Raw genomic sequence first — 51175 nt, 5'->3', positions numbered from 1 at the left:
AGCAGCACGCAGGCGACGGTCGTCCTGAAGACCACCACACCGCGGCTGCGTACCCGCAGCTCTTGACCTTCACCCATGAACCCCCCCCCCCCCCCCCCCCCCCACCCCCCCCCCCCTTCCTCCCCACCCCCCCCCCCCCCCCGCCCCCCCCCCCCCCCCCCCCCCCCCCCTGGGGGGACAACGTCCACAACGCCATCGAGTGGTTCACTCAGGATCACTCCCGCACCCGCCAGAGCATCGAGCACCCCGGCGGTGCGATCGCCCCAGGGCGCCTCCTCGAGTCGGCCCTCTTCGACGCCCAGGTCAACGGGCTCCTGGACGGCCACGTCTCCGAGCAGGCCCAGGCCCTCGTCCACGCCCAGGCAGAGTGGCTTATCCGGCAGATGCCGAGCCACCACCAGCCGCTCTCCCTGGACAGTGCACAACAGGCCGGCCGAGCCTGGGGGATCCTGATCACCGCCGATACCGACGTCCTACCCGACCAGGACGTGCTCGCCGAAGTGCGGGCGCGCACAAAAATATCCCAGCGCGCGGCCGAGGAGATCCGCCACCAGGCCCGGAGCACCAGCGCCGCCTACAACCGGGCCGACCTGCTCATCCCGTACGACAACGCTCCGGACGAGGTCCTCATCGCCGACTGGAACCGGCTCGCCGCCTGCGGCCCCGAGCTCCCGGAGGCAGCCGAACGTACGCAGGACGTCCTGGAACTGCTCACCGCGCGAGTCACAGACACCGACGACCACGACTGGATGGATGCCACAGCGCAGCACGCCGCACAGGTCTACGCCAGCGTCATTCGTGCACAGCCACTCCTCGCCGTCGTCGCTGCGGTGATTCCCCGCCGCAGTCATCCCGACGCCGAAGCCGACCAGGTGCGCCTGGTCGAGCTCGCCCAGCAAGGCCACCTAGCCACCGCCGCCACCGCGGCCGCCCGGGCCCGGGCGGTGCAGGAATGGGCCGGACCGGAAGGCGCGGCCGTGCCGGACCGGATCAGGACCGTGGAAGCGGGAGCACCCGGAGCGCGCACCCTGCGGGAACTGAACGAGACGCTGGCCACCCTCGATCCGGCCCTGGCCTCATCCGCCTTCGCCGTACTCGACCCTCAGCGTGTGGCGGAGGTCGTCGACGCGATCGGTCAGCTGTCCGCCAACATGAGAGCCGTACTCCGCACGGCGAGTGCACATCCTCCGGCATCCCGCGGGCAGCCCTCCCCGCAGCGCCCGCAGCACCAGCAGCCGCCCACCCCCGGTCAGAACTCGGGAGGCCCCACCCCCACGGCCGCGCCCTGAACGGTGCGGCCTCGAGCTGGCCATCCGAGGAAGCGCGGCTGGCCCAGAGGAGCCCGCTGGAGCTAGCAGCAGGCGCGGCCACGATCCTGCGGATGCCCGGCATCGGGTCGGCCGACCCGAACGGAACCTCCCCCCGTCTCTCCCCTTCGACCCACGCGTTCCAGCACGTGATGATCAGACCGAGCTGGTGGGCCGAGGCCAGCCTCCCTCGCGAGCCCACACCGTGATCCATGAATCAGGAGTGCACGTCCCAGCGCGGATCCTCAGCTTCAAGGTGGGACGCGGCGATCAGCCTCTGGAGGAACTCGGCCGCTCGTGGGCGCACACCGCGGGTAAGAACCAACGCTGAGCCTCCACCGCAGCCTGCGCAGCCGCCTTTGCAACGCGCGTGACGTGAGGAGACCGTCCGCCGCGTCCCTCCGAGCGGCTGCCTCGCGCCCATCGCACCCCCGTACGCGTCGGGCCCCGCCCATCACCCTGGGCAGGGCCCGACGTATAACCGCTGGCTGTGGGTCCGGAACCGACCCTCAGCGGCCTTGCGGCACTAATCGACCCAGCTTCTACGGTCTGGTCACCAGGCGCCCCAGCGATCTTGGTCGAGCTCTAACGGGCCTCGACGACTGGCTAGTTGGCGCCGCCATCAGGCCCCTAGGAGAGCTTCCATGCTGGCGAAATCCGTGATGCCCCATGTCCGCCGTATTGCCGCGATCATCACAACGATACGCACGGCGACGACCCGCTGGTTCGACCGCAGCGCGTCGCCGACCACCGAACTGCCGCTGCATCGCGAACTCCACCAGGCCGCCCGGTTCTGGCCGGTCGAAGCGGCCGGCTACGACGGAGAGGACACGCTTCCCGCGCTCGAAGAGGGAGGCGTCCTCGTCTTTGTCTACTTCGACTCTGAAGCCGCCGAATTGAAGTTCAGCATCGACCTCGACACCGTCGACCCGCGCCTCGCTCGCCACGACGGCACCGTCCCGATGCACATCACCGTCCAGGGCGAGACCGTCTTCCGCGCCTGAATCGGAAGCAACAACCGGCGCTCCCAGCCGCTGCCCGGCTCGTGCCCCTTGCCCCACCAGTCCTCCAGCAGGCCGCTCACTCGCACCCCGCACACCCTGCGGACCCGCTACACATCGAATACCGAGAGGATCCACCCCACATGCGCACCTTCCCCCTCGTCTGGAGGGACAAGTCACACCGCACCGAAGAGGCGTTCTCCGGAAACTGGCCCGGCGCCCTGTTCAGCCTCAGCCCCTCGATCACACGAGGCGAAGGGTTCTCCCTCACCACCCGCCTCCCCGTACGTATCCCCCGGCACGGCCTCTTCCCGACGAAGGAGGAAGCGAAGAACACCGCGCAACGCCTCTTCAACCGGTTCGTCACCAGCATTGCACCCACCACGCACCCGACTGCGCCCGCAGCCACTTTCGCCGCGGTCCTGAAAACCCTCGCACCGCAGCCGCTCACCGGCGGCCGCCCGCCGACCGACGCCACCCACCACCGCCTCACCGCCGAGCTGAGCGGCAACGGAACGCCCCACCGGGAGACTGGTGACTCAGCCGGACAGTACGTCGTGGTGGACCTCCCCGAATCCCACGTCATGCACTTCCACAACCCGCTCGGCCCCGACTACGGGTATGACTGGGACGTCACCGACGCAGAAGCGCGGCAGTTCCTCACCGGAACGGTGCGGCTCGGAGCGGCCGACACGGCCCACTGCATTCGCACCCTCCTGAACATCCTGGACTGAGGGCAACCACCCGCTTCCGTCCAACCCCAGGACGAGCCCGTCCCGACTCACGCGCTCCGCCAGCTGCCTACCGCCCGGGCCCGCACACCTTCGTGCGGGCCCGCACACCTTCGTGCGGGCCCGAGCGCTGTCACGGGGTACTACGCGGCGACGGACCTGAACGCCTTCCTGTCTGCCTTCGCGAAGGCCCTCGAGCAGGCACTGAGCAGCACCGACCCCCGTGTCGTCCTCGCGATCCGCGCCGAGGTTCTCGGGTGCGACATCTCCGACGCCTACGCCTGGCGCTACGACGTCCACACCGTCCCCCTCGCGCCCGACGACGCCGCGAACCACCTCCACCCTCTGGGCTGCTCCTGACAACCCGCCCAAGTAGAAGCGCTGCGTAGGGATGGTTGCTTCCCTTGCCGGCCGCTGGGTCACGTTGCGGCCCTCGTCCGGAGGGATAGGCACGCGCTCCTTTCTGCCCCCTTTCGCGGGCGAGCTCGCCCACTCCGCTCAACGTAACCAAGAGGTCCACATGTCAGAGCCCACCCGAAGCAGCGGGATCGACGTCGAGGCCGCTACCGACCTGGTTTCCGAGGCCCGGCGTACCGAATTCCTGGAAGTGATCGAGTCCGCCGACTGGGTACCGGTGCACGGCACCCACCCGTTCTCGCAGGGCTACGCGGTGCGCACGGCCTTGACCCGGATCCCCAACGCCCGTGAGACCACGTACTCGCAGATGTGGACCGTGCCGCAGCCGAAATACCGCGGGGACAGATCGATGCAGTGTGTGCTGATCCGCCCCGCCTCCACCGCCAGCTGATCGCAGTGTCTGGCGCCCGATGTCCACCTCACCAGGCATCGGGGGCCGACCCACGCCCGCCTCCGTCGCGCCGCAGACCATCGTGCGGCCGGGGTTGCGGGCGTTACCAGCGGCCAGGCGACCGTGCGCAGCAACCGCCTCGTGGAAGTCGGCGAGCCACCCGGCCCACGATGCGAGCCACCCACCCTGTTCCCGGAGGAGCAATGGACGCTCACCCCAATGAGAACCGATATGTCACCAACGACGCGGTTGTGCCGATGCTGTGCAACTACGCCCCTGACCATGCACACCACGGCGTCTATGCGACTGGCCGCTTTCCAACCGGGCCGATGGGCAGCGTAGCCGCCTGCGATGTCTGCCGAGCCAACTACGCCCGGTACGCGGCACGCCTGGCGGAGATCACCGCAGGCGCCCGCCCTGCTCTCGCCACCGCCGTCGGACGCGTGCGCGCATGGACGGCGGTGATGGCCGCGGAGCAGCGCACCACGTACAGCATCAGCGGATTGAGTGAGAGCCTCTGGTTGGATGTCCCTACGGTGGGCGCCCTCGCTGAGGGCGCCATCACCCCCGCACAGCGCGATCAACTGCGCGCGGCCATCACCACGTTCCTGACCCACGGCGACGACGAGCCGCGCACCCTGGTGCAAAGCTGCACCACCCGCCCACCACTGTTCACCTACGACGCGCTGGTTCTACTGGACCAGCGTGAGGAGGCTGCCGACTGAAAAGAAAACGGCCGGGGCGGACCGGCACCGTACGATGTCACCGTGTTCCGCACCGAAAGGATCACCTTCACCGACCTCCGGCTCCGGACAGGAGGCAGGAGAGCGCTACCTCCTGGACGGAGAGGGGACCGGCAGTGACACGTCGAGTTGCGCGTTGACACCACCGAACTCAAGGGGCGCTGAAGCGACCCCGACTGAGATCTCCGCCCGCGTCTCGGCCCTCGGCACCCGCGTGGTGCCGAGGGCTGTCTCATGCCTTGCCGCACACGCAGCCGCCTGCCCCACGTTGGGGCACGTGGCCACACACCAAGTGCTCGCGACGGGCTGACTGGCCGTGAGAGGTCCTGCTGAGCCTCGTGGGCTGTACCACCGTGTCGCAGAGCGTCTGCTTGCGGCCACCGCCACACGGACGGCTGTCCCGTCGGCTCCCCGGCTGCGGGTGTGGCCGCGCCCGGCGCCACGCCGCTGGCCGCCCACGTCACCTCGGTGCGCCCCGAGCCGCGCCGTCTCGAGATGCGCGACCTGTGCGAGCCAGCGGACCAGCGGACGGTGGAGCCGACCCGCAATCGTGGGACTGTGCCGCCAGACCTGGGGGTAAGAGGGTGCAGGCGTCCGTCAGCCGCGCTGCCGGACGTCCTTCTTGCAGCTCGGGCAGAGGGGGCTGCCGCCGTTGCCGTAGCGGTGGCAGTACCCCTGGCACCGGGCGCAATATCCCACCTGGCCCACCGAGCAGCCCAGGCGCACCGCGGCGGAGTAGGGCGTCTCAGAGGGAGCGGGGGCAGCCATGCCCTCAGCGTACGCCGCACGCCTGAGCGATTCATGCTGCCACCCCGCTCGGTACGGAGTGTGGCCGACGATGGTGATGCGGGCATACAGCGGGAGGTCCATCGCGGCGGCCTGGAGGTCGGCGAGGACGCCGTCCAGGGTGGTGGGCATGCCGGGCGCCGGCCGCCTCACGGCCAGGGCGTGGTCACGGCACAGGTCCACCCAGCGCGGGCCCGCCTCGGGAAAGGTGACGGCTCGGGCGGTGCGGGATGCAGCGCCGCATGCCGAACAGGGCCTGGCGGGGACGGTGAGGACGCGGTCGATGGCCGCTCTGCGGGCCGGTGGTGCCGGGGCGTGGTCCAGGCGGGCAGGATCGACGCCATGGTCGGCGAGCAGCTGGGCGGGCTCCATGGGAGTCGTCCACTCCGTTTTCCCCCCCTGGGCTTGCTGTCGGATCCACGGACTCTAGACTCGAACACATGAACGATCCAGTCACGCGTCTCACACTGCTCCGGTTCCTGGAGCGAGTGCAGGAGCGTGACCTGGAGCGCACGCGGCGCTGGATCGCTGAGGAGGAGCGCCGTGAACAGGAGCGGCTGCGTGGGCTGGCAGTGCGGCCCCCGCAGCCCGATTGGCTGCTGGAGCTGGGACTGAACCGGACCGCGCCGCCGGTGTACGTGCACGCCGGGGACTGCTGGAACGCGGGCCAGCGCAGCCGGGGGCTGGCCAGGGATGCCGCGCTGCGGGCTCTGGCGGACGGAGTGAAGGCCTGTCCACACTGCCGACCGGACTCACTGCTGGGGTTCCTGGACGGCTGAGGTATGGGTCCTTGGCGGTTACGCGCTGCGCCGCCGCTTCCGGGCGGCGGCCGCCTTCTTCGCTGTGGTCTTCTTGGCCGGGGCCTTCTTCGCTGGCGCCTTCCTAGCCGCGGTCTTCTTCGGCTTCGGCAGCTCGTGGACGTCAGCATGCTCACCGTCACCGCGGGAGGCCTTGGCCTTGGCCACCGACTCGTTCAGTGCGGCCATCAGGTCCAGGACCTGCGCAGGCTGTGACGGCTCGGCCGCGGCCGGCGGTTCGCGGTGCTCGCGTTTCGCTTCGATGATCTCGGCGAGGGCCTTGGTGTACTCGTCTTCGAATTCCGGGCCTTCCAGGCTGTCGACGGCCATGGTGTCCATCAGCGCGAGCGCGCTGTCGATCTCCTGTTCGGTGACCTCGGCCGGTGGGGGGTAGATCGGGGAGGGGTCGCGAATCTCGTCAGGCCAGAGCATCGCGTGCAGCACGATCGCCGTGTCGCGGACCCGGAGCAGGCCCAAGCGCTCCCGCCCGGACCAGGCGTACTTGGCGACGGCCACCCGTGAGGACCGGTCCAGGGCCTGGCGCAGGAGTTTGTACGGCTTGGCGTCCACGGCCAGGCATTCGGAGAGTTCCAATACCCGAGCCCACCATTACACCTGTCCGGCCGCGAGCTGGCCGCCCGTTTCCATCGCGCGAACACCACCGTCCAGGCCGACCGCGAGCGGCTGCTCGCCGCGCTGCTGGAGGAGCGATGAACACGACCGATCCCAACCATTCCCCTGGCGACGCGATGTCGCGCGAGGCTCTGCCGGAGCTGATGCGGCCGGTCGAGGAAGCCGTCCGGGCCTGGTCCCCCAAGACTGCCCGCGCCGCCCGCAACCGCATCCTTGACGAGGTACGCGTCCGCGGACTCTCCTACCGGTTGTGGGACGAAGCCACCTGGGCGGAGATATCCCGAGCGGCCGGGCCCGCTCGGCTGCACATCGCGGCTCTCGGCCACCTCCTCGGCGGGCACCACCGCCTGCACCACACGGCCGGCATCAACCAGCTCCGCAGGCTCGCCGACCTGGTCTTCGGCCCCGGCGCCACCCAGCCCGCACTGGACGAGATCGAACATGTGCTGAGTTCCTGGCAGACCTCACCGCACCTGCTGGAGTGGCAGGTCGGTAACGCGGTCCTCGATGCGCTCCTCAGTGCTGGCAGTCCCCGCCTGGAAGACCTCACCGACGACCTCGTACGTCAACTCGTCACCGCTTACAAGACTGCCGGCCTGACCAGCCGACGTCGCGGTCTCATCAAGATCTCCCGAGTACTCGCGCACAAGGGCGTCATCCCGGCTCCGCTGCACAGCAACGAGGACAAGGCCGGGCCCCGCTCCGACATGCTCTCCACCGTTCCACCGGAATGGGCCGAGTGGGCCTTGCGCTGGCGGAAGTTCTCCACCCACGAGCCCGGCACCATCCGCTCGATGTTCTCCGTCATCCTCATCGCTGGCCGCTGGGCCGCGGAGAAGCACCCGGACGTCATCGCGCCAGATCAATGGACCCGGGATATGACGGCCGAGTACATCGCCGACACGATGCAGGCCACCGTCGGTCAGTGGGCCGGACACAACCGCAACCGAAGCCGCTTCGGCCAGCCCATCTCCGCCGCCGGCCGGGCGGCGCGGATCGACAGCATCCGCGGGTTCTTCTGCGACCTCATCGAATGGGAATGGATCAAGCCCCGCTTCGAGCCGCGCCGCGTGATGAGCATGCCGCTCTCCCTGCGCGCCCAGATGGGGCCGAATCCCAGGATCATCGACGACGCGTCGTGGGCCAAGCTCATGGCCGCCGGGCTCACGCTGAACGCCGAGGACCTCATGCCCTACGGCTCTGGCCGAGCCCGACAGGCCGGCTGGAAGTCGACCTACTACCCGATCGAGATGGTCCGGGCGATGGTCGGCGTCTGGCTGTTCGGCGGCTGCCGCGTCGACGAGATCCGCCGCATCGAGCTGGACTGCGTCACCTGGGACGAGGGTACTGACGACAGCACCGGGGAGCCCTTCACGATCTGCCTGCTGCACATCCCGCAGAACAAGACGTCCCGGCCGTTCAACAAGCCGGTCGACCCCGTCGTCGGCCAGCTCATCGATGCCTGGAAACTCGTCCGGCCGCCTCAGCCTGACCTCGTCGATCGCAAGACCGGCCAGAAGCGGCAGCACCTGTTCTGCCACCGGGGCCAGCTCGTCGGCAAGGACTACCTCAACCACAACATTCTCCCGGCCCTCTGCCGCAAATCCGGCGTCCCGCAGACCGACTCCCGCGGAGCTCTGACCAGCCACCGGGCCCGCGCCACCATCGCCACACAACTCATCAACGCACGGGAGCCGCTAACCCTCAACGATCTGCAGCAATGGCTCGGACACAAGCACCCGGCCAGCACCCGCTACTACGCCGCGATCCTGCAGCGCACCCTCACCGCGGCCTACAAGAAGGCCGACTACTTCGCCCGCAACATCCGCACCATCCAGGTCCTCATCGACCGCGAGTCCATCCTCACCGGCGCCGCCGCCGACGGCGAACAGCCCTGGAAGTATTACGACCTGGGCGAGGGCTACTGCTCTTACGACTTCTTCGCCAAGTGCCCCCACCGGCTGGCCTGCGCACGCTGCCCGTTCTACGTCCCCAAAGGCTCCGCCCGCGGTCAGCTACTGGCCGTCAAGGACGGCATCGACCAGATGCTCGAACAACTCGACCTCACAGATGACGAGCGCGAGGCCCTCGAAGGAGACCGCGAAGCGGTCACCACCCTTACCGAACGTCTTGCAGACACCCCCACCCCCGCCGGCCCCACTCCCAGGGACCTCGGAACGACCGGCGCCTTCGTCCCACTGACCCAGCTCATGAGCACCGTTTCTGCGCAGAAGCCGGGGCAGCACGACAAGCGAAATATCGATCGAAAACCGCCTGGCTGTCAGGAGTGAAGGTCCACTGCTGCAGAGCCCGCCGCAGCTCGGACTCAGTCAGCCACCCGTGCCAGGCCACCTCTTCCGGATCAGGGGCGACAATCTCCGGAAGCACGGCGTCACAGACCGCAAGCCAGTGAGGGCTGAGCCCGCCCCGGTTGAGAAACTTGAACCGAAGGCACGCTGTCGCCCGCACTCCCAGCTCCTCGCTGAGCTCGCGGGCAGCTGCCTGCTCATAGGACTCGCCGACTCCCGCAGCACCCCCGACGCCGAGTTCGTAGTGCCCTGGGAAACGGGACAGGTGCTCGGCCCGCCGATGCACGAGAAAACGGCCTTGCCTATCGCGGCACACCACCACGCCAACCCGGTGCAGCCAGCCCTCCCGAACGGCGTCCCGCCGACTGACTACCCCCAGCACACGGTCCTGAGCGTCAACACGTTCCACGAGTTCATCCACGCCGCACACGATCGCAGGCACCACTGACACCCGCCCGGAATGAACGACCCCTCAGACCGGCCCCACCCCACCGAACGAAGGATCACGAACCTGTCTCAATTCTCAATAACTTGCCCGTACCCTGCCGTCCGAGCACCCGTCGACGCGCACCTCGCTCGCTGCCGCCCCTTTCCGGAACGGCCGCCGCGGTACTGCGCCTGGAGTCCAACGCAATGACCCTGAACTCCCGCTCGACCCTGTACCGCGACGTCTCCCTCAAGCAACTGCTCCACAACGACGGGAACACCGCCGCCCTGGACGCGTTGCCCGGTGGCGGCAGCGTGCCAGCTACCCACCCCACTACGAGGGAGGCAGCCGACCTCGCCACTCGCCTCTACCGCACAACGACGGGCGAAGCCGAGGCACGGCCCAGGAGGTTCACCGGCACCACGAGTGACGCCACGGCACTGCTCGTCCCGCCCACTCCGGCGGGACGAGCAGTGCCGTGACGTCTCATGCCCCTTCCCACGGCTGGCACCGCCGTTTGCGCTGCTAACACCACCGGTGCGGAGTCTGACATCGGCCAGTGCTGTGACTGGCCAGCAAGCAAGGAGAAGGAGACAAACCGTGGTCTGGCCCTCTGCCCCACGCTCTCTCACCCAAGAGATCCACGACGAGTACAGAAATGAGCAGGAGTACACCTGCGAAGGGTGCAAAGCTCTGATCACCCCCGACAGAGTCGGCTGCCTCACCGAAGAGCTGGGCAGCGAGACGGTCGCGGGCCGCCAGTGGCCCCTTCCCGCACAAGTGGCCTTCTGCGAAGACTGCCACGAGGACTACCGCTGCGACTGCGACTGACGTCTCGTCCACCCCGGGGGCATGGCCCGCCCCTGGGGTGGCGCCGCTGGCTGCCGTGCGGGTGCGAAGGGCTGGTTGCTGTGCTTGCCCGGTCCGGGCCAGGGTGCTGCTCGATGCTCCGCCCCTTCATACTCCTACTCCGCAGGCCAGCCATCATGAACACCACCTCGCCCCCGTCCCCGAGCCGGTGCCCGGCGCGGCCGAGAGCATGATCGATCTCACCGGTGTCACCGCGTACACCGCGGGCATCGTGCGTCATCGTGCGCCTTGCCGAGGCGAAGGGGCTGCGCCCGCTCTGGGGCCAGCCGCGCGGCCGTACCCGCCGCATGATCCTTAACGCGGTCGGCCCGCACGGCGCGTTCGGCTCCATCATCATCGGCCGCACCAGCAGCAAGGTCCTGCGCGCCGAGGTCATCCACGGCAACGACGCCAAGGCCCCCCGCCGTGCCACGGGCACCAACGCCGTCCGGACCCTGCTCATGGAGGTGACCCCGTCCGCCTGCCGCCAGGGCCGCACCGCGGAGTCCTCGACCGCCTGCCGCCCCTGACCCACCGGCGGACACGGCCCGCCCTGCCCGCCCTCTCCCGTACCTCGTGGGGGGTGGGCCGTCGGCAAGTCCGCGCCGCCCGCTCGTCCCCGCGGTACTGCTCCAGGCCGAGCCGGAGTACTGGTTGCGCCGCTTGTCGGCCGCCGCTGCACGGTGCGCCCACCGGTCGGGGGCCGCCCCGGCCCGCCTCCTCAACCACCACACGCCTAGCACATGCGGCGCACCCCGATCCTTGTCCGTACCCGGCCGCGTGCCTCGTCTCTGCCCCGTCACCAGTGCGCATGTCGCCGCCCGGCACTGTTCCGCCACCGCACCGCTTGCGGGGCTTGACCCCGTCCGGGGCAGTGTCAGTGCTGCCGGAAGGCCGCTCCGACACCACATCTCCCCGAAGTTGCGGTCGAGCCCCCGGCCGCCAGGCCGCCCCAGCCCCTCACCCGAGGTGGCCCGGCATCCCCAAACCCCAGCCGGCCCCCAGCTTCTCCCTCTTCTAACCGGCCGGCCGCCGACATACCAGGCGCGCGAGTCGTATGCGTCGCACCCCCGCAACCGCCCCTCGCCACCACTGCACTGAGGAGAACTGTCATGACCAGCGCCGCCCTCGACGCCCCGGCGACCGACTACCAGGCCCGTCTCCTGCTCGCCGCCCTCGACAATCCCCAGCGCCGCATCCCGTCCGACGCGAAGACCCGGACGCTCAACATCATGCGCCTGCGCCAGTGGGTCCGTCCCGTGCTGCGCGACCGTAGCGGTTCGTCCATCCCCTCGAACGTCCGTCACTGGACGCTAACCCACCACGGCGTGAACGCGGCCAACCGGACGCGCACCGCGCAGCTCGCCGAGCAGTTCCCCGTCGCCACGGCGGCCGTCTACATTCCCGAGGAGGGCGAGGCACACCGGGACATCGTCGTCGTGATGTCGGAGCCTGCCGCAGACGGCAGGGTTGAGGTCCACAGCGTGAAGCACGAAGGGCCCGTCCGCGTGCCCCTGGCCCAGCTTCGGGAGCTCCCCCCTCTCCGCCCGGAGCCCGAGGGCGACCTCACCGACTGGTGGGTGATCACCAACGCCGAGGGTGCCGAACTCGCCCGCGTCGAGGCCAAGGACGACCCCGGGGCGCGGACGGCGGCCATGCGCCACGCGAAGGTCCGCGCGGCAGTCCGCCGGGACAAGGGGTTCGCCGTGCGGCGCCTGTACACCTCCGAGCTGTCCACCCCTGTCGGGGAACTGCACGGCGTGCCCCGCATCCCTCCGGCGCCAGACGAGCGCCCCGCGATCACCGTCAGGACCGGATTCACGCGGAAGTCGATCCCAACGCGCCTGCGGGAGTCCGGTGCTCCCGGCGCCATGGTCACCAGCGAGGCCGCCGGCGGTGCCCTTCGCTGGCGCCTCCCGGACGGTGAGGAGCTGACCCCGGGTGAGGCCGCGAAGAAGTTCCTGGACGACTAACCACCCCATCCGGCCGGGGCGCCGCCCACGCTGCGCCCCGGACCGCATGACCGAGGCGACTACGCCCCGCCCGGACGGCACCCGGCCCCCGAAAGTCCGCCTACACGGCCGGTCACCCCTTCACCATGCGGTCGAGCCGTCGGCCGGCCGGGCCGCCCCCCGGGGCGGCCCGGCACCCCTTCTCCACGACACAACCCCGGTCAGCTGGCCCGCGCCCGTTTCCCGCCACCGCCCGTGACTCCAGGAAGAGGCCCCACCATGCCTGAGCACACCCTGTCCCTGCCCGGCAGCACCGACCAGTTCATACTCACCGACCGCCCCGCAACCACCCTCACCGACCGCTACCGGCCGCTGCCCGACGGCATGACCCTCCGCCACGCCACCGTGGTCCGCGCCCACCAGGTCCGCCCCGCCGACGTGGTTGTCGCCTTCTTCACCGACGGCCCCGGCACCCGCCACGCCGAACACGTCCTTGAGGCATTCACCGCTAACCCCCGCCCCTTCGGCACCTGCCCGGCCCAGTGCGAGGAGTGCGAGAATGTCCACGCCCACGGCGCCACCGCAGACCGCTACCTGTGCCTGGACGATGCCGACGACCGCGAGGACTGCGTCATCGTCTACCGCAACACCCCCGTCGCGATCATCCCCGCCGCCACCGCTGCATCCCTGCCGCCGCTGGACTCCGCCCCGCTGCCCCCCGACCTGTTTGCCCTCGACGACGACGGCGAGTCGGGCCCCTACGAGGCCCTGCCCGTTCCCCGTGCCTTCGGCCCGTGGGACGCCATCAGCGTCTCCCGGGCCACGGCCGAGCAGATCGCCGCCGACCTGGCCACCAACCGCACCGGCCGCCACCTCACCTGCGAGTGGCTGCGCGACGCGCTGCTCATCTCCTCCGACCCTCGCCTGCGCACCGAACCGGGCCGCCCGGGACACCTCATCCGCCCCGACGCCGACGGCCGGTACCGGATCGGCGGCCTGTGGCCGTGGCAGCACTGGAGCCACGAAGAGGACGACCCCACCCACTGACCCGGCGCCCAGCTCGGCGCCGACCCTCCCCCTCATCGACCAGGAGCCCCACGTGAAGATCCGTCTCAGCACACCCGAGGCCACGCTCACCGTGTCCGGCACGATCAGCCGCCCCCAGCTGCTCGCCACCACCCGGGATGGCAAGCACCAGATGCGAGCCGAGGAGTTCGAAGCCGGGCTCCGCCCCTTCCCGACCCATGAGGCCCAGCAGTGGCAAGTCGGCACGCTCACCGTCCGGGGGCGCCGGGTCGACAGCCGCCGCCGCACCCTCGATGTGTGGACGAGCCGCCGCTTCTACCACCCCGTCGAGTTCCCCGACGGCGTGCCCGACTGGGTCCAGGCCCTGGCCAAGGAACGCCTTCCCGACCAGCCGCCGCCCCGCCCCGCGCGTCGCGTCTTCTCCCTTCCCGACCCGGTCAAGCCCGCCCCCTGACCGCCGGCCGCCCCCGGGCACGCCTCTGTGCGGCCGGCGGGGTTGCGGGCCTTGGCCGCCCGCTCGAGAACCTCCGCCTGCCGCACCGGCACGCGCCCGGCCCCGGGCCGGATCGCCGCGACCACCACGTGAACAAGGGAGATGCATCATGTCCGACGTGCTCGACACCTTCTGGGCAGCGATCGCCGAACAGCTCCAGGAGCTGCGCACCGCCAAGAAGGCGGACGACGTCCTGCGCACCCTAGCCACCGGCCACGGCCCCAACCGCGGGTTCTTCGCGGGCTCCGGCGGAGACGAGACCGTCAGCGACGCCCTGCACACCGCGGGCTGGGAACTGGTCTGGGCGGAGTCCTCCATTTACTACACGATGCGCGCCCCCGACGGATCGATGATCACCTACATCGAGGGTGACATCCTCCGCGGTGACCGCCACGGCAACAGCCCCGACCAGACCGGCCGCCCCGCCAACTGACCCCCGCGCACCGAGCTTGGGCGCACCAGGCCCACCCCTGCTGAGGGGGTGGGCCTTCGCATTGCCCCGCCCCCTGCCCGCCGCGATCCGCCGCGCTCCGTTTTGCTCGGCTAGCTGGGTGGCATCACACCGTACTCCCCGTCAACCAGCTGCCCACCGAGCGAAGCCCCGGAGGAGCGCTGCCCCGCCCCTGCCTCGTGCCCGAGCCCTCGATGGTCGGCCCGCTCACCCCCGTCGGCAGCGGCCGACTGACCGACTACGCCGCCCACCGCACCGAACACGGTCAGCTCGTCTTCATCCCGGACGAGGCCCTGGCCCGTGCACTGCGCAGCGAGCACATCGCCCGCCACCACAGCTGACCCGCCCCGCCCCCACTTCCGGCCCCGCCCTACACCCCCGTAGGCGGGGCCGCCTGCCACCCCTCCCTCTCGACGCTCTGCCGCTCGTACGCCCAACCCTGGCTGCCCCCTGCTCAGGTTGCGGCTCTAGCCGGCCGGACCCCGACAGTGCCGCCACCGGCCGCCGCACCCCACGCCCGCCAGGGCGACCTGGTGCGGTCCCGGCCTCCCCCCTTCCCGAGCCCGAGAGGCAGCCCCGGCATGTTCCTGCACCTGACGACCCTCATCAACCTCGACCACGACCCGATTGCCACCGTCGACGCCCAGTTCGTCGGCGACGCCTTCTCCAACACCTCCATGGTCGTCGCCACCGACCGCGACCACACCGGCGGCATGGTCGCCCTCCACTCGTACGGGCCCTTCGCCACCGACAACGACGCCCGCGCCTGGGCCGTCGCCCACCTCACCCCCTACAGCAGCTGGACCGTCGCCCCCCCTCGCCACCCCCTACACCAACGCCGAGGGAAACGCCGGACGCCGTAAGCCGATCACCCACCCCACGACCGCGCGCCCCGCCCGGGCGAACACCATCGCCAACTACCTCAAGGTCCACGACCTCACCCGCCTGCGCTATGGCACCCGGCCCGACACCTCCCGCCAGGGCTTCACCGCCCGCGAACTCGACCATCCCCAGCTCGGCCCCGTCGTCGAGCTCACCGCGCTCGGACCCGACGCCTACCAGCGCGAGAGCGACCACCGCCTCATGCGCGCCGTGCTGCGCCACGAGCACGCCCGCTACGAGGTCACCGACCACCACACCCACCTCCTGGTGCGGCGCCTGTCCGACGCCGAACTCCACGCCGCCGCCGACCGGGCCGCCGCCCGGGTCTCCCCACACCTGGCCCCCCTCACCTCCGGCGCCACCGAACCGACGGCCGCCGAGGAGGCCGCGCACACCCTGTTCGACGCCGTCCTGAGGGCCGCGCGCGAGGTGGCCTCCGACGACCCCGACGACGCCGACCTCATGGACGAGATCCAGGACATGGACGCCCCCGACGCCCTGGCCGCCCTCAAGACCGCGTCCCTGCCCTCGGACATGATCGGCCCCATCGCGGACGCCCTCACCCTCCTCGCCCCGCACACCTACAGCCCAGCGCACTGACCGCACGCCCCGGCCACCGGCCACCCTTGCGGCCGTTGGCCCCGACCCGCCCAGGGTCAGCACACCAGCCCCAGGGGAGCGGCGACCACCAACCCGCCCCGGGCCGGGGAGCAGGCGACGCTCCCCGGCCTGCCCTCACCCCCCACCCACCGCACCAGCTCGAACGGAATCCCCTCGTGACAACGACACCGCCTACCTCCACCGACATCAACGTCCTATGGCATAACCTGGCGGACGCGCTGAACGCCCTCATCGACGCCGGCCAGGTTCCCTTCTTCCACCACCTGTACGGGCCGCGCAACGACTGGCGGCACCAGCCGTACGCCACCGGCTCTCACGCGGATACTCTCTGGGTGGTCCTCGACCTCGCCACCCGAAAGTTCACCGTCTCCAGCCGGGAACGGGCCCTCGCCCGGGAACACATCCTCGAAAGAACGCCCACCGAGCCCATCAGCTGGGAACAGGCACTGGATGGGCTTCCTGCCGACTGGCAGCGCGCCGCCCGCCGCGTGATCGATTAGAGCGTCGCGGGCCGCTCTAGGGCGAGGATGTCCCGCTCCGCCGCCCCCGCCCGGCCCGACGGGTTGCGGCCGTTGGCCCGACCTGCCCAGGGTCAGCCCGGCCGGGGGAGCGGTGTCCACCCCGCTCCTCGGGCCGCCACACCTGCCCGCCAAGTGGCAGACATCAGTTCAGGAGGCCCCGTGATCCGCAACCCGCTGCGCCGCCCCGTCAACGTCGGCGAGCTCCTGCGCGCCGCCGACGAACGACCCGCTTCCAGCCACATCGTCCAGGTCGTCACCGAGTAGTCCGAGTCCTGCGCGTGCGGCGACAACTTTCTCGGCTACGACGAGGAACCCTGCCGCTCGGACCGCACCGGCTACTACCCCGTGGCCGGATGGAGCTACGTGGCGGGATCGGGCGGCGGCGGCCCCCGGGCAGCCGGCCAGCCCGGCGATAGCTACGGGCCCACCACGGCGGGCCCCTGCTACGACTGACCCTCACGCCCCGCAGCGCGGCCCCCTGGCCCCGCACCCCGAACACCCCGTGCCCGAGGCGCGGGGCCGCCCCACACCCGGGACCCACCACGCCGCGCCCTTGTTCGCCTAACCGGCCCGCACCGCACTGTCACTCCCGTCAACCAGCAACACCCCCAGAAGAGGGAGACCAGGCCCATGAGCCAGCTCACCTACCCCCGCACCGCGGCTACCATCACCGCCCGCGCACGCATGGCCCTGGCCGCCTACCGCGCGGTCCCCGGCCACGAGGCCACCCACCAGCTCGAACGCGCCCTCCACGACATGTGGCAGTACGGCTACTTCGCCCTCCGCAACGACGTCACCTCCACCTCGCCGTGGACGACCCAGACCAGCCAGCAACTCTTCGACGCCCTCCAACTGCTCAAGCTCAAGCCAGCCGCCGCCCAGCCTGCGCAAGCCGCTCGCGCCGCCGCCGACGCGATCCACCGCTTCGAACAGGCCACCGGCACCACTCCCGGCACCGCACCAGAGCCCCTCTACACCCGCACCGAAGCCGAACAGGCCGCCCACGCCGCCTTCGAATGCCTCCGCCTGTACATCAAGCTCGACCACGACCACGACCGCCAGTTCGTCACCGAAGCCTTCCTCGCCTTCCTCGACAACCCCGACAGTCCCTACCCCTACAAGAGCCACGCCCCCGACGACGAAGAGGACGACGGCGACGAGCCGGAGCCGGAGCTGAGCCCCGCCGAGACCGGGGAACGCGAGAACTCGCTGCTCTACTGGCTCGGCCCTCACTCCGACACGCCCCCCAGCAGCACCTGAACGGCCTCCCGACCGCCCCGCCCACGGCCCCGTGCCCGAACACTCCCGCCCCGGCGCGGGGCCACCACCCCAGCCGGCCCCACGGACCGCCGCCGACCGACCACGCCGCTCCTTGCCTGCCTAACCGACCGGCAACCTCACCGTCCCTCCCGTCGACCAGCAGCACGCTCCGATGGAAGTACCAGCCGTGACGACTGCCGTGACCCGCCCCCTGACCGTCACCGCCCGCATCGACGCCACCGACATCGTCGGCAGCGCCCCGGCCTTCACGCCCGCACCGTTCACATGAGGTCGACTCCTACGGCTTCTCGCCCGTCACCGAGCCCACCACCCTGGTGTCCCTCACCGGACCGCGCGTCACCCCACCGCGACTGACCAGCACCACCCCGCCCCAGCTCCGCCCTGCACCCCGACGCGCGGGGCGGGGCCGAGGCACACCCGACCCACGGGAACGAACCCGCGCCGTCATCCCGCCACCACCACGAGGGAAAGAGCTTCATGAACGCCACCGAGACCGCACCACAGCGCGCCGGACGTCTCGGCCTTGAGATCTGGCTGAGCCTGCTGCCCCACGACCCCACCCTGCCCGGCGCCCCGCACCGCCGGGGACCCGGCCACCGGCCCGCCAGCACCTTCCGCCTAACCCCCGTCACCGATCCCGCACAGCTTCGTCCGCGTGATCTCATCCTGGCGCTCCACAACCAGGGCTTCGAGGCCGACAATAGGAACATCACGGCTGTCTACACCGTCCGCGAGGCCGTACGGGAGCGCGAGAGCGCCGTATGCCTGGTCGCCTCGGTGGACGACACGGCCCTGATGGTCCACGAGGACATCAGCATCCCCCTGGGCGGGTGGGGCTCGTGCGACCCGGCACAGTTCGGCCAGCCCTGGACCCCGGACGTCCCGCCCACGCGTCGGCGCATCCCATCACCGGCGCGGACGATCGTCCGCATCGGGAACCTGGACGACTTCCTGCCCGCCGTGCACGAGCACCCCGACTACCCGGCATGGCTGGCCGCGTATGCCGAAGCCGCCCGGCAGGACACCGCACGGATGCGTCTTCCCCAGCACTGACACCACCAGCCCCCAGGCTCCGAACCGGCCCCGCCCCCTCCAGGTGCGGGGTCATCCGCATACCCCGCCGCCGCGCGTTGCCCACGCAACTCGACCGTGTGGAGCACTTCGTGATCCTGGCCCTTGCCGAACTGACCGATGACCGGACCGTCGTCGCGATGAAGTCCGGCGGAGCCGCGACCGTGGAGTTCTACAACGAGCGCAGTGAACAGTGGATCGCCCCGATTCGCCCGGCGTCTCTCGCCTACCTCGATCACGCGATGCGCGCTGTGGAGGCCATGAGCCACGACGCCGAGCCTAAGAGGACCGAGCCGCAGCAGCTCTGAATCTCGGGGACAGCCCGCGCCTTTGGTCGTGGCCTTCCCCGCCGTCCTCGTGGCGCCGGGGGGCCGTTCCACACTCTCCCGCGGCCGTGCCGACCGCCGTCTTTCAACTCCCGTCTTGTGTCGCCTCGTAGTGGGCCTGCTCGCTGATGTACACCGACGGCTCCGGCAGCCCGCGGCGGGCCACGCCTGGTTGCGGGGCTTGCCGCACGCCGGGTCAGGGTGCGGTCACCGGGACGGGGGAGTGGTGACCATCCTCCCGCTTCCCGGGCCCGTTCCATTACTCGTCTGCCGGCCGCCCAGCGGCCCGGCGGCTGCGTCGGGCGGTTTGCGGGGTTTGCCCCGTGCCCCGTCACGGTGCGGCCCACCGGCCGCCGGGGGCGGTGACCACCACCCGCCCCTCACCTGGCACGCCAACCCGTCTGCGCGCACCGCGCGTTCGAAGGAGAACCCGCATGTCCATATCCACCCCCGCCCCCACGACCACGGGTACGGCCGGCGAGGCTGCGGCCGCCACGGCCAGGGCGCCGCGCAGGGAGCCCCGCTACCCGCACATTCCCGCCGTGGCGGGGAACGCCAACGTCCGCGCGTTCCTCGGCCAGGGCATCCACCCCGCCAGCGGGCAGCCCCTCGCCAGTGCCCCCGGCGCGGACTGCGGGAACTGCCAGCTCGCCTACCGCATCCAGCTCCCCGGCCGTGACGGCACCGGCACCAGCGAGCGTTGGAAGTGCTCGAAGGCGCCGATCAGCCGCCGGGGACGCCAGGGCATCGACCTGCGCCCCGCCACCAGTGGCCAGCCCGCCACCCCCGCCTGCACCCTGCACTGCACGTTCGCCGACTGGCCGTGCGACCCCGACGGCCGCTACGACACCAGCGCCGGCCAGATCGGCACCGGCCGCGACCACACCGACGACTGGGGCGTCCACGCCGTCTACCGGATCTTCGGCATCGACCTGGAGCACCAGTGCGCCTGGGTCGAGCTCGAAGCCGAGCTGGTCCCTTACGCCGCCGCCCCCACCGGCTACGTCACCCGGCCGCCGCAGTACTCCCGCCCGGACCAGCCGCACCTGTACCGGTTCTGGACCGACCTGGCCCGCCTGCACACTGCCCAGCTCACCCACGCCACCGACACGGGCCAGTGCACGCACGAACTCGTCCGAGGCGGCCGTGTCCTGAGCACCCCTACCAACCACTGACCCCCCCCGCTCCTCCCTGTGCCGGGGCCCCCGCCCGGGGCCCCGGCCCCGCCCTCTCTCCTCCCGAACCAGGACGCCCCATGTCTTCGCCTCGCCCCGACCTCCTGCACCCCGACTTCCTTCGCCTCGTCGCCTTGCTCGCCGACCACGACGAGACCAACGGCAACCTCCCGGCCGCGGACGGGACGATCGCCGGATACGACAGCTTCGCCCTCCTCGGGGCAGCGGCCCACCGTGCCCAGCTGATGAGCGAGGGGTTCGGCACCTTGCGCAAGACCCTCAACGCCCAGCAGCTCGACGAGTTGCAGCAGCTCCTCGCCGCGATGTGGAGGGACGGGTTCGCCGTCGGCGCCCGCTCCCAGCAGCCAGCCGCCTGAACCGCGCCCGCCCCGCCCCGGCCCGCCCCCGCAACCCCTGGGGACGGGCCGGGCGGCGTGCCCGCCCCCGTCACCCGCACGGGCCGGACTCCCCGCCCCGGCCGCCCCTTGCACAGCTAGCCGACCGCCACGCCACCGTGCGCACACCCGTCACGGGCCACTGGCCCGACCCGAAGCGACAGGAGCTGCATCGTGTACGAGAGGCCCGACCTGGACACCCCGCTCGCCGACCTGCGCACGAACATCACCGCGTGGCAGGCCAGCCTGCAGCGGCACCTTTCCGAGGAGCGCAAGAGCAAGGGCATCGCCTTCGACGTCCAGCTCATGGAGGACCGCGACGACATCGCCGCGAAGATCGTGGAGGACTTCATCGCGATCGACACGGAGATGTCCAAGCGCCGCGTGATCGACAGCGCCGCCCCCTCGGCGTGGAGCATCGAGCGACTCACCGACGCCGAGCTCGCCGCCGCCAAGGCCGACTGTCCGGAGCTGGCCCTGTTCAACGACGCCACCCTCCGCCTGGCCGCCGACGTCCTCGGCATCCGCATGGTCCGGGACATGGCCCGGCAGGCCGTGCGCAAGGCCCCCGGCGTCCTCAACTCCCGCACGAAGTAGAGCGAGCGGCCCGCTGCCGCCCCGCTCCGCTGCGCCCCGTCCCGCTCCCGATCCCTGGGGGTGGGCCGTCGGCATACCCCTGGCCGCCCGCCGCGGCTTGCGGGGCTTGCCGGCTGCCGCTCCACGGTGTGCGCGTGCACGACGCGGCGTGCATCGTCAGACCCCGTCCAGGAGCAGGAGGCCACCGACATGACCGTGACCCGATGGTGTGTCGTTACCTACAGCGGCAGGACCATGACCACTTTGTGGCTCGACCGCTCGTACGCCCCGGTCAACGTCTACGACAACGGCTGGCCCGTCCGGGTCAGGGCCCGTGTCCGTACGGGACACTGCCGGACCGGCCTCGGCGTCGGCTGCGGGAAGCCCGAGCCAAATCGCACTCCTACGGCCCCTACTCGCGCGTCCCGTACGAAGTGATCGCTCGCGGCCGGTTGCTCATGCCTGGCTGGTAGGCGGGCCCGCCGAACCCGTCGGCGTACCGGTCACGTACGCCGCACCGCAGCCCACCAGCGTCTGAGGCTCTGCTCCGCGCCGCCCCGACCCGCCCCCGGGCCGGGGCGGCGTCATGCCCGCCGTCCCGCGCGGGGCGGCTCTTACGCGTCCGCTGCTGCGCGCCGTCCGTGCTGGTTGCCGTGCTTGCCCCGCGCCGGGCCACTGTGCAGCCGCAGCGCGCCGGGCCCTCCCCGCCACCAGTGCGGGGCACCGGGCCCGCCGGCCGCCCCGGACCGCCCCGGGCCGCCCCTGCGCCCGCACCCCACTTCACCGAGCGGAGAGAGCCCTTCATGGGATACATCACCTACGGCCACACCGAGCTGGACACCTACCTGCGCGCCCACGCCATGAGCCGGGCCGGGACCCTGTGCAACCTGAAGGACATGCACGCCCACGTGCGCGAACTCGCCCCGCTGTGGTGGGAGCACACCAGGGCCACCCTGGGCGCCCTCCGCTTCACCGGCGGGTTCATGGGCAACGCTCTGTCCGACCTCTTCGACGACGAGGAGCTGTTCACCAGCTGCGCCGTCTCGGGCATCGAGCAGCTGCGTGCCGGGCTCGCCCCCGACCGGGCCCGCCGCGCCCTCTACGGAGACGACCACGCTGACCGACTGCTCCTCAACTTCCAGTTCGGCACGTTCCACATCGCCGACGCCGACGATTCCTGCCGGTTCTTCGACGGCTCCCGCCGCCCTGTCGCGGCCGACACCACCGTGGCCATGCTGGACATCGACCACAGCCCCTCGTGGGTCCACCCCGGCGGCTTCGGTCCGGGTGGCCTGTCCGGCACCGAGACGCGCATCACCACCCTGCTCACTCCGCTCGACCAGAAGACCGCGGTCCTGAACGGATGGCGCGCGGCCATCGACGCCCGATAACCCCCGCCCGGAGCACGCCCCGGCCCCCGGGCTCCGCGACCGACGCGGCACCCGGGGGCTCACCCATGCCCCGCCCCGCCGCGCGGAGCAGACCGCCCCCGTGCTCGGGCTTCCGGCCCGCACCGGTTGCTGTGCTTGCCCGGCCCCGGGCCAGGGTGCTGCTCGCCACCCCGCCCCTACCCACCGTCGGAGGCCAGCCATCATGAACACCACTCTCGCCCCTGCCCTCGAGCCGGTGCCCGGCGCGGCTGAGACCACGATCGATCTCACCGGTGTCACCGCGTACACCGCAGGCCTCGTGCGCCTCGCTGAGGCGAAGGGCCTGCGGCCCGCCTGGGGCCGTCCCCACGGGCGCATCCGCCGCATCATTCTCAACGCGGTCGGCCCGCATGGCGCGTTCGGCTCCATCGTCATCGGCCGTTCCAGCGGCAAGGTCCTGCGTGCCGAGGTCATCCACGGCAACGACGCCAAGGTGCCCCGCCGCGCCACGGGCACCAACGCCGTGCGGGCTCTGCTCATGGAGGTGGCCCCGTCCGCCTGCAGCGAGGGCTGCAACGCGGAGTCCTCGACCGCCTGCCGCCCCTGACTCACCGGCGGACAGGGCCCGCGCTGCCCGCCCCCTGCCTCGGCCCGTCCCCGTACCTCGTGGGGGGCGGGCCGTCGGCGTGTCCGCTTGCCGCGCGAGCCCTCGGCGCAGCCCGCACTCTGCCAACGGTTCCCGGCTCGCGACGAACTCCACCAGGAGCACGCGCTCGGCCGCTCCGCAGCAGGCAGTGTGCGCCCTGTTGCGGAGCTTGCCCATCGGGACCCCACAGTCCCGGTGCTGCCGACGACCGCACCCGCACCGGCGCTCCGCTGCTGTGCCCGTCGGCGCCACGACCAGGCACACGACGCCGTCCTGGCAACGACGGCAGAAGAGGGAACAAGGACATGAACAGAAGCGAGTTGGAGGCGCTGCTGGCCTCGGGCGAAGAGCGGATCTTCACCGCGCGCTGGGAGCGGCTCGGCGAGCCGTACAGCGAGGGCTGCCGGGGCACCGTGGAGAGGGTCGGATTCCCGAACGCGCCCCACACGGTGTGGGTGCGTGACAGCGCGGGCAACGTCCATAGCTGGGATATGCGACACCTGTCCGTGGACTGACCTGCCCCAGCGCCGAGCTCTCGTGGAACGCACACGGTAAACACCAACGACGGCCCTGGCCCGTCCCGCATCCGCGGGGCGGGCCGTCCGCATGCCCGCCCGGCCGGTCCTCCAGCCCGCCGCGGGGCTTGTGCGGGGTGCCCAGGATTCGGCCGTGCTGGCCGGGCACCCGGGCGGGCCGCCCGGGTGCCTGGGGCGCACCGGCGGCCGGGGCCGTTGCCGTGCCCGCCGCACGCTGCGGGAACGCTCCGCCCGTGTCTTCTTGCCCGTCTTGCCGGCCGCCGCCGCACGGTACGGCCACCAACGACGACCGACGGCCCGGCGCCGGTCCCGCTTGCAGCCGGCACGGCCTGCGCGGGTTGCGGTGCTTACCGGCATCTCCAGCACGGTGCAGCCACCCGCTGTCACTACGCCGCCACCGGGGGAGTTCAGCCCGGCTACCACCCGGGCCGCGATCCCAAGGAGAACACTATGGTTCCTGTCTCCGGGCCCTTTCCGATCACCGATGAGATCACCAACACGACCAGAAACCTCTTCTACAAGACCACCGAGGATGAGCGCGGCCTGACCATGCTCAGCCACTTCGTGTATTTCAGTGGCGACGACCTGTTCGCAGACACCAACGGCTGGCACCGCTTCAACACCACTGGCGCCGTCCCCGCCGCGGCCGCTCTCATCCACGACGTCCTCGCCTACGTCCACCAACACGCAGGCGGCACAGCCGCCGTACGTCAGGTGATGAGCGAGCTGATCGAACTCGCCGACACCGACGCGGATCCCGGGACCGGAGGCATCAGCGACGGCCTTACCGACTCGGTGTCCGAAAAGCGCCTCACCCAGATCGAGCGGAACCAGGCCGTCCAGGGTCACCTGCTCCAGCAGTTGGCCACGCACCTCGGGGTCCAGGCCCGCCCCTGATCCCACACCTCACACCAGGCCCGGCGCCCTGCTCTGCGGGCGCCGGGCCGGGACCCCACCATTGCGCCGACCGGCCCCGCGCCCGGACCCCCGTACCGGCCCGGGGCCGCCTCACGTCCCCGCCCTCCACCCCCGCCGCCGTTGCGCGTGGCCCTGCCTGCTGGGTCCTGTTCGATGACCTGACCCTGTGGCCGCTCCACTTCCTCGGCCAGCTGTACCGCTGGATCGACCGGCGCCACTGCACCGGCGGTTCCCGCCACGTCCTGACCCGCGGGCCACCCCGCGCAGTGCTGGCCCCGGCTCGACCAGCTCACGGTCGGCCGGGGCGGGGCATGTTGCGGGGCTTGCCTGGTCCCGCCCCATGGTGCGCCCCAGGCGCCGGGGCGACCCGCCCGGTGCGCGGCCTGCACGGCCGAATCCTGCTGTTGCACGAGGAGTTGTCCCTTGTTCGTCCTGCTCATGCTCATCACCGTCCTCCAGGCGGCGTCCGCCGTGGCGGCCCTGTTCACGGTCTTCAAGCCCGGCGTCTCGGAGCGGACCCGGCAGACGGCGTGCGGCGTCCTGACCGCCGTGACGCTGCTCTCCGCCGTCACCCACCTGATCAGCGGCCACACGTTCTACGGAACGCTGCTCGCCGCTCTCACCGCCCTGCTCCTGATCACCTGGGGCGCCCAGGTCCTGGTCCGCTGGGTCCGGGCAGGCAGGAACGGCAAGTCCACGAAGTAGCGGGGCGAGCCCCCGCCTCACCCCTGGCCCCGGCCCGCCCTCGTGGCGGCCGGGGCCGCTCCCGTGCCCGCCGCACGCTGCGGGAACGCCCCGCCCGTGTCTTCTTGCCCGTCTTGCCGGCCGCCGCCGCACGGTAGGGGCCGTCAACGACGACCGACGGCCCGGCGCCGTCTCACGGGCAGGAGCTGAACCCATGACCACCACCACCATCGCGACGATCGCGGACGCGGGCGTGATGACCGCCGACGAGGCCCTGACGCTCGCCGACCCCTTCACCCCCTTCGGCTTCGCCGCCGACCGGTACGCGGAGATCTGCTTCTACCGCTGCCGGGACTGCGGAGCCCGGGGACCGGTCGGCCGGGCCCTGCTCGACGGGGACTTCCGCGACCTGCCCACGGCGGAGCAGGCCGCGCACACCTGGCCCACCGACCACTTCAACACGGTGGGGCACGAGTACTCCGACCGCATCGCGCTCTCCCGCGCCCCGGCCCGCACCACCACCATGCGCCGCATCAGCAGGACGCCCCGGTCCGCCGCCCGCTCCTGACCCACCACGCGGCCCCGCGCACCCGCGGCCCGGCCCGCTCCCGATCCCTGGGGGCGGGCCGTCGGCATACCCGCCACTCCGGCCCCGGCCCGGAGTCGCCACCCGGGCCCCACGATCGCCGCCGCCTTGCGCCGCTTGCCGGCCGCCGCCGCACGGTGCGCCCGCCCGGGACCGCAACGACCGGCCACCCGGGCCCGCCCACCCTCAGCCCAAGGAGGCGCGCGTGCTGTTCGCCGAACCCGCCCACCCCTACGACGACCCCGACCAGCCCCCTCAGTGGGCCTGGCGGTACGGGTACTTCGAACTCCTCTACACCCCCGGCATCAAGACCCTGTCCCTGTCCCGGGGCCCCAAGTACTCGGTCCGCGGCCCGAAGCACTCCTGCCGCCGCTGCCACGGCAGCGGCTACCTCCCGTGGTGGGAGCGCACCACCCCCGACCGGCCCGCCGACACGTCCGCCCCCTGCCCGACCTGCCCCGCCTACCGCGTCCTGTTCGAAGACCTGACCCTGTGGCCGCTCCACTTCCTCGACCAGCTGCGCCGCCGGATCGGCCCGCGGCGCCGCACCGCCGACCAGCCGCCCCTGGCCTCCGACAAGGCGGGGCCTGGCTGGGCCGGAGGCTACAGCGACGAACCACCGTTCTGACTCCGACCGCACCCCGCCCGCCCCAGTCATGAGCCGGTTCCGGCCCCGCACGCACCGCGCGTGCGGGGCCGACCGCGTCGATGCAAGCGGCCCTGCCGTGTGCGGCCGTGCGGCCTGGCCCTCCGGCCGCTGTTTGCGGCGCTAGCCCGCTGTCCGGCCAACGTCCCGGCTCGTCATGGGGCGGTCAGCCCCGGTAGCAGAGTCGGAGGGACGAACGATGACCACCGCCACGGCCCAGCACCCGCGGACCCGCATCACCGACGAGAAGCACGCACCCGCCAACCGGGCGATGAAGAAGGTCTGGGTGCTGGAGAACCTGATCTTCCACGCCCGCACTGGAGCGGAGGAGCGCGCGGCCGCCGAGCGCATGCTGGACCGCGCCATCGCCGCTGCCCAGAAGAACGGACAGCTCACCACGCAGCAGGGCGACGGTGTCTGGCACGGCTACCGCCTCCCCGACATCCGTTACGGCGCCCGGTATGAAGAGGTCAAGCACCTGTCCACTACGGAGATCGCCAGGCGCATTCGCGCGGACATCAAGCTCGCACGCAAGGTCGCGGCGAAGCTGGGCACCGCGACCGGTGCCGAGGTCGCCCTGGCCGACTCGCTCACCGCGCTCGCCACCATGCCCAAGCAGATCAAGGTCTCCGTCCGCACGGACTACTTCTCCGGCGGCAGCTCCATCGACGTCAGGGTCTACAACCTCCCGGAGAAGGGCTGGGGGTACGTCCAGGAGACGGACATGTGGGGGAAGCCGCAGTGGGTACCGGGCCGGGAGCTGAGCGGGATCCTGGTGGCCCTGAAGGAGATTCACGGGGCCTACAACTTCAACGGCTCGGACTCGAGGGTCGACTACTACCACGTCAACTACTACGGCCAGGTCGAAGTCGACTGGCGCGAGCGCCCCTGATCCAGCCGCTTCCGGCCCCGCACGCACCGGGCGTGCGGGGCCGACCGCGTCGGCGCGCCACGCCCGATCTGCCAGCCCGCCCTCGGCATAGCCGGGAGGCGGGGCCGTTCACGTCACCTCGCCGCCGTCGCTGTTCCCGGCGCCGGGGGTTGCCTGGCTTGGTTGTCTCCGGGCCAGTGTGCGGGCATCGAGAACGCGGCTCCCGCCCCCGGCCCTGGCCGGGGGGTGGTCGAGTGCCACCGGCGACAGCCCGGCGGATGCGCTCTCGCACTCTTCCCGCCCCCTGCACAGGAGTCGCCCATGCCCGCGCCCGCCCACCTGACGGCCGCCCCGCACACCTCCTCGGCAGCGTCCGCCTGCCCGGCCCCCTCCGACAGCCCCCGCATCGCGGCCGCCGACTTCTTCGCCCTCGCCCGCACCGGCCGCGCGCAGACCACGCTGCCGCCCTTCCGCGACGGCGACAGCGTCAGCTGCCCGCTGGGCAACGAGTGGGTGCGCCACGACGGCCGGTGGATCGTCCCCGGCCGGCCGGGCGGCCTGAGCCTGGACGACCGGACGGTCACCGGCTGGTGGCACACCCGGCACCGGCCGGGCAGCCGGTTCGCCCTGGTCCACCGGCTCACCCCTACCGAGACGAGCCTGATCACCGGTGACCGCTACACCAGCCGCAGCCGCCTTGTGAGCCTGCGCGAGGGCGCGTTCACGTACACCGAGCCGGTATCCGGCCCGTGGCTGCGCCAGCTGGCCCGGCAGATCACCCGCACCCGCACCCGCACGGTGAGCGTCCACCTGGAACTGCCCACCGGCATCGTCACCCTCCACTCGCGCCTGGTCGGTGACGTGTTCTTCCACCCCGCCGCAGCTGCCACCCCATCCCGCTGTACCTGACCACCGCACCCCGGGCCGCTGCCCCGGCCGCGCTCGGGTCCTGGCTCCGGCACGTCGGACACCGGCCCGGGGGAGCGGTGACCACCACCGTCCCCCGGGGCCCCCGCACGCCCGCCCCGCCCCCTCCAGGGCTCATTGCCCGCACGACCTTCGAGGACGTCGTCATGACCGCCACGCTCCGCGCCCACCGCGCCCGCTCGCCCCGCTACGCCGACCGCCGCCGGCACCCCGCTGGCCCCCGCTCGACGAGCCGCACCGTCGACGCCGCCCGCTCCCGCCTCGCCCGCCGGCTGCGGCGCGCCGTGCCCTGGCTCAAGACGCGCGTGACGAGAGGGGAGTGGCGGCACAGCATGCAGCAGGCCGCCATCCGGCACGGAGGCATGGAGGCAGCGACAGCCTGGCGCTGCGGGGCGTACGGCCGCGCCGTCTCGTTCCCGAAGCCCGGCCGCCCCATCCTCCGCCAGGAACGCACCGGCCGCCCCCGGCGCTGAGGGCCGCCACCGCGCCCGTCATGGCGCGGTTGCACCCCTTGCCCCGCCCTCAGCCACGTTGTCCCCAGCGGCCCGGAGAGGGCGGTGACCACTCCGCCCGCCCCTTCGGGCCGTCCCAGCCCGGCAGCGCCCGGCACGGCCAACACGCACCCTTGGAGGAGTTCATGAAGGTGACACCCAGCGGCTACGTCCTGGAGTTCGAGCACGTCCTGGACGAGCTGAAGGAGTCCGCAGGACAGTGCAAGAACCCGGCGCACCTCGCCTTTGTGACCGCCGCGATCACCGCGTTCGAGGAGGAAGGCCCCGACGCCGCTCCCCTCCTGAACGGCTGCCCGCAGGCCGCCGCCCGGCGGATCTTCGACGAAGTCGCCGAGGCCTACATCACCGCCGAGCAGGCCACCCGCATCCAGGCCAGCAACAGCACCCTGGCCCGCGACTTCCAGCTCCCCTACACCAGCCACCGCCGCGCCCAGGCCCGCCGGGCCGCGCACGAGCGCCGCGGCCGCACCGCCACCGGCCTGGACCGGCTGCGCCACCTGCTGACCATCCCGGCCGCCTGACCAGCACCACGCCCACCGGCCCCGAACCCCCGGCACCCGCCCTGGGTTCGGGGCCGCCGCATACCCCGCGACCCCGCTACCGCCCGCGGCTCCCGGAACAGTCCCCGCGCCCTTGGGCGGACCGTCGGCCCCGGCCCCCGCCAGCGCAAGGGGGGGGGGGACGGGGAACAGCTGCTCGCTCTTGCCCGGCTTGCTCCCTCCCGCACCATCCTCCACGGCACCCGAACAGCACCAGCCAAGGAGACCCCACTGTGGGATACGAGCTGTACTACGAGGGCCGCATCAGCTTCGACCGGCCTGTGAGCCTGGCCCGTCCCGACGAAGACCGCCTCTCCGAGCTCGCCCGGTTCTTCACCCCGGTGTTCGAGCAAGCCGAGGGCACGCCGACCGGCCGCTCCATCACCGGCTTCCAGGTGGACGAGGAGACCGCCGACTGGGCCAAGTCGAGTATCTGGAACGAGGACCTCACAGCCATCGAAGAGTTCGCACGACGCCACCAGGTCACTCTCACCGCACAGTTGCGGTGGCAGGGCGACGGGTGCCTCCCCGACCCCGCCGCCGACCGCGGCCATGTCGTGTTCGACCTCCACGGTCAACACCATCAGGTCCCCGACAGCAGCAACAACGCCCAGGCCGTCGAAGCCCACCTCCGACGTTCCTGCACCTGCCACCGCGACCCTGCCCCGCACCCCACGCCCACCCCGCCACCCGCATCCGTGCCCCCGGTGGTCGGCCCGCTCACCCTGACCCGCCTGACGCCCGCCGACTGCACGGCCACCCAGTGGTCGACGGCGAAGGAGAAGGCCGACGCCGGGAACCGCGTCCTGGCCTTCATCGAGAACGGACTGCACTCCGAAGCCTTCACCACCGACCTGTACCGCACCTGTTCGCAGCACCTGTTCGGCCACATCGCGCACTTCAACCGGTCGGGGTTCGCCGACGTCTGGTTTACCACCCCCGAGGACAAGGCCGCCTTCATCCGGCACGCCATGAACGCCAGCGCCCTCGGCGATCCCGCTTGGACATGGTCCGACGTCGAGCAGCACCTTCAGGACACGCTCGCCGACCACCCCCACCTTCAGGAGCCGTCAGCCTGGACCGGCATCACCCGCCCGCACGACTGCCCGTCATGTCGCTGCGCCCCCCGACACGCAACTGACCCCACGTAGGCGCTGCACCGGCCCCGGGACCGCGCTCACGGTCCAGGGGCCGCGCCATGCCCGCCCGCCCCGCCCAACCAGCCCCGACGAACGGCATCTTCCGTGTTGCGTCCGGGTGGTGCTGCCGGCGACCGGGGGCGTCCGTGGGGGTTGTCGGGCTTGGCCGCCCGCAGGCCAGTGTGCGCACACCGACGACGTAACTTCCCGCCCAGGCCACTGGCCCGAGGCCGAGCCCCGCCCGCACACCCACCTCGTGAGGAACCATGTACTTCCCTGACGTACGTGCCCCCTACACGCCCTTCCTCGGGCTTCCGGTCGAGGGCGCCGCCGAGTACGGCACCCGGCAGCGGCCCGTCGAGGAACTGCGCCCGCTGTTCGAAGCGGTCCTGCACGATCCGACCATCATCGAGTTCGGATGGCAGCAGTACACACCGTACGACCCTGGCCGCTTCGGCATCCGCTACATCTGGGTGCGCACCGTCGAGGAGCCACCCACCGCGACGGCACAGGACCTGTGGCTGATGGACGGTTGCCCGAGTCTGGGCGACACCTACGGCCCGAACCGGGAGCACTACCGGGGCCCGGACCGGGGCCGCTTCGAGCGCGTAATGGCGCTCCATGACGCTCTGGCGGAAGGCGGTTTCGACGACGTGCTGCGGCAGGCCTTCGGCGACCCGACCGCCGTCACGGTACGCCGCGACGGCATCCGTGTTGCCCCCTGCGACCATGATTGACCCTGTTCTAGGGACCCCGCCGCCCGCCCCGCCATGCCTCTGCGGTCCTCGCCCGCCCCCCCGGTCGGCTGGGGGGCCGGTTGCGGTCGTTAGGCCTCGCCCCGGCCACGGTCAGCGCACCCGCCTCACGGAAGCCGCGACCACCACTCCACGGGCCGCCACCCCCTCTTCGAGAAGCGGAGCATCATCATGGCCACCACCGGCACGAGCACGGGCACCGGCACTGATCCGGCTGATCCGCTGTGGCAGAACCTCGCCGACGCCCTGAACGCCCTCATCACCGCCGGACTGTTCCCCCACTTCCACGACCTCTACGGCACGCGCAACGACTGGCAGCACCAGCCCTACGCCAGCAGCGCCACCCACGCCGACGCCCCCTGGGTGGTCTTCGACCTGTCCACACGGCAGTTCACCGTGTCCAGCCGGGAGCGGACCCACAGCGGCGAGCACTCCGCCAGCACCAGGCGTAAGCGCCGCTGACCTTCCCCCGGGGCACCGCCGAGCACTCCCTGCGCACACCCAGGGCCGCCCAAAGCGCCAGCCCGGTCAGCGCCTTGCGCCCCTTGCTGCCCACCTCGACACAGTGCACTCACCGGCCGGGGGAGCGGTGACGTCTCTCCCGCTCTCCCGGCCCGCCACCACTCACTCCGCCCCGCCCCCCCGGCGGCCCCCGGGCCGCCGGGGGGGCGGGGCAGGTGAGCCTCTCTACAGCGTCACCCTCTCCAACGGCTCCGGGCCCGGCCGCCCAGTCCCGCCGCGACGGGCCCGCCCTCTGCCGCCCGCAGGCACGGCGCCGGCGGTGCACGACTAGGGCCCCCGCGGGGCAACGTCGGCGCCTCCCACCCAACGAAAGGAACACGCCCATGCCGAACCCCGAACTCGCAGCCCGCATCCGCAGCGCGATCCTCACCCACCCCCACCACTACGACCCGACCGCCTGGCTTCGCGGAACCACCCTGCTCCACCCCGACACCCCGCCCCACAAGACCGGCTCCCCGTGCAGGACGACCCTGTGCGTCGCCCAATTCACCGGCCACACCCTTGAAGTCATCGACGATCCCGCCGACTCCCACGGCAGCCGCACCACCCAGACCCTCGCCCACAAGCCCGGCAGCCAGCCCCTGCCCGTCTGGATCGTCGCCGAGCGGGAACTGCACCTGACCGGCAACGACGCCGGACGGCTCTTCGCCTCCTGCACCAAGGCATCCACCGTGCTCGCCGCACTCGCCCAACTCGCGGGCGGCGCGCCCCGCATCGACTGGGACACCATCCCGTCGTAGTACCCGACCCGCGCCGCCGCTCCCTTGCACACCCGGACCAGCGCCCAGCCTGCCCGCGCAGGGGAGACCCGCTCCGCCTCCGGGCGGGGCGCCGTGCCGTCTGCCTACCCGGATACACAGCGCCCCCATCTTCGGCCCGCTGTTGCGGGGCTTGCCCCCAGCTGGGGGAGTGTCAGTGGTGCCGGAAGGCGCTCCCGCATCACCCCTCACCCGGGTGCGGTCGAGCCCCCGGCCGCCGGACCGCCCCTCCCCCCCCCGGGGCGGTCCGGCACCCCGGCCGTGGCCGTGGCCGCCCGCGAGCAGGTCGCGGGCGCGCCCCTAGTGATCGTCGAGGTGTGAACGACGCAGCCCGGCACCGCTCGCCACAGCCGGGACGCAGGCGGCCGCGAGAGCCACCCGTACGGCGCCGCCACTTGCCTTTTGGCGGGCCCCGGGAGCCTGCCCCCGGTTCCTCCGCCCCAGCCGACCGGCCGGGGCGGGCCATCCCACCCGAGAGGACACCCCAGATGAGCCGTCACTTCGCCACCGCCGCGATCGTCCAGGCCGCCCCCGGATACCGCGAGCTGCGCATCACCATCCGCGAGCAGGGCAAGGCGGATGACGCCGCCCTGATCGCTGTCCGCCCCATGCACGACACCCCGGACGTCCTCGCCGCGTTCGGCTGGCGCCTGGTCGGTTCCCCGGAGTACGTCGCCGGCCCGAACGAGGAGCGCGCCGAGGTCGAGCCCTGCCAGCCCGCCGGCCACGGCGGGGCAGAGGCCCTGCGCGACGCCGTCCGCCGCGAGATCCGCGCTCGCACCCGGGCACGCCTCCTCGTCCACTCCAGCGCCCGCCACTTCCAGCCCGTGCTCCTCAACGGCGACCACTCGACCGACCCGATCGGCTGGACCTTCGTCGTCGGCGTCAACCACGATCGCGGCCACGGCTGGGTCACGTCCACCGGGGCCGTCTCCCGTGGACCCCGCATCGCCACCCGGGCCGACGCTGCCCGCAACGTCCGGCACGAGTACATGGCGCAGCTGACCGAGGCGCGGATCGAGGAAGCGGACGACAGCGCTGCGTACGCCCAGCTCCAGCAGCAGCCCGGCGACGTCCTCGCCCGCCTGCTGCTGATCGTCCGCAACGGCGGCACCGTTCCCGTCGAGGAGCCCGCCGGGGAAATTGAGGGCCCGGTCTTCCGCAAGGGGGACCGGATCGTCTGCACCGACGGCGTCACCCGCACCGTCGAGGCAATGGCCCCGGCCGTCACCGGGGAGCCCGCCCGGGTCGTCGTCGAGGGCGGAGGCGAGTGGATCGCCGGGAACTGCCTGCGGGCGAACTGGGAGGACGTCCTCGCCGCGCACCGCCGCAGCAACGCCGCCGGTATCCGGGTCCGCACCGAGCCCGACCCGACCAACCCGGAGTGGCGCGCCGCCCTCACCGAGCTGGGCGAAGCCCTCGACTACCTCCGCAAAGCCGACCCGACCGTCCGCGTCGCCCTCGCCGAGGACGACGCCCGGGAGGCAGCGACCCGGGTCCACCCCGACGCCTGCGGCCTCCAGCCGATCCACAACCCGGGCGAGGACGAGCCGGCCGCCTGGACGTTCCGCACCGGCCACGGCGCCGGGAGCCGGTACGGCGTGGTCACCCGCACCGCCGAGGTCTCCCCGGTCGGGCTCTACGAGTACCCGACGACCGCCGAACGCGCATGGCGCCAGCACGAAGCCGAGCTGACCCGCTGACGCCCGGCCGTCATCGTCGACGCCCCGCTCCTGGCACGCCGGGGGCGGGGCCGCCGGGTGCGTCCAGGGGCCGACACCGCCGCCCGCTTCCGCCCCTTCACTCCACCCCACCGCTCCCGGACCTGTTCACCCTCGCCGACGGCGAGCACGGCCCGTACGATGCCCCGCGCCTTGGACCCGTGGCAGGCCATCAGCTCACCCGGGCCACGGCGGATCAGGTCACCGTCGACCTGCCTGCCCGGCACACATCCCGCCTGCCGTCCCGCCTGGAGCGCTGCGCTCGGCACCGTCCCGCCCCCGCACTGCTTGCGGGACTTGCCCCCAGCTGGGGGAGTGTCAGTGGTGCCGGAAGGCGCTCCCGCACCACCCCCTCACCCGGGTGCGGTCGAGCCCCCGGCCGCCGGACCGCCCCTCCCCCCGGGGCGGTCCGGCACCCGCCACGGCCCGCCGAAGGGAGCCCCAACTCATGCGCACCTACGCCACCGCCCAGCACACCGGAACCGACCCCGGCCAGTGCGACGCCACCGCCGTCCGCAGCGCCCCGGACGGAACCCGCGCGTACGTTCTCCTGGACGGCATCGGCCGACGCGAGGCAACCCACCGCTGGGCCCTCGGCGCCGCCCGGCAGATCGCCCGAACCGCCGCCCACCGGGGCGACGCGGAGGCCGGACTTCGGCACGTGTACAACCTGTGCCGACGGGACGCCATCCACTACGGCGTCGGCCACAAGGCGGCGGCCGTGGTCGTGGTCAAGGCGCCCGGCAAGCCCCTGACGGTCGCCTGGTGCGGCGACTCCCGCGCCTACCTGATGGAACGCGGGATCGCAGTGCGCCTCACCGACGACCACAACAAGCGCCGCGTCTACCCCCCCACCGCCACCTATCCGCACGGCGGCAACCGCAACCACATCACCTCGTTCCTCGGCTCCGACGCCACCGACAAGGACAGGCAGCGCCAGTACGGCCACCCCGCGATCGAGACCACCACCCGAGAGATCACCGGCCCCTGCCGCCTGCTGCTCGCCTCGGACGGTACCTACGAGCCCCACGAGGACGCCCGGCACTGCCTGTTCACCGAGTGCGACGGCGACGACCTGATTCCCACCGTCCGGGACCTGGTGAACCTGGCCGTCGACACCGCCGTCAAAACCAGCCGCGCCCTCGACCCGAACCAGGTCTACGCGGACAACGCGACCGCCCTCCTGGCCGACCTGACCCCCTGATCCACCCGGCTGAAGACCGCACGCCGACGGCCCGCCCCCGGCCACACTCCGAGGGCGGGCCCTCCCGAGCCACCCCCACGAACCCCGCCCCAAGGTGTTGCCTGCCTAACCGGCCGGCGCCTCACCGTCACCGTCAACCAGCAGCACGCTTCGATGGGAGTACCCGCCGTGACGACCGCCGTGACCCGCCCCCTGACCGTCACCGCCCGCATCGACACCCCCGACACCGCCCTCACCCCGGCTGTGTACACCGCCACCGTCTACATGAACACCCACGACGACAACTTCGACGGCTACGAGCCGCACCACCCGCTCGCCGCCCTCCGCCGCGACGACAGCGCCCTGCGCCTGGTCTTCCACGCCAGCGACCGCATCCGCAGCCCCGAGGACGCCGCCGACGCCGTCATCGAGGTCGGCAACGACCAGGGCGCGGACGACAACGGGCAGACCTGGCCCGCCAACATCCGCCCCGTCTCCGCCGGCGACGTCATCAAGATCACCGGCCCCGACGCCCGCACCGTCCACCTCAGCGTCGACTCCTACGGCTTCTCGCCCGTCCCCGAGCCCACCACCCTGATCTCCCTCACCGGACCGCGTGTCACCCACCACGACTGACCAGGACCACCCCGCTACGGCCCCCGGGCCGGGACACCAAGTCCCGGCCCGAGGGCCGGTCCGCGTACGCCCACACCGCGAAACGAAAGCTCCACCAAATTCGTGCTCTTGGCGTCGCTCCCCCCCGGGGCTGCGCCACACCACCACCCCAGCCCCCGGCGGTGCCGCGCCGCCGCCGGGGCGCCGCACGGACCGAGGGGCCCCTGTCCAGACACTGAGAAAGCGAGTACCGCCCCCATGAGGACTGCGCGCACCCCCTTCTTCCCCAACCGGTTCGCTGAGCACCGGTATGACTGCATGGTGTGCAGCACCGCCGGTGCCTCGGCCACCGTCGCCGAGGACCTCACGGGGCGCTGTCCCGAGGGCCGCCGCCTGTCCGCACGCGTGGACACCCGCCACATTCGGACCTGGCTCGGCCCGTACCCGCCTTCGCGGCCGAAGGACAACCGCACGTACATCTGGTCCCGCTGCACCACGTGCGACTGGTACGCGTGCTTCCTGGAGGACCAGCAGGCGATGGAGCACACCATGGCCGTGCTGGACCACGCCCGTGATGCCTGCGCATCGGACGGCCAGCTGCCGCTGCCGATCGAAGGAGCCTGACGCTGCGAGCGGCACACCGCCCTGCGCCCCGAGCCCAGCCGTGATCGGCTTCCGGCAGACACCCCGCAACCCGGCTCGTCGTCGCCTGCCCGCCCCGTGGTCCCGTGCTCAGGTGCGGGGCCGGCATGTGCCGTTCCGGCGGCCCGATGCCGCGGCGGTGCTCCGCCCCCCAGCGGGCCCCGGATGCATGCGCCCGGTAGCGCGACGCCCGAGCGGCCCGCTCGCAAGCGCGCGGCAGCCCCGGAGCCGCCCAGCCGCCGGGGCTGCCCGTCTCCGCGGCCTTCCGGCCCGCCACCGCCCCCTGCCGCTTGGGCCGTTGCGGAGGTAGGCATACAGCCCGGCACGGTCGGCGCATCCACTCACCGACCCACCGCCTGGAGACTCCCGTGCCGCAGCCCGTAAGCCCCGCTCCGCACCTGTTCACCACCCGCCATGCCCTCGAAAGCGAACTCGTCACCACCGGCACCTTCAAGGCCCTGCACGCCGCCGTGCACGCCTCGACGCCCCGCCTGACCAGCCATCCCCGGCCCATTCCCGGCGGCGAGCCGGTAACCGGTTCGAACTTCACCGAGGACGTCCCCCACAAAGCGCAGGCCCGCGCCAGGGGCAGCATCATCGTCACACCCGACGGTCACCTCACCGTCCGCGCCTACACGATCCCCTGCCACCGGTGGCTCACCGCCCTCCGCCACCTGGGCGCCCTCGACCCCCACGCCCTCCGTCCCGCCGCACAGGCCGCCACCCCCACCGACCCCGCCGCCCCCACCTGGTCGCTGCGCCCCAAGCTAAAGGACCGCAGCTTCTGCGGCCACCTCCAGCCAGCCGACCACGTGCAGGCCACGACCCTCACGAACCTGCCCGACACCCTCGGCGACACCACCGCCCAGCTCACCATCGCACCCGACAACCGGGCCGCCTGCCCCACCGCATGGCAACTTGCCGCAGCGTTCTTCCACGTACTGGCCACCGGGACACCCGCCCACCCTCAGCCCTGACCCTGCCGTCCGTTCCGCGTACGCCCACACCACGACTTGCCCGGCTAACCCCCCACCCCCGCACGGTCACACCACCAGCCGCGCCCCCCGGGGGCTGCGGTCCTTCAACCGGAAAGCGAACTGCCCCGATGACCGTGACCGTCGAAGAGATCCCCTTCACCCCCGTCCCCACGCAGGAGGACATCAAGCCCGGCCGCCGCGTCCGACTGGTCAACATCTCGCCCGCCTCCCTGAACGGGCTCACCGGCACCACCCAGACCAACCCCAGCCCCCGTGTCACCCGCCTGGACGTCCTCCTCGACGAGAGCTCCACCGACTTCCTGCGCCGCGACCACCGCGCCCGCGCGTCCAGCAAGATCAGGGTCCCCGCCCCCGAGGTCACCCGGCAGCTCCTCACCCGCATCCCGAACGACTGCATGTTCTACGCCGAGAACGACAGCTGACCAGCCCCACCCTCACGGCCCCGTGCCCGGACACCCGTCCCGGCACGGGGCCGCCCCGCATCCCGCCGGGCTTGCCCCACTAAGCCCCGCCGCTTCGACCGTGTCGCCCGCCGACCGCCCCGGCCACACCGGCCCGCGCGCCCGGCAGCATCCACCACCGACACCCCGGGACCAACTCATGACGACCGACCCTCACCTCCCCTCCAGCCACCTCAAGGACGTTGAGGCGCTCCTCGCCCTCGACCCCGACGACCGCCCCCAGTGGTTCCGCGACCTGACCGCCGGGCTGACCGGCGACGCCCCCGCCGCCCTGGGCGACCCGGCCGGGACACGGCGACTGCTCGCCCTGCCCGCCGACCAGCGCCCCGACTGGCTGAAGGAGTTCCTCGGCACCATGACCGTCCCGCCGATCCCCGACACCAGCACCAACCCCCTGCTGGACGTCGTCACGGCCAACACCGCCTACGGACAGAAGAACGCCACGCTCGTCTTCCCCCTCGCCAAGGTCCTCGCCGCCGCCGAGCACGCAGCCGCCGCCGACAAGCACAAGCTCGGCTACGGAGAAGACGAGGCCGCGCCCCGTCTGTGGTGGGTCAAGGACGACGGCACCTACCTCATGAGCAACGGCCAGGACCCCACCGACACCCGCGACGACAACGGCCGCCTGCCCCACGTCGTCCACGCCGACGGCTGGGGGCCGGGCACCGACGCCCGCTCCATCCTCGGTGGTGACGACTTCCGCGAATCCATCGACCTGACCACCCCTGTCTTCGAAGACGGCACCACCCTGCTCGGCATGCTCCGCGAAGCCGCCGCCGAGGGCGCCACCCGCTTCCTGCTGAAGGCCACCTTCGACGACACGTACATGGACCTGACCTACATCACCAAGTAACCGAGCAACCCCTACGGCCCCGTGCCCGGACACGCGTCCCGGCACGGGGCCCGCCCGCGTATCCCGCCCCTCCCCGCCCCACGGTGCCGGGCCAGCACCGGCCGGGGGCCGGGCCTTGTCGCGCTAACTCCCCGCCGCCCCACTGTCGGACCCGCCGCGCCCGCCCCGGCCTCCGGGCCGCTGGCGGCCTCGCGCGCCCATCCACACCGACCGATGCCAGGGACCCGACATGACCGAACCCACCGCCCCCGAGGACTTCGACGCCCTGCTCCGCGTAGTCCTCGGCGAGGACTACCAGCCCTCCGCCCGGCAGGACTGCACGCTCGCCTTCCCGCTCGGCAAGGTCCGCTCCATCGCCGAACTCGCCGTCGCCGCCCGCAAGCACGCGATCGGCCCCGGCGACCCCGACGCCCGCCCCCGCCTGTGGTGGATCAAGGGCGACGGCACCTTCCTCATGAGCAACGGCATCGACAACACCCCCCACACCCGCGACGCCGACGGCAACTGGCACCACATCGTCTACGCCGACGACTGGGGACCGGACACCGACCCCTCCACCGTCCTCGGCAGCGAAGACTTCCACGAGACCCTCGACCTGACCCAGCCGCTCCCCGACGGCCAGATCCTGATCGACATGCTGCGCACCGCCCCCGACCACGCCACCCGCTTCCTGCTCCACATCACCTACGCCGACGAGGGCATGGCCCTCGCCATGACCATCAGGTAGCCCCACCCCTTCGCGGCCCCGGTGCCCGGACACCCGTCCGGGCACCGGGGCCGCTCTCGTGTTTCCCGTCCCGCGCTCCCGCCACCCCAACCCGTATCCCGCCCCCCGGCACCCGCACCCCCTGCACGCCCTGCCCGCTCCCCGGCCCGCCTACCGTCCCAAGCGAACCCGCAGGCCCAGGCCACCACCAGAAGGGGGGGAGCGCCGTGAAGCACGAGACCACCATCAACGAACTCGCCGCGTACGCAGGTCTCTTCAGCACCGTCGATCACATCACGGTCCCCGAGACCAACCCGGACACCGACATCACCGAGGAGGTCACCCTCCCCCCGCCCCTCATCCGCCGCACCCAGCGCCGCGACGACACCACCTGGTTCATCCTCACCCCGCCCGGCATCCACGAACGGATCTTCGTCCGCGACCAGGCCACCGTCACCGTCTACCTCAAGGACATCGACCCCGGCCGATTCACCGGCCACGTCCCCCAGCAGGCCGCCGCACCAGCCGCCTGGCCCCAGCAGCCGGCCGCCGCCTACCAGGCCCAGCAGCAGGCCCCGGCCCCCGCCCCGCAGGCCACCACCCCGCAGGCCACCACCCCGCAGCGGACCGCCGCACCCTGGTCGAACCAGCGCGGCTGACCCCCAGCCCCCGGCCCCGGCCGCCGCACCGCGCGGCAGCCGGGGCCGCTCCATGCCCCCGCCACCCCACCGTCACCGTGACGACTCCGGCCACCCCGGCCGCGCCCCGCCCCTGCCCCCCGGCGGCGCCCCCGAAGGGCCCGCCGGCTCACCGGTCGAGGGAACACCCGGGGGAGCGGACCGGACCGGAGCGGCCCCAGGCGCCGGGGGAGCAGCCAAAGCCGTCACCGGGGGAGAGGTGACCGGCACCGCGCCCGCCCCATCCGACACCGCGCCCGCCTGCCCCGGACCGCGCCCACCATCGAACCGCTGCTCCCCGCCCGCCGTCTCCCGCTGCGGCGTCACCGGCTTCTCCGCGGCCGCCGGCTTCCCCGGGCCACCCGGCTTCCCCTTCCCCGGCGCCGCGCCCTCCGCCGCCAGTTCCTCGCGCCCCAGCCGCCGCAACTCCTTGACCCGCTCGACCCCCACACCCAGCCGCTGCCCGCACCCGGCCACCGTCTCCCCGGCCTCACCCATCGCCAGCACGACCCGCGCCGCCGCCGCCTTCGCCGCGGCGATCCGCACCTGGCCGCGCTCCCGCACCCGTGCGATCTCCTCCTCCACCTCGGCGACCGCCGCCGCCTCGTCCTCCACCGCCAGCTCGAAGTCGGCCACCAGCTCGTCGAACTCCGCCTCCTGACGCAGCCGCCGCGCCTCCGCCTCCTCCGCCGCCCGCCGCCGCTCGGCCATCCGCTCCGCGGCCCGCGCCAGCGCCGCCTTCCGGCGCGCCAGCGTCGCGCTGTTCTTCCCCTTGCCCTTGGTCCGGCTCGACGCCACCACAGCCACCTCCCGGCCATTCCCGCGCCCACCCCTGTGGCAGGCCGCGCCCGGTCAGTCTCAGCCGCCCCCGCCCCCGCCCACGCGGCCAAGGCGCCCGCGTCCCAGGCCGTAGCACGCCCGTCGCTGTGCCCGGTCCCGCTCACGGGACGAGGTCCGAGAGGCGGGGAGAGGACCCCCGGGCAGGGGCGGCCCATGGTGAGGCGGCGGCCGGACCCGGGGTGTCGGTGGGTGCCGGTGGTGTGCGGGACGCCAGGGGTGCCGGTCGGTGGTCGGGGTGGGTGAGGGCGTGGGTGTGTGGTCGCCGGCCGGTGGCGGGTCGGTCCCCGTACACCTCTGGCACTTTTGACGCCTGCCCGTGCTCGAGGGGTGTTTTCCCTTCCGGCGGGACGCGTTCGAAGGTCGTTTTTCGGGCCCTGGGAGGTTCGGGCCCCCGGGCCGGTCTTCGCCCGCACCGGCCCTGTACGCGGTGATCTTCTGGCGTCGTGGGAATGACAGCGAACGCGTTCACCGCGGGGCGGGAGCGCTATTACCGGCGCAACATCGCCCGCGGCGACGGTGCCCCGGGCGCCGAGCTGACGGTGTCCTCCAGCGTGCCCGGGGTACCGCCCGGGATGTGGCACGGGCAGGGAGCCCGCGTTCTGGGGCTGTCCGGGATCGTGACCGACACGCAGATGCGGGCCCTGTTCGGGCTCGGTATGCACCCCGACGCCGAGGAGATCGCCGCCCGCGAACTGGCCGCCGGGGCCTCACGCAAGCGGGCCATGAAGGCCGCCAAGCTCGGGCCGGCCGTGCCGAGCCTGGCCGAGCTCTCCCCGCTCGACCAGGAGATCGAGCAGGTCCTGGAGCACGTCAGCCAGCGGCTGTGCCGCCCGCTGACCAAGGCCGAGACGCGCGAGGTGCGAATGCGGTGTGCGGCGCGCGCCTTCGAGGCCGAGTACCACCGCACCCCCGCGGACGGTGCCGAGCTCGGCCGGTACCTGGCCACTCGCAGCGGCCCGCAGCGCCGCGCCGTGACCGGATACGACCTCACCTTCTCCAACGAGGAACTCTCGCTGCTGTTCGCGCTCGGCGGGCCTGAGGTGCGCCGCATCGTCCTTCAGGTCCTGGCCCAGGCCCGCACCGAGGCCCTGAGCTGGATCGAGCACAACGCCCTCGCGGTGCGCACCGGCCCGGGCGGCGTGGCCCAGCAGCGGGCCGAACCCGGGCTGCTGGCCACCATCTACCTGCACTACGAATCCCGTGCGGGCGACCCGATGCTGCACGAGCACGCGGTCATATCCCCGCGCGTGAAAGGCCCCGACGGACGCTGGCGCAACCTGGACTCCCGGCTCCTGCTGCGCGACGTCGTCGTCGCCAGCGAACTGTTCAACCAGCGCGCCCTGGAACTCGCCTGCTCCCGGCTGGGCCTTGCCACCGAGGAAGTCGAGGTCACCCCCGGCCAGCGGCCGGTGATGCAAATCGCCGGCATCGACCGTCGGCTGCGCGCCGCGTTCGCGCAGCGCTCCCACGCGGTGCGCACCATGGCCGAGTCCCTCTTCGACGCCTACCGGCGCCGCCACGGCCGCCAGCCCGCACGGCCGGCCAGGACCTGGCTGCAGTGGCAGGCCACCGTGAAGACCCGCCCGCCCAAGCGGCAGGCCCGATCTCTGGACGACCTGCTCGCCGACTGGCGGCGCCGGGCGATCGCGGCCACCGACCAAACGGTCGTCGACAACCTGCTCGCCACCGCCCGCGCCGCAGCCGCGGAACGGCCCGCCGCGGCCGCGTTCGACCCCGCCGCGGCGGCCGGGGAAGTCCTGGCCGCGGTGACCGAGCGGCGTACGACGTTCCGCCGCCGCCATGTGCTGGCCGAGGCGCGCCGCTACCTGATGCGGACCCTGGGCGGGGCCACTGCCGCGCCGCAGGCGGCCGAGCAGATCACCGAGAAGGTCCTCGCCCACGGCGACTGCCTGGACATCACCCCGCCCGAGATCAACCCCCCACACCCCGACCTGCAACGCCCCGACGGCACCAGCATCTACCGGCCCATCGGCTCAGCTACCTACACCACCCACTCCCTGCTCGCCGCCGAGAACCGGCTGCTGGCCGCCGCTCGCACCAGCGTGATCCCACCGGTCGGACGGGGCACGTTCAACCGCGTCGCCGCCCTGGGCCGCGGCCCGATGGACGCCGGACAGCGCGCGCTCGCCTCCTCCTTCGTCCTGTCCGAGCGGCTGCTACTGGCCGGCCTTGGACCTGCGGGCGCGGGAAAGACGACGGCGATGAAGCTGGTGGCCCGGGCCGTGGACGCGGCCGGCGGACGCCTCATCCCGCTCGCACCGTCCTCAAGGGCGGCGAAAGTTCTCGGCAGCGACCTCGACCGGCGCGCCCACACCCTGCACTCCTGGCTCCACCAGCGCGGCCGGGCCGCCGACGGCAAGACCGTCGCCGAGGACGTCCAGCTGCGCCCCGGCGACGTCGTCCTGGTCGACGAGGCGGGCATGGCCGGCACCCTCCTGCTCGATGAGATCCTCGCGGACGCGGCGGCCGCCGGGGCGGTGGTGCGCCTGCTCGGCGACCCGTACCAGCTCGCCGCCGTCGAGGCCGGGGGAGCCCTGCGGCTCATCTCCCGGGCCGGGGGCGCGATCGAACTCGACCAGCTGCACCGCTTCCGGGTACCCGGAGAGGCCGATGCCTCCCTGATCCTGCGCGACGGCGAGGACAACCGTGCGGTCTTCGACTGGTACCGCGACAAGGGCCGGATCGTCGCCGGAACCTACGACGCGATGTGCGACATGGTCTTCCACGCCTGGGCCAAAGACCAGGACAAGGGGCTCACCTCGCTGATGACAGCCGCCGACACCGCGACGGTGACCGCGCTCAACCTGCGCGCCCAGGCCCATCACATCGCCGCCGGCACCGTCGACACCCGCCAGGCCGCACCCCTGCGCGCCGGGCAGCGCGCACACGTCGGCGACATCATCGTCACCCGCCTCAACCGGCGGCGCATGACCGTGCGCGGCGGACGCGACTTCGTGAAGAACGGCGACACCTGGGCCGTCCAGAAAATCCTCCCGGACGGGGACGCGGTGGTCCGCCACACCCAGCACCGCGGCCGCATCCGCCTGCCCGCCGACTACCTGGCCGCCCAGTGCGAGCTCGGCTACGCGTCCACCATCCACCGCTCCCAGGGCATGACCGTGGACACCTCGCACGCGATCGCCTCCGCCCGCTCCAACCGCGAAGGCGTCTACGTCCAGCTGACCCGCGGCGCCCGCACCAACCGCCTCTACCTCGCGATCGAGGACGGCGACCGCCTCGACGACGTCCTCGCGCAGGTCGCCGCCCGACGCCGCGCCCAGCTGTCGGCGACCGAGTCGATCGCCGCCCTGCAGCAGGAGATCGCCGCGCCCGGGCAGCTCTCGGCGGAGTTCGCCGACGTCGCCGAGCGCGCCACCACCGCACGGCTGACCGGCCTGCTCGAGCACACCCTCGGCGCCGATTGGGCCGCGATGTTCATGGCCGCCGACGCCTACCCGGCCCTCATCCGCGCCCTGCACGACGCCGAGCGCGCCGGATTCGACCTGCCCCGCCTGCTCGCAAACACCGCGCCCCGGCGCGGCTTCGGCGACGCGGACGATCCCTCGGCGGTGCTGACCTGGCGGCTGCGCGAACGCCTCAAGGACGCCGCGGAAGCCCAACAAGACGGCCGCTCGCGCCCGCTGGCCGCGCTCACTCTGACCCAACTGCACACCCTCACCGAGCTCGCCGCCGCCCATCGGGCCGCCGCCCGCGAGGCGCTTCTGGCGGCCGACGCCGCCTTCACCCACCTGCCCGCGCCCGTCACCACCCGCGCCGGCCACACCCATCCCGCCTGGGACCAGCGACCCATGGGCGAACTGTCCCGCCGCGCACTGGCGGCCGACATGGCCATGGCGCGCGCCCAGATCCGCCACGCCCAGAAGAACAAGACCCCGCTGTCCGACACAGCCCGCCGCGTGATCGCCGACCTGATGCGCGAGTCGCAACTGCGCCGCGCCCTGAACTGGCGGGACGCCGCACGCGAGGACTACCAGCGCGAGCGAGCCACCTCCACCGCGGCCCCCGGCGCCACCTCGCTGCGCGCGATCCGCCGCACCCTGGCCACCCGGCGAACCGCCACGGCCGACCGCCAGCGCTCGGCGCGCGCCGCGCTGGCCCGCGCCGACGCCGTCTCCGACAAGATCTACGCCGAGCTCCGCTTCCGCGAACGCCTGCCCGACCACGCCCCCCACCGCCCCAACCACCGCGCACAGATACCCGACTGGGTCGCCGACTCCCACGCCCTGGTCCACCCCGACACCCCCGAGCACTGGGCCACCCACCTCGCCGAGCGCCACCGCATCCTGGCCCGCTCGCTCGCCGACCGCGGCCACACCCTGGCCGCCGCCCCACCCGCCTGGGCCCGCCCCCTCGGCACTCCGCCGCCCACCAGCGCCCCGCGCCGCCGCCACGCATGGGCCACCACCGCAGCCCTCGTGGAGCTGTGGCGCACCCGCCACGCCATCACCGGCGTGCCCGGACTGGGCCCGCGCCCCGCCGACCCGAACGACCAGGCGGCCTGGGACGACCTGGACGCCCGGGTCCGCGCCCTGACCGGACGCCGCCGCCCGGTGCACCTCCCGCCGCCCGACGCCCCCGCCTCCGTCATGATCGAAGCGGCCCTCAGCCACCTCGATACGCCGCCACCCGGCGGCCCGCTGCCCGACCACCCCGCCCTGCGCGACCCCCTCGGCATCGCCCCGCTGTCCTACGGCGCGCTCGATGCCCGCCTTGCCCGGCGCGCCCTGGCCGCCGTGCTCGCCAGCGAGCCCCTGCCTGAAGCCTGGATGGAGGAGATCACCGCCCCCGGCGAAGACGACGAGGACGAGCAGCGCACCTACACCAGGCTCCTGACCGCCATCGGCGACTACCGGCGCCGCCACCACCGCGCGGGCCCCGACGTGCTCGGCCCGCGTCCGGCAGGCCTCGACGGCGAGGAATGGGACCACCTCACCGACGCCATCGACCTGTACACCCACGCCCGCGTCCAACGCCGCCTCGAACAGATACGAGCCCGCACCACCGCCCAACGCGCCGCCCTGCTGCCGCCAACCTCACCGCTGCGCCAGCAGCCCCCGCCCAACACCAACCGGCCCGGCCGCCGACCCCCCACCCACTGACCACCGCTGTGTCCTAGGCTGCGCGCACTGCGCTGTCGGACAGGGCAGGCCATCACAACTCCCGCCACCGGCTCAGCTGCGAAGACACCTGGAGGCCTTTCACTTGGAGCGTGGAGCCCTAGCTGGTCCTGCCTGCCAAGGGCAAACGACGCGCTCAGCAGAACGCCCTCCCACCGCCGGCGGCTGACCGGCCGCCCTGCTCCTTTGGCCGGCCAGTGTGCCGCGTCCAGCAGGGCGGCCACTTGCCCCTGCCCTCTCCCACGCTGCCGACAGGTACAGACAACGGACCGCGAGGTCAGGGAAGTTGCGTGAACGCGGTTTCCACTTCGTCGGTGATCCGCCGCAAGGCGACCAACGCGCTGGGCAGAAGAACGTTCACGTCCTCGCTCCAGCTGCCCAGTACCTTGCCAGCCTGCTGAATCTCCGCCGCCAAGGTGGTGGTGGTCCCCATCAAGAACCCGCCCAGTACGATCCGGCGCCCCGCCGCGTCCGGCACCGTACTCGACAGCGCCATACCGTCCACGCCCATGTCGTACTCAGGATCATCGGGATAGCCGTGCAAGTCGATCAACCGCACATCCTCCGGATACCGCTCGTTCAGAGCCAAGGAGAGCCATTGATCGGCCTGACCGTGCTGCGCCTTGGCCAGGCGCCCTAGATGACCAGGCAGCAGACGCCGCAGCTCCGCCTCATGGCGCCGCACGTCGAAGGTAGCCGCTTCCAAGGCGCGAAACCCCCGCCGGAAGGCGGGATGGGCGGGAGCGACCGGCCCCGGATGCAGCTCAAGCCACGCGGCGAGTTCGTCCCGGAAGGTCGCCATGGGCAGTCGATCACGCGGCTCGTAGGCGGTCGCTTCCTCCAGTACCGGCGCCAGATCCATCGCCGCTTCCCCGCCCTGCGCCCACAGCGAGTACTCCTTGCCCTGCGTGTAATGGGTGCCCTCGGGCGGATAGCGCAGGCCCTTGGCCAGGACGAACAGCACCTTCGCCAATGACCAGACATCCGCCGGGTAGCCAGGTGTGCCCGGCTCGGGGAACCGCATCTCGGGCGCGAGGAAGTACAGCGGACCCATCTTGGCGGTGGCGGCCGTCAGCTCCGGTCGGTCCGGCCAAGCGGCGATCCCGAAGTCCGCGACCACCGCCCGGCCTTGCAGGTGAAGGAGGTTGTCGGGCTTGATGTCCCGGTGGGAGATGTCGCGCTCGGCCAGCACGGCCAGCGTTCCGGCGACCTGGTGGACCGCCTCCACCACCTCCCGCAGCTCGGCAGGCTGGCCGTGTGGGCGCAGGACGTCTGTCAGCTTCATGGCTTTCGGCATGACGAACCACTGCGGCGGATCACCCGGGTCCGCATCGAGCACCGGCATGATGCCTGCCACCCCGTCTGCGGTCAGCTGCTGCATGCGCCGCACTTCCTCCTGGAAACGCTGGCGGGTGGGGCCGCTAACCTTGCCGCTCTGCCGGCTCGGCCGCGGCGACTTCAGCACGCCCTCTCTTCCGTCCTCGTGCTTTACGACGTGCAGGTGCCCGAAATCCTTCATTGGACGGATCTGACGCCAAGGACCCCATGATCGCTGAGCAGTTGCAGACATGTCAGGCAATGTAGAGCAGCGGCGATGCCGCTGCCCCCTGCACGTTCAGCTGCCGCCGGGCCCCGCCGGGCCCCGCTGGCCGGGGCCGACCGCTGGGCGGGACACCACACCAACTCGCCGGTTCACCGTCCCGCACCCGCGCCGCTCCCGGCACCGGAATTCCTCACGGCAGATCGACGGGCATCCCATAGTGGACCGACAGCCTATCGAGCAACCAGAACGGACAGCCGCGCCGTGACAGCCCCTTCCAGTTACACCCAGCGCGTCCCCGGACGGGCGTGGACCGTCCGCATCATCGGGCACAGCGACCGCTCCGCCACCGTTTCCTGCAGCACCCCCGCGTGCCGGATGCCTGCCCGCTCCCAGGACCTCACCGCGCTCCGCGCCTTCGCTGCCGCCCACGCCACTGCACACGCGAAGGCCGCCACCGTAAACCCCAACGCCTACTGCCACTGCGGCTCCCAGCGATGCGGCGCCCACTCCGCCATCAAGACGCCCTGCGCAGGCCGGGTGGTGCTGATCCTGCGGCACGACCCGATCGTGCGCCGGGTGTGGAGCCTGGAGGAGGTCTGCGAGATGTGCGCCCCGCTCATCCCGAACGCCACCATCGTGGCGCCCGCGCCGCACGCCCCGAGCACACCGCCAGGCCCGCCGCGCAGGTACCGGCCCCCGCCCGGCCGGGCTTCGCGGGCGGCTTCTCCTCGGCCCCCGGCGAAGGCGGCGCGGCCCCCGTGCGGCGCCCGCGCCGCGCATCGCAGCGGCCCCGCCGTCGGCGTTCCGGGCAGGGACGCTGATGAGCGGATGCCCCACCCGGTGAACCCGATGCGGCCCCGCCCCGACTACGCCGACACCTCCCTGGGCGTTCGTCGACACCTGGACCCGTCACACCGACGGCCGCGACGCGGCGTACGGCGCGAGCCTGCTGGAGCAGATGGCCGGGGTTCTCGAGGAGTACGCCCGCGCCCGCGGCGCGCGGCTGACCGGGCAGCCGCAGTTCGACTTCCCCGCTCCCACCAGCCTGCCGCGCCCTGTCCAGCGCGAGGTACGCCGCGTGCTGCTCGCCGTTGAGCGCCGCCCGTGGCGCTGGCCGGGCCTCACCCTGGTGAGGGTCTGGCAGGACACCGAACCCGTCGGCCGCGACTAGCTCCCCGCCGGGCGGCTCTGGCGGAACCGGACCACCGCCCGGTCCCACACCGCTTCATCCGCCATCACAGCCACAGCGCGGTGTGGCGGATCGGCGCCTGGTGGCAGTCACGCCTGCATCCAATGACCACACGCCGCCCAGGCACAACCCCGGCTGGCCCCCTTGCGTACCCGGCTCGCCCGGTCCTCACCCTCGCTTGCGTCGCCCCGGGCCCGGCCTGTTTCCAGGCACCGTCCCGCGCTGCGGGACGCGCCTGCGGGTTGGTCGCCTTCCGGTTCCCGCAGGGCGGACCCGTCGCCGTGCACCAGCCGGTGGAGATCATCGGCACAGGCAAGCTGCCGTCAGCCGCCGTCCACGGGCCGCGCGGCACCCCACCGCCGAGCAGAAGGTCCCTCGATGAGCGAGCAGCCCACCCCCTTCCCCGACGACTTCCGTGCCTGGCTGGCCGAGCGAGGCCAGGACGCGTACGCCCTGGTGTGGGTGGCCGAGGGCAGTGAGCCGGCTGGCCTCGAAGGAACCGAGGCACCCGAGGTCGGGCAGACCGGCATCGCCCGCGCCGGCGCCGACCTCACCCGCATCGTGTCGCAGGACGTCACCCACGGACGGGCCGAGACCCTGCGCCGCTGGCTGCAACTGGACGACGGGGCACGGCACCTGGCCATCCTCACGACCGTGTCCGGCGCCCTGCGCGAGTACACCCCCGGCGAACTCGCCGCCGAGCTGATGCACGATCCGGGCAGCGACGAGGCCCGGCTCACCGAGCAACTGGCCGGCTGGTTCTACCGCAGACACGCCGAGGCGCAGCAGGGACTCGAACTCGGGTGGATCGCTGCGGCCGCCGCCTGGACCTGTCACATGCGCGCCCTGGCCAGCTACCCGCCGCCCTCCGTCCTCACCTCGAGCCTTCAGCGCGCAGGAGAACTGGACGAGCCCACCGCCGACCTGGTCGTCACCACCGGGCTGAGGATCGTCGACCTGATCGACCGGCTGGAGCGCCCCCACCGCACCCGCACCGAGCTGATCGAGGACTGGCATGCGGTCGATTCTCTGGCCGCCGACGTCCCAGCGCTCGCGCCCACGGCCGGCTGGCTGCTCGACCAGCTCTCCCTGCGCGATGCGCACGCCCAGCAGTTGCGAGCCGTCCTCGAGCCGGACCTCACCGACTACCTGCGCGACCGGCGAGCCGACAGCGCGCTCCTGGACACCGCCCCGGTCCTCGATGAGGCGCGCGCCGCACACCTGGCCGAGGCCCGCGAGACTGTCCGCGCCTATACCGCCGCCGCGCACTCGGGGCGCGAGAGCGAAGCGCGGCAACTCCTCGACGCCTTCCCGATCCCCGTCCGCGACCTGTCCACCAGCGGCCCGGCCGCCGCCTGGCGGGAGAGCTCGGCGACCGCCGCCGACGCTGTCGAGGACCTCGCCGTGCAGCGCGCCGCCGCCGGGGCGGAGGACAGCACCGACTACTTCGCCGACCCGGAACTGCTGCACGCCGCGACCTCGTATCTCGCCGCTCGCGAGGGCCAACTGCACCTCATGCACGACGCGCTCGGTCGCCTGGCTTTCCCTGCCCCCACCCCGCGCGACCTGCCCGAGGCGCTCGCGCCGGTCGCCGCCGCGCAGACCCAGCGCCGTGTTATCGAGGCCTTCGGCACTCTGGAGCGCGCGGCCCAGGCACTGAAGGGCCAGCTCCACTATCAGCTCCAGCAGCCGATCCCCGCCCACCGCCGCGCCACCACCGACGCCGAGCGAGACCTGCTCAACCGCACCCTCGGCGCCCTGGAGCACACCGCAACCGCCGCCGTCTCCTTCGACGAGGAGGACATCCGCGCCCGCCTGCGGGAGGCCATGGCCCGCCCCGCCACCCCGGCCGCCGCGGGCCCGGCGACGCCTACCGGTCACGACGAGGCCCATGCCCAAGCCCTGGCCGCCGGCGCCGCCACGCCTGGCTTTATCGAGCAGTTGTGACGTCGCTTGTCGATGGGTTTGGGAGGCGCCCCGTGCCACGGATGGGTGATGTCGACGAGTTCGGGAGGCAC

Annotated in this window: 55 protein-coding genes; 50 read left to right on the top strand and 5 right to left on the bottom strand. The window is 72.5% G+C overall.

Annotated features, from left to right (window positions below; genetic code table 11):
• Nucleotides 1–383: 383 nt before the first annotated feature.
• The 5 genes from ACZ45Q_RS23310 to ACZ45Q_RS23290 all read left to right on the top strand — a co-directional run bounded on the left by ACZ45Q_RS23310 (nucleotide 384) and on the right by ACZ45Q_RS23290 (nucleotide 4572).
• A complete protein-coding gene (locus ACZ45Q_RS23310) occupies nucleotides 384–1289 on the top strand; it encodes a hypothetical protein (protein WP_468264546.1) in 906 nt (301 codons plus the stop codon).
• A gap of 662 nt (nucleotides 1290–1951) precedes the next feature.
• Nucleotides 1952–2311, top strand: coding sequence for a hypothetical protein (locus ACZ45Q_RS23305; RefSeq protein ID WP_468264544.1), 360 nt, complete (start codon nucleotides 1952–1954; stop codon nucleotides 2309–2311).
• A 140-nt stretch (nucleotides 2312–2451) separates the two neighbouring features.
• Nucleotides 2452–3042, top strand: a complete 591-nt coding sequence (locus ACZ45Q_RS23300; RefSeq protein ID WP_468264542.1) for a hypothetical protein — start codon at nucleotides 2452–2454, stop codon at nucleotides 3040–3042.
• Nucleotides 3043–3559: 517 nt separating this feature from the next.
• A complete protein-coding gene (locus tag ACZ45Q_RS23295; RefSeq protein ID WP_468264540.1) occupies nucleotides 3560–3847 on the top strand; it encodes a hypothetical protein in 288 nt (95 codons plus the stop codon).
• Nucleotides 3848–4050: 203 nt separating this feature from the next.
• Entirely contained in the window at nucleotides 4051–4572 is a 522-nt protein-coding gene (locus ACZ45Q_RS23290; RefSeq protein WP_468264538.1) for a hypothetical protein, read from the top strand.
• 615 nt (nucleotides 4573–5187) lie between these two features.
• Here the strand turns inward: ACZ45Q_RS23290 and ACZ45Q_RS23285 are convergent.
• The gene (locus ACZ45Q_RS23285; RefSeq protein ID WP_468264536.1) at nucleotides 5188–5748 is read right to left on the bottom strand and encodes a hypothetical protein; all 561 of its coding nucleotides are present in this window, start codon (nucleotides 5746–5748) and stop codon (nucleotides 5188–5190) included.
• A 68-nt stretch (nucleotides 5749–5816) separates the two neighbouring features.
• Here ACZ45Q_RS23285 and ACZ45Q_RS23280 point away from each other — a divergent pair, with 68 nt between their 5' ends.
• Nucleotides 5817–6155 carry a DUF6233 domain-containing protein gene (locus ACZ45Q_RS23280; protein ID WP_468264534.1) on the top strand — a complete coding sequence of 113 codons (339 nt, stop codon included), beginning with the start codon at nucleotides 5817–5819 and terminating at the stop codon, nucleotides 6153–6155.
• Nucleotides 6156–6173: 18 nt separating this feature from the next.
• Here ACZ45Q_RS23280 and ACZ45Q_RS23275 read toward each other — a convergent pair whose 3' ends face one another.
• Nucleotides 6174–6767, bottom strand: a complete 594-nt coding sequence (locus ACZ45Q_RS23275) for a Ku protein (protein ID WP_468264532.1) — start codon at nucleotides 6765–6767, stop codon at nucleotides 6174–6176.
• A 116-nt stretch (nucleotides 6768–6883) separates the two neighbouring features.
• Here ACZ45Q_RS23275 and ACZ45Q_RS23270 point away from each other — a divergent pair, with 116 nt between their 5' ends.
• Nucleotides 6884–9097: a tyrosine-type recombinase/integrase gene (locus tag ACZ45Q_RS23270; RefSeq protein WP_468264530.1), complete on the top strand. Its 2214-nt coding sequence runs from the start codon at nucleotides 6884–6886 to the stop codon at nucleotides 9095–9097.
• On the opposite strand, the gene ACZ45Q_RS23265 is transcribed toward ACZ45Q_RS23270, so the two are convergent.
• On the bottom strand, nucleotides 9015–9524 hold the full coding sequence (locus ACZ45Q_RS23265) for an NUDIX domain-containing protein (protein WP_468264822.1): 510 nt from the start codon (nucleotides 9522–9524) through the stop codon (nucleotides 9015–9017). The genes ACZ45Q_RS23270 and ACZ45Q_RS23265 overlap by 83 nt on opposite strands.
• A gap of 224 nt (nucleotides 9525–9748) precedes the next feature.
• On the opposite strand from ACZ45Q_RS23265, the gene ACZ45Q_RS23260 reads away from it, so the two are divergent.
• The 40 genes from ACZ45Q_RS23260 (at nucleotide 9749) to ACZ45Q_RS23065 (ending at nucleotide 40408) form a co-directional block, all read left to right on the top strand.
• Nucleotides 9749–10024: a hypothetical protein gene (locus ACZ45Q_RS23260; RefSeq protein WP_468264528.1), complete on the top strand. Its 276-nt coding sequence runs from the start codon at nucleotides 9749–9751 to the stop codon at nucleotides 10022–10024.
• A 609-nt stretch (nucleotides 10025–10633) separates the two neighbouring features.
• Nucleotides 10634–10921, top strand: coding sequence for a hypothetical protein (locus ACZ45Q_RS23255; protein WP_468264526.1), 288 nt, complete (start codon nucleotides 10634–10636; stop codon nucleotides 10919–10921).
• A 582-nt stretch (nucleotides 10922–11503) separates the two neighbouring features.
• Nucleotides 11504–12364 (top strand): hypothetical protein, encoded by an 861-nt coding sequence (locus ACZ45Q_RS23250; RefSeq protein WP_468264524.1) that lies wholly within the window; start codon nucleotides 11504–11506, stop codon nucleotides 12362–12364.
• 258 nt (nucleotides 12365–12622) lie between these two features.
• Nucleotides 12623–13390, top strand: a complete 768-nt coding sequence (locus ACZ45Q_RS23245) for a hypothetical protein (RefSeq protein ID WP_468264522.1) — start codon at nucleotides 12623–12625, stop codon at nucleotides 13388–13390.
• A gap of 52 nt (nucleotides 13391–13442) precedes the next feature.
• The gene (locus tag ACZ45Q_RS23240) at nucleotides 13443–13823 is read left to right on the top strand and encodes a hypothetical protein (RefSeq protein ID WP_468264520.1); all 381 of its coding nucleotides are present in this window, start codon (nucleotides 13443–13445) and stop codon (nucleotides 13821–13823) included.
• 148 nt (nucleotides 13824–13971) lie between these two features.
• Nucleotides 13972–14295, top strand: coding sequence for a hypothetical protein (locus tag ACZ45Q_RS23235; RefSeq protein ID WP_468264518.1), 324 nt, complete (start codon nucleotides 13972–13974; stop codon nucleotides 14293–14295).
• Nucleotides 14296–14492: 197 nt separating this feature from the next.
• Nucleotides 14493–14654 (top strand): hypothetical protein, encoded by a 162-nt coding sequence (locus tag ACZ45Q_RS23230; RefSeq protein ID WP_468264516.1) that lies wholly within the window; start codon nucleotides 14493–14495, stop codon nucleotides 14652–14654.
• A gap of 240 nt (nucleotides 14655–14894) precedes the next feature.
• Complete coding sequence (locus tag ACZ45Q_RS23225; protein WP_468264514.1) at nucleotides 14895–15176, top strand: hypothetical protein; 282 nt, start codon at nucleotides 14895–14897, stop codon at nucleotides 15174–15176.
• A gap of 220 nt (nucleotides 15177–15396) precedes the next feature.
• Nucleotides 15397–15795: a hypothetical protein gene (locus ACZ45Q_RS23220; RefSeq protein ID WP_468264512.1), complete on the top strand. Its 399-nt coding sequence runs from the start codon at nucleotides 15397–15399 to the stop codon at nucleotides 15793–15795.
• Nucleotides 15796–15971: 176 nt separating this feature from the next.
• Nucleotides 15972–16316, top strand: a complete 345-nt coding sequence (locus ACZ45Q_RS23215) for a hypothetical protein (protein WP_468264510.1) — start codon at nucleotides 15972–15974, stop codon at nucleotides 16314–16316.
• A gap of 651 nt (nucleotides 16317–16967) precedes the next feature.
• Nucleotides 16968–17597 carry a hypothetical protein gene (locus ACZ45Q_RS23210; protein WP_468264508.1) on the top strand — a complete coding sequence of 210 codons (630 nt, stop codon included), beginning with the start codon at nucleotides 16968–16970 and terminating at the stop codon, nucleotides 17595–17597.
• A 498-nt stretch (nucleotides 17598–18095) separates the two neighbouring features.
• Nucleotides 18096–18671: a hypothetical protein gene (locus ACZ45Q_RS23205; RefSeq protein WP_468264506.1), complete on the top strand. Its 576-nt coding sequence runs from the start codon at nucleotides 18096–18098 to the stop codon at nucleotides 18669–18671.
• A 98-nt stretch (nucleotides 18672–18769) separates the two neighbouring features.
• On the top strand, nucleotides 18770–18997 hold the full coding sequence (locus tag ACZ45Q_RS23200; RefSeq protein WP_468264504.1) for a hypothetical protein: 228 nt from the start codon (nucleotides 18770–18772) through the stop codon (nucleotides 18995–18997).
• A gap of 452 nt (nucleotides 18998–19449) precedes the next feature.
• On the top strand, nucleotides 19450–20190 hold the full coding sequence (locus tag ACZ45Q_RS23195) for a hypothetical protein (RefSeq protein WP_468264502.1): 741 nt from the start codon (nucleotides 19450–19452) through the stop codon (nucleotides 20188–20190).
• Between the two features lie 80 nt (nucleotides 20191–20270).
• Complete coding sequence (locus tag ACZ45Q_RS23190; protein ID WP_468264500.1) at nucleotides 20271–20567, top strand: hypothetical protein; 297 nt, start codon at nucleotides 20271–20273, stop codon at nucleotides 20565–20567.
• 192 nt (nucleotides 20568–20759) lie between these two features.
• A complete protein-coding gene (locus ACZ45Q_RS23185; protein ID WP_468264498.1) occupies nucleotides 20760–21182 on the top strand; it encodes a hypothetical protein in 423 nt (140 codons plus the stop codon).
• A 782-nt stretch (nucleotides 21183–21964) separates the two neighbouring features.
• Nucleotides 21965–22552, top strand: coding sequence for a hypothetical protein (locus ACZ45Q_RS23180; protein WP_468264496.1), 588 nt, complete (start codon nucleotides 21965–21967; stop codon nucleotides 22550–22552).
• A gap of 202 nt (nucleotides 22553–22754) precedes the next feature.
• Nucleotides 22755–23138 carry a hypothetical protein gene (locus tag ACZ45Q_RS23175; protein ID WP_468264494.1) on the top strand — a complete coding sequence of 128 codons (384 nt, stop codon included), beginning with the start codon at nucleotides 22755–22757 and terminating at the stop codon, nucleotides 23136–23138.
• A 344-nt stretch (nucleotides 23139–23482) separates the two neighbouring features.
• Nucleotides 23483–23692, top strand: coding sequence for a hypothetical protein (locus ACZ45Q_RS23170; protein ID WP_468264492.1), 210 nt, complete (start codon nucleotides 23483–23485; stop codon nucleotides 23690–23692).
• Between the two features lie 471 nt (nucleotides 23693–24163).
• Nucleotides 24164–24610, top strand: a complete 447-nt coding sequence (locus ACZ45Q_RS23165; RefSeq protein WP_468264490.1) for a hypothetical protein — start codon at nucleotides 24164–24166, stop codon at nucleotides 24608–24610.
• A gap of 444 nt (nucleotides 24611–25054) precedes the next feature.
• Entirely contained in the window at nucleotides 25055–25336 is a 282-nt protein-coding gene (locus ACZ45Q_RS23160) for a hypothetical protein (RefSeq protein WP_468264488.1), read from the top strand.
• A gap of 193 nt (nucleotides 25337–25529) precedes the next feature.
• Nucleotides 25530–25883, top strand: coding sequence for a hypothetical protein (locus tag ACZ45Q_RS23155; protein WP_468264486.1), 354 nt, complete (start codon nucleotides 25530–25532; stop codon nucleotides 25881–25883).
• A gap of 223 nt (nucleotides 25884–26106) precedes the next feature.
• On the top strand, nucleotides 26107–26529 hold the full coding sequence (locus ACZ45Q_RS23150; protein WP_468264484.1) for a hypothetical protein: 423 nt from the start codon (nucleotides 26107–26109) through the stop codon (nucleotides 26527–26529).
• A gap of 217 nt (nucleotides 26530–26746) precedes the next feature.
• Complete coding sequence (locus ACZ45Q_RS23145; RefSeq protein WP_468264482.1) at nucleotides 26747–27439, top strand: hypothetical protein; 693 nt, start codon at nucleotides 26747–26749, stop codon at nucleotides 27437–27439.
• A 300-nt stretch (nucleotides 27440–27739) separates the two neighbouring features.
• Nucleotides 27740–28327 carry a hypothetical protein gene (locus ACZ45Q_RS23140; RefSeq protein WP_468264480.1) on the top strand — a complete coding sequence of 196 codons (588 nt, stop codon included), beginning with the start codon at nucleotides 27740–27742 and terminating at the stop codon, nucleotides 28325–28327.
• Nucleotides 28328–28491: 164 nt separating this feature from the next.
• Nucleotides 28492–28818: a hypothetical protein gene (locus tag ACZ45Q_RS23135; RefSeq protein ID WP_468264478.1), complete on the top strand. Its 327-nt coding sequence runs from the start codon at nucleotides 28492–28494 to the stop codon at nucleotides 28816–28818.
• A 164-nt stretch (nucleotides 28819–28982) separates the two neighbouring features.
• The gene (locus tag ACZ45Q_RS23130; protein ID WP_468264476.1) at nucleotides 28983–29378 is read left to right on the top strand and encodes a hypothetical protein; all 396 of its coding nucleotides are present in this window, start codon (nucleotides 28983–28985) and stop codon (nucleotides 29376–29378) included.
• 251 nt (nucleotides 29379–29629) lie between these two features.
• On the top strand, nucleotides 29630–30547 hold the full coding sequence (locus ACZ45Q_RS23125; protein WP_468264474.1) for a hypothetical protein: 918 nt from the start codon (nucleotides 29630–29632) through the stop codon (nucleotides 30545–30547).
• A gap of 254 nt (nucleotides 30548–30801) precedes the next feature.
• Nucleotides 30802–31272 carry a hypothetical protein gene (locus ACZ45Q_RS23120; RefSeq protein WP_468264472.1) on the top strand — a complete coding sequence of 157 codons (471 nt, stop codon included), beginning with the start codon at nucleotides 30802–30804 and terminating at the stop codon, nucleotides 31270–31272.
• Between the two features lie 189 nt (nucleotides 31273–31461).
• Nucleotides 31462–31752: a hypothetical protein gene (locus ACZ45Q_RS23115; protein WP_468264470.1), complete on the top strand. Its 291-nt coding sequence runs from the start codon at nucleotides 31462–31464 to the stop codon at nucleotides 31750–31752.
• A gap of 383 nt (nucleotides 31753–32135) precedes the next feature.
• Nucleotides 32136–32552, top strand: a complete 417-nt coding sequence (locus ACZ45Q_RS23110) for a hypothetical protein (protein ID WP_468264468.1) — start codon at nucleotides 32136–32138, stop codon at nucleotides 32550–32552.
• 506 nt (nucleotides 32553–33058) lie between these two features.
• Nucleotides 33059–34273: a hypothetical protein gene (locus ACZ45Q_RS23105; protein WP_468264466.1), complete on the top strand. Its 1215-nt coding sequence runs from the start codon at nucleotides 33059–33061 to the stop codon at nucleotides 34271–34273.
• 466 nt (nucleotides 34274–34739) lie between these two features.
• The gene (locus tag ACZ45Q_RS23100) at nucleotides 34740–35495 is read left to right on the top strand and encodes a PP2C family serine/threonine-protein phosphatase (protein ID WP_468264464.1); all 756 of its coding nucleotides are present in this window, start codon (nucleotides 34740–34742) and stop codon (nucleotides 35493–35495) included.
• 168 nt (nucleotides 35496–35663) lie between these two features.
• Nucleotides 35664–36110, top strand: a complete 447-nt coding sequence (locus ACZ45Q_RS23095; protein WP_468264462.1) for a hypothetical protein — start codon at nucleotides 35664–35666, stop codon at nucleotides 36108–36110.
• Nucleotides 36111–36347: 237 nt separating this feature from the next.
• The gene (locus ACZ45Q_RS23090) at nucleotides 36348–36713 is read left to right on the top strand and encodes a hypothetical protein (protein ID WP_468264460.1); all 366 of its coding nucleotides are present in this window, start codon (nucleotides 36348–36350) and stop codon (nucleotides 36711–36713) included.
• A 386-nt stretch (nucleotides 36714–37099) separates the two neighbouring features.
• On the top strand, nucleotides 37100–37708 hold the full coding sequence (locus ACZ45Q_RS23085; protein WP_468264458.1) for a hypothetical protein: 609 nt from the start codon (nucleotides 37100–37102) through the stop codon (nucleotides 37706–37708).
• 128 nt (nucleotides 37709–37836) lie between these two features.
• The gene (locus ACZ45Q_RS23080) at nucleotides 37837–38151 is read left to right on the top strand and encodes a hypothetical protein (RefSeq protein WP_468264456.1); all 315 of its coding nucleotides are present in this window, start codon (nucleotides 37837–37839) and stop codon (nucleotides 38149–38151) included.
• Nucleotides 38152–38329: 178 nt separating this feature from the next.
• On the top strand, nucleotides 38330–39043 hold the full coding sequence (locus ACZ45Q_RS23075) for a DUF3085 domain-containing protein (RefSeq protein ID WP_468264454.1): 714 nt from the start codon (nucleotides 38330–38332) through the stop codon (nucleotides 39041–39043).
• A 229-nt stretch (nucleotides 39044–39272) separates the two neighbouring features.
• Nucleotides 39273–39770: a hypothetical protein gene (locus ACZ45Q_RS23070; RefSeq protein WP_468264452.1), complete on the top strand. Its 498-nt coding sequence runs from the start codon at nucleotides 39273–39275 to the stop codon at nucleotides 39768–39770.
• 206 nt (nucleotides 39771–39976) lie between these two features.
• A complete protein-coding gene (locus ACZ45Q_RS23065; protein ID WP_468264450.1) occupies nucleotides 39977–40408 on the top strand; it encodes a hypothetical protein in 432 nt (143 codons plus the stop codon).
• Nucleotides 40409–40480: 72 nt separating this feature from the next.
• Here the strand turns inward: ACZ45Q_RS23065 and ACZ45Q_RS23060 are convergent, their stop codons facing one another.
• The gene (locus ACZ45Q_RS23060; protein ID WP_468264448.1) at nucleotides 40481–41224 is read right to left on the bottom strand and encodes a hypothetical protein; all 744 of its coding nucleotides are present in this window, start codon (nucleotides 41222–41224) and stop codon (nucleotides 40481–40483) included.
• A gap of 491 nt (nucleotides 41225–41715) precedes the next feature.
• Between ACZ45Q_RS23060 and mobF the strand changes: the two genes are divergently transcribed.
• Nucleotides 41716–46407 carry a MobF family relaxase gene (mobF, locus tag ACZ45Q_RS23055; RefSeq protein WP_468264446.1) on the top strand — a complete coding sequence of 1564 codons (4692 nt, stop codon included), beginning with the start codon at nucleotides 41716–41718 and terminating at the stop codon, nucleotides 46405–46407.
• A 295-nt stretch (nucleotides 46408–46702) separates the two neighbouring features.
• On the opposite strand, the gene ACZ45Q_RS23050 is transcribed toward mobF, so the two are convergent.
• The gene (locus ACZ45Q_RS23050) at nucleotides 46703–47944 is read right to left on the bottom strand and encodes a protein kinase domain-containing protein (RefSeq protein ID WP_468264444.1); all 1242 of its coding nucleotides are present in this window, start codon (nucleotides 47942–47944) and stop codon (nucleotides 46703–46705) included.
• Between the two features lie 982 nt (nucleotides 47945–48926).
• Between ACZ45Q_RS23050 and ACZ45Q_RS23045 the strand changes: the two genes are divergently transcribed.
• Together ACZ45Q_RS23045 and ACZ45Q_RS23040 are read left to right on the top strand one after the other, a co-directional pair.
• Complete coding sequence (locus ACZ45Q_RS23045) at nucleotides 48927–49139, top strand: hypothetical protein (RefSeq protein WP_468264442.1); 213 nt, start codon at nucleotides 48927–48929, stop codon at nucleotides 49137–49139.
• Nucleotides 49140–49535: 396 nt separating this feature from the next.
• Nucleotides 49536–51104, top strand: coding sequence for a hypothetical protein (locus tag ACZ45Q_RS23040; RefSeq protein WP_468264440.1), 1569 nt, complete (start codon nucleotides 49536–49538; stop codon nucleotides 51102–51104).
• The last annotated feature ends 71 nt before the right edge of the window (nucleotides 51105–51175 follow it).

It is taken from the genome of Streptomyces sp. NPDC031049 (genome assembly GCF_055571015.1).
Note: the sequence above shows the minus strand (reverse complement) of the source record. Positions and strands in the feature narration are given on the sequence as shown.

Coding starts and splice junctions, on each gene's coding strand:
- ACZ45Q_RS23075 (WP_468264454.1), top strand. CDS start 38,330: ATGACGACCGACCCTCACCTCCCCTCCAGCCACCTCAAGGACGTTGAG.
- ACZ45Q_RS23165 (WP_468264490.1), top strand. CDS start 24,164: ATGGTTCCTGTCTCCGGGCCCTTTCCGATCACCGATGAGATCACCAAC.
- ACZ45Q_RS23210 (WP_468264508.1), top strand. CDS start 16,968: ATGAGCCAGCTCACCTACCCCCGCACCGCGGCTACCATCACCGCCCGC.
- ACZ45Q_RS23170 (WP_468264492.1), top strand. CDS start 23,483: ATGAACAGAAGCGAGTTGGAGGCGCTGCTGGCCTCGGGCGAAGAGCGG.
- ACZ45Q_RS23130 (WP_468264476.1), top strand. CDS start 28,983: ATGAAGGTGACACCCAGCGGCTACGTCCTGGAGTTCGAGCACGTCCTG.
- ACZ45Q_RS23080 (WP_468264456.1), top strand. CDS start 37,837: ATGACCGTGACCGTCGAAGAGATCCCCTTCACCCCCGTCCCCACGCAG.
- ACZ45Q_RS23105 (WP_468264466.1), top strand. CDS start 33,059: ATGAGCCGTCACTTCGCCACCGCCGCGATCGTCCAGGCCGCCCCCGGA.
- ACZ45Q_RS23100 (WP_468264464.1), top strand. CDS start 34,740: ATGCGCACCTACGCCACCGCCCAGCACACCGGAACCGACCCCGGCCAG.
- ACZ45Q_RS23195 (WP_468264502.1), top strand. CDS start 19,450: ATGTCCATATCCACCCCCGCCCCCACGACCACGGGTACGGCCGGCGAG.
- ACZ45Q_RS23135 (WP_468264478.1), top strand. CDS start 28,492: ATGACCGCCACGCTCCGCGCCCACCGCGCCCGCTCGCCCCGCTACGCC.
- ACZ45Q_RS23250 (WP_468264524.1), top strand. CDS start 11,504: ATGACCAGCGCCGCCCTCGACGCCCCGGCGACCGACTACCAGGCCCGT.
- ACZ45Q_RS23220 (WP_468264512.1), top strand. CDS start 15,397: ATGCGCGCCGTGCTGCGCCACGAGCACGCCCGCTACGAGGTCACCGAC.
- ACZ45Q_RS23280 (WP_468264534.1), top strand. CDS start 5,817: ATGAACGATCCAGTCACGCGTCTCACACTGCTCCGGTTCCTGGAGCGA.
- ACZ45Q_RS23205 (WP_468264506.1), top strand. CDS start 18,096: ATGAACGCCACCGAGACCGCACCACAGCGCGCCGGACGTCTCGGCCTT.
- ACZ45Q_RS23180 (WP_468264496.1), top strand. CDS start 21,965: ATGGGATACATCACCTACGGCCACACCGAGCTGGACACCTACCTGCGC.
- ACZ45Q_RS23305 (WP_468264544.1), top strand. CDS start 1,952: ATGCTGGCGAAATCCGTGATGCCCCATGTCCGCCGTATTGCCGCGATC.
- ACZ45Q_RS23295 (WP_468264540.1), top strand. CDS start 3,560: ATGTCAGAGCCCACCCGAAGCAGCGGGATCGACGTCGAGGCCGCTACC.
- ACZ45Q_RS23175 (WP_468264494.1), top strand. CDS start 22,755: ATGAACACCACTCTCGCCCCTGCCCTCGAGCCGGTGCCCGGCGCGGCT.
- ACZ45Q_RS23225 (WP_468264514.1), top strand. CDS start 14,895: ATGTTCCTGCACCTGACGACCCTCATCAACCTCGACCACGACCCGATT.
- ACZ45Q_RS23045 (WP_468264442.1), top strand. CDS start 48,927: ATGGCCGGGGTTCTCGAGGAGTACGCCCGCGCCCGCGGCGCGCGGCTG.
- ACZ45Q_RS23270 (WP_468264530.1), top strand. CDS start 6,884: ATGAACACGACCGATCCCAACCATTCCCCTGGCGACGCGATGTCGCGC.
- ACZ45Q_RS23050 (WP_468264444.1), bottom strand. CDS start 47,944: ATGAAGGATTTCGGGCACCTGCACGTCGTAAAGCACGAGGACGGAAGA.
- ACZ45Q_RS23040 (WP_468264440.1), top strand. CDS start 49,536: ATGAGCGAGCAGCCCACCCCCTTCCCCGACGACTTCCGTGCCTGGCTG.
- ACZ45Q_RS23120 (WP_468264472.1), top strand. CDS start 30,802: ATGTACTTCCCTGACGTACGTGCCCCCTACACGCCCTTCCTCGGGCTT.
- mobF (WP_468264446.1), top strand. CDS start 41,716: ATGACAGCGAACGCGTTCACCGCGGGGCGGGAGCGCTATTACCGGCGC.
- ACZ45Q_RS23070 (WP_468264452.1), top strand. CDS start 39,273: ATGACCGAACCCACCGCCCCCGAGGACTTCGACGCCCTGCTCCGCGTA.
- ACZ45Q_RS23115 (WP_468264470.1), top strand. CDS start 31,462: ATGGCCACCACCGGCACGAGCACGGGCACCGGCACTGATCCGGCTGAT.
- ACZ45Q_RS23190 (WP_468264500.1), top strand. CDS start 20,271: ATGTCTTCGCCTCGCCCCGACCTCCTGCACCCCGACTTCCTTCGCCTC.
- ACZ45Q_RS23260 (WP_468264528.1), top strand. CDS start 9,749: ATGACCCTGAACTCCCGCTCGACCCTGTACCGCGACGTCTCCCTCAAG.
- ACZ45Q_RS23235 (WP_468264518.1), top strand. CDS start 13,972: ATGTCCGACGTGCTCGACACCTTCTGGGCAGCGATCGCCGAACAGCTC.
- ACZ45Q_RS23310 (WP_468264546.1), top strand. CDS start 384: ATGCCGAGCCACCACCAGCCGCTCTCCCTGGACAGTGCACAACAGGCC.
- ACZ45Q_RS23110 (WP_468264468.1), top strand. CDS start 32,136: ATGCCGAACCCCGAACTCGCAGCCCGCATCCGCAGCGCGATCCTCACC.
- ACZ45Q_RS23155 (WP_468264486.1), top strand. CDS start 25,530: ATGACCACCACCACCATCGCGACGATCGCGGACGCGGGCGTGATGACC.
- ACZ45Q_RS23245 (WP_468264522.1), top strand. CDS start 12,623: ATGCCTGAGCACACCCTGTCCCTGCCCGGCAGCACCGACCAGTTCATA.
- ACZ45Q_RS23300 (WP_468264542.1), top strand. CDS start 2,452: ATGCGCACCTTCCCCCTCGTCTGGAGGGACAAGTCACACCGCACCGAA.
- ACZ45Q_RS23140 (WP_468264480.1), top strand. CDS start 27,740: ATGCCCGCGCCCGCCCACCTGACGGCCGCCCCGCACACCTCCTCGGCA.
- ACZ45Q_RS23285 (WP_468264536.1), bottom strand. CDS start 5,748: ATGGAGCCCGCCCAGCTGCTCGCCGACCATGGCGTCGATCCTGCCCGC.
- ACZ45Q_RS23145 (WP_468264482.1), top strand. CDS start 26,747: ATGACCACCGCCACGGCCCAGCACCCGCGGACCCGCATCACCGACGAG.
- ACZ45Q_RS23090 (WP_468264460.1), top strand. CDS start 36,348: ATGAGGACTGCGCGCACCCCCTTCTTCCCCAACCGGTTCGCTGAGCAC.
- ACZ45Q_RS23290 (WP_468264538.1), top strand. CDS start 4,051: ATGGACGCTCACCCCAATGAGAACCGATATGTCACCAACGACGCGGTT.